The sequence below is a fragment of the Pantoea sp. BR_17 genome (genome assembly GCF_041955125.1).
GTDB lineage: Bacteria > Pseudomonadota > Gammaproteobacteria > Enterobacterales > Enterobacteriaceae > Pantoea > Pantoea stewartii.
Window position 1 is genome coordinate 1 of record NZ_JAVAXT010000014.1, and the last position, 57671, is coordinate 57671.

Sequence of the window (57671 nt, forward strand, 5' to 3'; positions counted from 1 at the left end):
AGCCATGAATTCCCCCTGGCTCTGATAGCGCGGACCGAAAAGCAGCTGCGTGGCTTCGTCGCTCCTGCCGTTTTTCGCGAGGGCCACAACTTCATCAAGGAAAGGCAGGAAGAGGTCTGCCCGGTCCGTGAGACGCTTAAAGATTTCCAGCCCTGTGGGTGAGCTCACCTGTTTCCGGAGCAGTCCGAGCAGGCCGTCAAGCTCATGCCTTTCGCTGCGGTAGTCACTGATGGCTTTCTCTCTCTGAGACTCGTCTTTGAGGAGAATTGCATTGCGGGCGAGGCGGCTCATGTCTGATGTGAGATAGCGCAGAGACTGGGAGGCGGAAGATTTGCTGTAAAGGCTGCCTGAAATGTCATCGTTCGCACTGCCGAGCGAGTTAATTTTAAGGACGCCAATCAGCACCATGATAATCACAAGCAATGCCATAAAGCCGAAAGCCACACTGAGTCTTATACCTATTTTAATGTTGTTCATACAGGTTCCCTGGTGTCGGGTATCAGCACTGATGTATGGAGACGTCAGTGCTGATACAGAAGCTCTCCTGCGCAGCAGAAGGACGATGTAGTACATTTCCGTTTAGTTTTATGACGGAATTATTACTATCGGCAGCGATTAAAGAATGTTCATTCTGACTGTATCAGGCCTAAAAGCCGGGGAGAGCGCATGGCTGTTTCTGAGCCAGCGTTAAACCGGGCTGAGCAGCGAAAGGAAAGGCGGTAAGCACTACTTTTCAGTCTTAAAGGCAGGAAGAAGACTGGAATGCCCGCATTTCAGTTTTTGCAGATTTTTCCTGATGAACATGTCCGCTTTGTGCCAGAAGCGGACGTTGGTAGCTGGTAAAAGCTGTAGTGATACTTCGCCGGAGAGAGTAGACCTGTCCGGTTTAGATATCGAAGAATATTTATCTGATTTCGTTTTTTGCAAAACTGCTGTTTAGGTTTTTCAGCACTTCATTGATACCTCTGCTTACAATCCGGTCTTCCCGCATGACTGTCCCGAGAGTCCGGTGAAGAGGGGGCGTCACAGAGTAAAGATCGAGCCCCGATCTTTCCTCAATGCATGCAACGGACATTCTGGGAACAATGCTGTAGCCAAGACCGGCACGGACCATTCTTTTAATAGCTTCGATACTGCCAAGCTCCATGACCGGGCAGGCAATATGTCCCGTCTCCCGGAACCACTGGTCAATCAGGGCGCGTGTCCCGCTTCCCGGTTCAAAGATAATCAGCGGCAGCGGCAACAAAGCGCCCGGATTCCATATTTTCGCACTCGGCTCTGATGCATCCTTTTCCATGATGACAACAAACTCATCCGTACCCAGCGGGATGATGCTCAGGTTTTTACCTGCAGCTGGCAGAGTCACCAGGCCAATATCTATACGATTTTCCTCCACGCCCCGCACTATATCGGAAGTGTTACCTGTGCGTACGTCCACCTTCAGCAGGGGATGGGCCTGCCGCAGTTGCTGTAGTAAGGGGGGAAGTAAATGAATACAGGCCGTTGCGCCTGTGCCAACAGTAACAGTGCCGGTTATCTCATCAGAATGCTGGCACACCGATTCAACTGCTGTACTTACCACTGCATCAATTTTCATGCTGTGCTCAACGAGAGTCAGCCCGGCTGGCGTGGGCCTTACTCCCCGGCTGGTTCGCTCAATAAGCCGGACCTGAAGCGCCTGCTCCAGTTGTCTTATATGCAGGCTCACTGCCGGCTGCGACAGACCAAGTGCTTCAGCCGCTCCGGAGAAACTGCCCCGGCTGACGACCAGTCTGAAAGTAGCCAGGTGATCGAGGTTCAGGTTTGCCATGCCAAAATTTTCCTTATACCGCTGATAAGTCCTGCTGCCTGTCTGAAATTATTCATTCCGGTTAGTCTCTGCTTATGACCGCAGAAGGAGCCGTACCGATGGAAATAACCGAAGCAGATGAACGACATATTCCTGCCATCCAGCAGATTTATGCTTATCACGTATTGCATGGCACCGCCACTTTTGAAACTGAACCGCCGGATCCGGCTGAAATGACAGCCCGCCTGAAAAAGGTGCGTGCAGCAGGACTGCCCTGGTTTGTGGCTGTTGAGGACGGCAATGTCCGCGGATACTGCTACCTGTCACTCTACCGGGAACGGTGTGCCTACAGATTCACCCTGGAGAATTCTGTATATATTGCCCCCAACTTTCAGGGCCAGGGGATCGGAAAAAAGTTGTTATTGAGTGCGGTCACATGGGCAGAGGACCGTAGCTTTCGCCAGCTCGTGGCCGTAGTTGGAAATAGCGAAAATAGCGCCTCTCTTGCCCTGCATCGCGCGGCAGGCTTCAGCATTACAGGAACGCTCAGATCTGTGGGCTTCAAGCACGGACGCTGGCTTGATACGGTCATCATGCAGCGTACGCTCGGGCAGGGCGACGCCACATTTCCGGAGAGCACGGGTTGACTGACGGGCATCTGACAGGCCGCACCATTTTCTGCATTGGCATGACGCAGCTAATCAACTGGGGTATCACATTCTATATGCCGGGGGTCTTCGGGACCGCCATCATGTCGGAGACAGGCCGGTCACCAGTTGTGACATTCTCCGGGCTGACTATTGCCATGCTTGTTATGGGGCTTGTCTCGCCACTTACCGGCCCCCTTATAGCACGTACCGGCGGGCGTACGGTGATGATGGTGGGAACCTTCGTCATAGTCCTCGGTTGTTTTCTGATGGCTTTTACCCATTCAACAACATCGTGGGTTGCCGTCTGGCTCCTGATGGGAGCTGGCATGCGACTTGCCCTGTATGATGCCGCATTTGCGCTGCTTGTAGAAATTGCAGGCGCAGAGGCCCGTCGGGCAATCACCCTGGTCACACTGCTGGGTGGTCTCGCGTCAGTCGCGTTCTGGCCTGCTGGCGCTGCGCTACTGCACTTTACCGACTGGCGGCATGCCATTATCGTTTACGGCTGTGCAGGCATTGTCAGCCTGCTTTTTTTGACCACCGTTCCGGCAGGTTATCGGCGTCAACCTCCCGTTGCCGGGCAGCCCGCTCTTCAGGCGATCGGACCAGCAGAAGACCGGAAAGCCTTCATCAGCGGCCTGTGGTACGCCACGCTGATAGCGCTGATAAGCTTTGTTTCCACCGGCGTGTCCGCTCATTTTCCTCAGATACTGGCCGCTTATGGTATGCCCGCCGTAGCGGGTATGTTGTGGGGGGTGGGACAGGTGAGCGCCAGACTGCTGGACGTGGCTTCCGGTGCACGTACTTCAGCGATCCGTCTGAGCCTGTTTACCGGCATTATTCTGCCATTATGCTTTCTGGTTGGCCTTGCAGGGAATGTTACCCCGGTGGCTACAGCCATCTTTATTCTGAGTTACGGGGCTGTAAACGGACTGAGTACGGTCATTAAGGCCGTCCTGCCTCTTGTGCTGTTTGATCCGCAGCAGTATGCCCGTAAAACAGGCTTACTGCTGTCACCCGCTTTTTTGCTCGCGGCGCTCGCGCCGTCAGTTTACGCCATACTGCTGGAGCAATACGGCACACCCGGCACGCTGCTTTTATCTGCCATCCTTACCCTGTTCATCACGGCGATTTCCATAGTGATCTGGCGTCGTCATCCTTCCTCTGCTGGACCGAACCGGGATAAGGGCGAGCCATCCATTCCGGGGAAAAATATTTGACGCTGATTATATTTCTATTATTCTGGAAATATAGTTAAAGGAGGGCGTATGGATTTAAAAACAGCAGCAAATGCGCTTCGGGAGCTGGGGCACCCGACCCGTCTTAGCGTATACCGGGAGCTGGTGAGAGCGGGTCATGACGGCCTGCCAGTCGGTGTTCTGCAGAAGCGCCTCGGTATTCCGCCCTCCACGCTCAGTCATCATATTTCGGCGCTGATGTCCGCGGGCCTGATCAGCCAGGAACGGCAGAGCCGTACCTTGTTTTGCAGACCTTGCTATACGCAGCTTGAACAACTGATGGCCTTTCTTACAGAAGAATGCTGCGCAGGCAGTAGCTGCAGCCTGTCACCCGCGACGACTCACGAAGAGACCTCATTGTGAATGACATGAACGATACCCTGAAAAATGTTGATACTTCACTCCTGGACGTGCCGCTGACGGAAGATAAGCTGAGGGCTGCAGAAGTGGCGCACCCGCCCCGCATTCTGATGCTCTACGGCTCGCTGCGGGAACGATCTTATAGCCGGCTGACGACGGAAGAAGCCGCCCGGCTGCTGACGGCAATGGGTGCAGAGGTCAAAATTTTTAATCTGTCCGGTCTGCCGCTGCCTGATGATGCCCCTGAAACGCATCCCAAAGTTGTGGAACTGCGTGAACTGGTTCTCTGGTCGGAAGGCATGATCTGGTGCTCCCCGGAGCGTCACGGCGCTATGACCGGCATCATGAAGGCGCAGATTGACTGGATACCGCTGACGTCAGGTGCGTTTCGCCCGTCGCAGGGAAAAACCCTGGCCGTCATGCAGGTCAGCGGCGGCTCGCAGTCTTTCAACGCAGTTAATCAGATGCGCATTCTGGGGCGCTGGATGCGTATGATTACTATCCCGAATCAGTCATCCGTGGCAAAAGCCTGGGCTGAATTTGATGAAGATGGTTGCATGAAGCCTTCGCCTTACTACGATCGCATCGTGGACGTAATGGAGGAGCTGATGAAGTTCACTCTGTTGACGCGCGGGCGCAGTGAGTACCTGACCGATCGCTACAGCGAAAGGAAAGAAAGTGCCGCGCAGCTCTCTGAGCGGGTTAATCAGCGCAGTATATGAAAAAAGCCGGCATCTGCCGGCTTCTGTTTTTGCGTCTCCCTTCCTGCCGGCAGCACACTGAAAAAATCAGTGGCTGATCCGGTTTCCGTGTTCATCAATGACTTTTTCGCCGTCCTCTTTCGTAAATGCTCCCTGCTGCGGGTCAGGCAGAATGTCCAGAACCGCTTCAGACGGACGACAGAGTCTTGTGCCGAGCGGCGTCACAACCACGGGGCGGTTGATGAGGATAGGGTGAGCCAGCATCGCATTCAGCAGTTCATCATCGTTGAACCGGTCTTCTGCCAGCTCCAGCTGCTCATACGGCTCTGTATTTTTGCGCAGCAGGGCGCGTGCGCTAATACCCATATCAGCTATCAGCTTTTTAAGCTCGTCGCGGGATGGTGGCATCTCCAGATACAAAATCACTGTTGGCTCCACGCCACTGTTACGGATAAGCGCCAGAGTATTACGGGACGTTCCGCAGGCCGGATTGTGATAAATAGTGATATCAGTCATAAACGGTACTCCGTTAAGGAGCTGCACAGACGCAGCCCCGGGGTTAAGGTTGAAAAGACAGGCGCAGGGCCAGCGCCGCCAGCGTCACAAAAAGTACCGGCAGGGTCATCACAATGCCCACGCGGAAGTAGTAGCCCCAGCTGATGGTGATGTTTTTCTGAGCCAGCACATGCAGCCACAGCAGTGTCGCCAGGCTGCCGATGGGTGTGATTTTCGGGCCGAGATCGCAGCCGATGATGTTGGCGTATACCATTGCCTCTTTCACCACGCCCAGAGCCGTGCTGCCGTCAATCGAAAGCGCGCCAATCAGCACGGTAGGCATGTTGTTCATTACGGAAGAGAGTGCCGCAGTCAGGAAGCCGGTGCCAAGTGTAGCGCCCCAGACGCCGTGCTCAGCAAAACGGTTCAAAGCAGCAGAGAGGTAATCTGTCAGGCCGGCGTTACGCAGGCCATATACCACGAGGTACATGCCCAGCGAGAAAATGACTATCTGCCAGGGCGCACCTTTCAGCACCTTGCGGGTGTCGATAACCTGTCCTTTTTGGGCAACCAGCCAGAGAACAAACGCCCCAACCGCTGCTACCAGGCTGACCGGTACTCCAAGGGGCTCAAGGCCGAAAAATCCGACCAGCAGCAGAAGTAAAATAAACCATCCAGCCCGAAAGGTGCGCATGTCGCGTATAGCTTCCGCTGGCGCTTTCAGCTTCGCCAGGTCATAGGTTGCCGGGATCTCTTTGCGGAAAAACAGATGCAGCATCACCAGCGTAGCCACCACGGAAGCAATATTCACCGGCACCATGACGGAAGCATACTCACTGAAGCCCAGCTTAAAGAAGTCCGCCGTGACGATGTTGACCAGGTTCGACACGATCAGCGGCAGGCTGGAAGTGTCCGCGATAAAGCCCGCTGCCATTACAAATGCCAGCGTGGCAGCCGGACTGAAGCCCAGCGCCAGGAGCATGGCAATAACGATTGGCGTCAGGATAAGCGCCGCGCCGTCATTGGCGAACAGCGATGCCACTGCCGCGCCCAGCAAAATAATATAGGTGAACAGCAGCCTTCCTCTGCCGCCTCCCCAGCGGGAAACATGGAGTGCTGCCCACTCAAAAAAGCCGGACTCATCTAACAGCAGGCTGATGATGATGACCGCGATAAACGTGGCCGTCGCATTCCAGACAATCTGCCATACCGCAGGAATATCACCGATATGCACCACGCCGGTCAGTAGCGCCAGAGCGGCCCCGATAACGGCACTCCAGCCAATACTCAGTCCTTTCGGCTGCCAGATAACCAGTACCAGCGTCAGAACAAAAATCGCACCCGCCAGAAACATATACTCTCCTTTAATACTGCACCTGTCAGACCTGGCGCAGAGAACTTAAAGATATACATACGTTAAAACGCATATGAATAATTAAAAAATTTAAATGCAGATTGGCTTGCCGTTGGTGGTTACATTGTCCAGCTCAGCCTGCTGGCTGAGCTGCAGGATGTCATCCCGCTGGCACAGATAAGCCTGTTCAATTACAGCTGCCGCCCAAGCGGGCATATGAGGTGACAGCCGGTAATGAATCCACTTGCCATCACGCCTGTCGATAAGCAGACCGGCGTCCCGAAGTAATGCAAGATGACGAGAAATTTTGGGCTGAGATTCTCTGAGAGTAGATGTGAGTTCGCAGACGCAAAGTTCTCCCTTTTCCCGCAGCAACAGCACCAGACTGAGCCGTGTTTCGTCAGAAAGCGTTTTGAAAAGCTGTAGAGGATTGAGCTGAAGCATTAAAACTCCTGTTTAACAAACAGTGAGCAGTATCGCTAAGTAGGGGGTAGCGAGCAACTATACATTCGTTAAAACATATATATTTTTGGTGGTTTTTTATCTTGCAGGTCAGATATAGAGTACGTCGATAAATAAGTTGTAATCGATCAAGGTCCGCTCCTCGCTCATATGGGACAACCATAATCACATCTCCTAACCCAAAGGAGATTGAGCATGACAACATCCCCCTGGAACAAGGGCCGTATTATTGGCCAGAAACGGCCTCTTCAGATCTCTCATATCTGGGGTATCCGTATCAGACTTGAGCTGGAAGGAAAAGTACGCGATTTAGCTCTGTTTAACATGGCTCTGGACAGTAAACTTCGGGGCTGTGATCTGGTAAAGCTAAAAGTTTCTGATGTAGCCTATGGCCACTCTGTTTCGGGCAGAGCGACAGTGCTGCAGCAAAAAACTGGAAGTCCTGTACAGTTTGAACTTACTAAAGGAACAAGAGAGGCTGTAGCAGCCTGGATCAAAATGGCTCATCTACATAGTAGCGACTATCTATTCCAGTCCCGCGTCGGTTCTTCACGACATATCTCAACCAGGCAATATAACCGTATTTTTCATGGATGGATTGATAAGCTGGGTCTCGACGAGACTCTGTACAGTACGCATTCTATGCGAAGAACCAAGCCATGTCTGATATATAAAAAAACGAAGAATCTTCGAGTGATCCAGCTACTTTTAGGTCACAAAAATCTCGAAAGTACCGTCCGTTATCTCGGTATTGAAGTGGATGATGCCCTGGAGATATCTGAGTCTATTGAAGTTTGATTTAGGAGGGCTGCAACAGCAGCCCGGTGCCAAAAGGAGACATCATTTGAGGAATATACAAATTAAAAAATGAAAGCACGGTTAGATATGCTTTCATGCCATCCAACTGGCAACGATTTTAATCAACCTTACCAGCAATCCGATCAAATAAAACCTCAGGATCTATAGTTTGAGTTCTGGTGCGCATCAGCGACAGTTGTCTGAAATGCGGGCTGCCATGAGCTATTACGGGCAAAAGCGCAGCGCCAATTGCAGGGGCCATAGCTCCAAGACGCGCACTTTCTAACCGCGACGTGTCTCTTGTTTTTCGGGCAGAGACAGAAGGAAGTAATGGATAGGTGCGATCAACCAGCGAGGAAAACAGCGCTGAAGGAAGATAGCCCCCAATCAAAATTTTCTGCGGATCGAACATGTTTTCAATGACTGAAATAAGGATACGTAACCGCTTACTGTTGCATTCCAGCCATGACATCAGCTGACTGTCTCGTTGAACGTACAATTTTTCAAGATAGCCGGGCTTTTCAACCGCATCCAGGTCAACGTTCAACGTGGTTGCCAGCTCCTCTAATGAGAAAGGGGGAATATCGCGGGGGCACTTCGTTAACTCAGGTGGCCAGCAGATCATCCCAATCTCACCCGCATTGTTAAACGCCCCCTGAAACGGCAGACCGTCGACAATGATTCCGGCACCCAGTCCGTGACCGACAAAGATATAGACGTAATGCGTCATTCCACTGGCTGCCCCCGCATGGCGTTCTGCTATCGCAGCGGCAGTCGCATCATTCTCAACAATAACCGGTACCCCACAGCGCGCTTCAAGCCTGTCGGCGACGGGAATCTGGCTCCACGACTGCCAACCCGGTGCACCGACGTACTCCTCGTATCCGGCCTCCTGCAGGGTCGGCATCGCGATGCCGGTTCCCCACACAGGTATCCCCTCACACTTCAGCGTCAGATCGGCAATGACGTGGGCGATGGTGTCGAGGCTCGCTTCAGGATTATTCCACTCAATTGGCGCGTGCAGGCTGGCTAACGCATTTGCGGCAAGGTCACAGGCGACAGCAGTAATCCCTTTCCGATCAAGATGTATTCCTAAAGCACAACCTGCGCGATGATTAAGCCGCAACAACTTTTGCGGGGCACCGCGTCGGTGTTGCAGGCGCCCTTCCTCACTGACCAGCCCACGCTCAAGCAAATCCTTTGTGATGTTAGTAATCGTTTGAGGCTGGAGTCCTGTTGCGTTGACCAGGTCCGATCGCGATAGCACACCAGCCGTACGGATCAGATCAAAAACCAGCCTGCGATTATAGCGGCCTGAAAAGGCATGGTTATTACCCGGGTATGCCACAGTGCTTTCGCCTTTTTTAAATCCATTAAATGGATAATAGAATGGAGAGCCTAATCACGTCCAGCGCTCAATTTTTAAAAAAATCGATTTTTGTCATAAAAAAATCATAAAAGCCCCGTTTAATTGCCCACATTCACAATTTAATTAAACCATTAACTGGATTTAAATGCAGGAGTGTGCCGACAATGAGTAAGGTGTTTTATTCCTTGGTCGCGTTGACCGTCAGCGCGTTATTAATGACGGGCACCGCCAGTTCTTCTGAGTTGGTGATTTACACGGCTCACGGTGAAACGACGACATCACCTGTCCTTGAGATGTTTAAAAAAGTGCATCCGGAAATTAACGTCACACTGGTAAGAGGCGGTACTGGCGAAGTGGTCGAAAGGCTGCGCGCCGAAGCAGGCAACCCTTCAGCCGATCTCCTGTGGGGCGGCCCCACACAGATTTATGATGAAAATGCGGCTCTGTTCCAGCCTTATGAGAGCAAAACAGACAGTGCAATGGTCACCGCAGATCCACGTCATATCTGGCATCCTTTTACCCTTCTTCTGCAACCCATCATCGTGAGTACGAAGCGTGTCCCTTCAACAGAAATGCCGTCCTCGCAGGCTGATATGGTGACAGGAAAATGGCGAAAACAGGGGACATTGATCATCCCCGATCCGGCCCGTTCGGGAACCGGTTATACCCTGATATCGGCGCTTGCCGGACAGTTTGGTTGGCCGTTTATCAGCAATTTGGTCAAAGGTGCACGGATCGCAGCAGGCTCCGATGATGCCTTCAACGCCGTCCGTGATGGCGAAGCCGCGGCAGGCTGGATAAACGAAGATTTGGGCGCTAAATGGAAAGCCAACGGACTGCCGGTCAGCATTGTTTATCCCACTGATGCGGTGACCGGTCAGATTGATGCACAGGCTGTCGTTCAGGGCGCTCCTCATCCCAATCAGGCCAAACTGTTTATCGACTTTCTCGGACAGAAAGACACGCATGAAAAAGTCAGGGATCTCACGATACGTCGTTCAGCCCGCTCAGATGTCGCGCCTCCCGCTGCGCTTCCCGATCTGAGCACGCTCAATATTATCTCGCCACAGGACCCTAAACAGGTTGTCGTCGCACGTTTTCAGGCGGCGTTACCAAAATGAAAGGGCTTCGTGATTCATGGCGCTGGTTCACCGTCCTTATGCTGCTGTTCTGTGGAATAACCATCCTCTGGCCTCAGGCTCGCCTGCTCAGCGCATCATTGCTGAGCGACAGTGGCAAATTTACCCTTGTAAGTCGGGCTGGAGGGCTTGACGCCGTTCCGGAAATGACTCGCGACTATACGCTGAAAACAGATAAGGATGGCGTGACGGTGACAAAACGTGGCGATGAACCACTGCGTTTTGTCGCCTCGGGCACAAATAAAATAGTGATTCACAGTACATCGCCGCTCAGCGTTACCTCTGCAAGCCGCGGAGAAATGCATTTAGGCGTGGGCAGCGACACTTTACTCCTGACTCAGCAAGCGCCGCGAAGCCTTTTCAGTCGAACAGCGGCAAAATCGCTAACGGCTACCTTGCAGCCAGACGGAACAGTCATTCTCGGGCACGCGACGAATGCATTTATCACAGCAGAAAATCCGACGCTGACCTATACGCTCAGCCATTATTTTGCCTTTATTGCCACCAGTGAAACGCTGCACGCTACCCTGAACAGCCTGATGATTTCCTTTTTTGCCACGACGCTCGCCGCGTTAATTGGCGTTTCGCTGGCCTATATGATCGCGCGCTTCAGAATTGCAGGCGCCAACGCGCTTGTTTTCATGGTGACAATGGCATCGGTTTCTCCCCCTTTCCTTGGTGCCTATGCCTGGCGGCTTCTGCTGGGACGCAACGGGATTGTGACGACGTTGCTGGACTTGCAGACGTCAATTGTGGGCATTTATGGGGTCACTTGGGTCATCACCTGGCTGGTTTTTCCGGTTATATTTTTGCTCAGTTACAGCGCCTTTCGGCAACTGGATGCGTCCCATATTGAGGCAGCAGAGTCTCTGGGCGCATCCCCCTTACGTGCCCGTCTGACAGTGGAGATTCCGTTAGCCATGCCGGGAATCGTGACAGGGCTCTATCTGGCGATGATGGCGGCCCTGTCAGACTTCGGCACACCGCGCATCATTGGTCTTGATTTGAATGTCTTACCTGTACTGATCTATAACGCGTTTCTGAGTGAAGCGGGAAGAAACCCTGCACTGGCGGCCACGGGTTCAGTGGTTCTGGTTACGATTTCCAGCCTTTTTCTCATGATGCAGCAGCTCTATCTTTCACGTCGTGGGTATGCTGCCGTTTCATCACGGCGTCCCAAACAACGCGAACTCTCACGTGCAGGTCACTGCCTGACCCTTATTCTGAGCGGCTGTGTTCTGCTGCTGGCCTTTGTCCCGCACATCACTGTCCTGGTTACCAGCTTTGTTAAATGGCGTGTGGGCCTGCCAACGCTGACGCCCACGCTGGCTAACTATATAACCATGTGGCAAAACGGGTTGATGCCCGCATGGGTCACGCTGTCACTGGGTCTTTCGGGCACGCTGTTTGCCTTTGCCGGTGGACTGGGCGTGGCTTACGTTCTGGTGCGTAAACGCTACACATTCCTTGCGCCTTCGCTTAGCGGTCTTGTCATGTTGCCTTATGTTATTCCTGGAACCGTGCTGGGCATCGGGCTGATCCTGATTTTCAATCAGGCACCTCTGCAGCTCACCGGGACGTGGTTTATTCTGGCACTGGCTTACGTCGTCCGAAACCTGCCCTTTACCGTTAAAGCGTCTGAAGCCGCACTTCGCCAGGTTCATCCTGCTCTCGACGAAGCCGCCATCAGCTTAGGTGCCAGACCCGCTCGCGTTTTTCTGACCATCACGGCCCCGCTAATGCTGGCCGGGGCACTCACCGGTGCGACGCTGACTTTTTTACATATCGTCACTGAACTGTCTTCGACAATCGTCCTCTATCGTCCGCCCTGGAAGCCCATGACGGCCGTAATATTTGAAAACACGCTGGTCGATGCCGATTTTGGCATTTCTGCAGCCCAGACGATTTTGCTGATGCTGATTATCTATGTGCCACTTTATGCCGTTGTCCGCTACGGGCAGTCGGAGAGGAACAATTATGTCTGACATTCATCACGACGCAGCATCGCGGCGAGGCTGTGAGGTGACTATTCAGTCTGTATCAAAACGCTACAGCACGCATCTTGTTCTGGATGATGTCTCAATGACGATCCGACCGGGTGAGTTCTTTACGTTGCTGGGCCCGTCAGGCTGCGGTAAAACGACATTACTTCGTTCAGTGGCAGGCTTTCATGCGATTAACAGCGGCCACATCTTATTTGACGGCGTCGACGTGTCAACACGCGCCCCCTGGGACAGAAATATCGGTTTTGTCTTCCAGAACTACGCGCTGTGGCCCAATAAAACCATCTTCGATAACGTGGCTTACGGACTTAAGTTACGGAAAATCAGTAGAGAAGACATTCAAAAGCGGGTTCGCCTTGCACTGGCTCAGGTGCAGCTTCGCCATGTGGAAGACCGCTATCCGGCTGAAATGAGCGGCGGCATGCAGCAGCGCATCGCAATGGCCCGCGCACTTGTTATCGATCCGCCACTGTTGTTACTGGATGAGCCGATGTCCAACCTTGACGCAAAACTCCGCGTCTCGTTAAGGCAGGAACTGCGTGAATTACAGCAGCGCATCGGTGTGACCGCTATTTATGTCACACACGATCAGGAAGAGGCGTTGGCGCTGTCTGACCGCATTGCCGTGATGAAGGGAGGAAAAGTCGATCAGCTCGCCTGCCCGGAAGCGGTCTATTCCCGTCCCGAAACGCGCTTTGTGGCAGACTTTGTCGGTCAGGCCAACTTTATCGACGGCGTACTGGAAGACCAGGGCTTCAGACCGGATGACGGTCCTTTTTTAAACATCATCGATCCGTCACGCAGAGGACGAGCAACCTTTTTCGTGCGTCCCGAAAGCGTTCACTTTTGTGAGCCGGGCACTGGCGCCTGCGACGTGACCGTCACGGATGTACGTTATATTGGCCGCGCATGGGTTCACACCTTGTCATTCAGCCCCCTGCACAGCCTCTCAGCTGAAGCCAGCGCCCCTCTGCCGCGCGGCAAGCGAGTTGGCATTACGTTTGGCAACCCACGTTTTATGAAGGAGGAGGCATGACAAAAAATGACCTCGACAGACCTCGCCTTCTTCTGGCGGCGAAACGCGCAGCCCGGGCAGGCGGTGCTGAGCTGGTTAAGCGCTTTGGCAGTCTGGAAGACACCGACATCAGTAAGAAAGGCACCGCAGATTATGCTTCTGCCGCCGATCTGGCTGCAGAAAGCATCATCTTTTCGCGTCTTAACGAAGACGCGCCGGGTTTTGGTTTCCTGGGAGAAGAAACGGGGTTTACCCGCGGCCACCATGCGCAATACTGGGTCGTCGACCCGCTGGATGGCACCAGCAATTTTATCTGGGGTATCCCTTACTTTGCGGTCAGCATTGCGCTCTGCGATGACGAGGGGGAAATACTGGGCGTTGTATACGATCCGCTTCGGGAAGAGTGCTTTACCGCCATCAGAGGTCACGGTGCCCGCCTGGATGGTATGCCGCTTCCCGGTTTGACGGCGAAAACACCGGCTGAAGCACTATGCTCAGTCTCGCTGCCCGTTCCAGGCCAGTTAAAGGTGATTGACCGGGCGGTGCTGTTTAACGGCCTGGCGCGGCTTATGGCTGAAAGCGCAGGCGTCCGGCGACTGGGTTCGGCGGCGCTCGATCTTGCCTATGTCGCGTCAGGCAGACTGGACGCGTTTTTTGAGGACGGGTTGAGTTATTACGATATCGCCGCAGGAAAATTGATTGCCCAGGAGAACGGCATTCAGGTCAGGCAATTTTCTGGCGAAGAAGCCCGTGAAGGTTCGGTGGTAGCAGCGCGTCCTGAACTTTATGACTGGTTCCATCAACGCTTTTCATAACCCCTCAGTGAGCTATATCTACATGCATATATGAAGTGCGCACAGGCAAGATGTGTCAGCCCATAGCTTTTAAAACTATTGAGCACCACAGACCTCAAGTATGCATGTCAGTAGGGTTCGTTTTAACTTCTGACCCGACTTTGACCGGTGTCGCACATAACGGACTCAGGTATTCTTTAATGTCCGCTTGGTGCCAGAAGCGGAAGTAGCAAACAGCACTTAGTGTTGATAATGGGGAGCAGGTCAAACTGACTTATCGGTTCACAGACAGCAAAGACTAAACAGTGTTGCCAGACAGCTCAACGAGAGGCCAAGAAAAACGCTGGACTGTGAATCACCCGCAGAGCGTTTTGACCGATGTGTTGCGTCCATCGGTTGAACTCACAACTCAATGCGGACTTAAACCAGAGTAACCTTCTGCTCTGACATTACCGGCTCACAGATTTAAAGATAATCTAGAAGTTAATCAGTACCAGTGATTACTGTCTCACCTTGCTGGCTTCACTCTACTTCATCCGGATTAGTGGCAGGCGGACCCACTTGCGGGACTGAGTCGTCTTAATCTAATTACTGCTTAGTTAACGAAAACCATTTCAGCAATAATATTCTTTAACTCGTAAAGAAAAGACGCTTCAGATTACCCAGCATATTACCGAGCAGGACAAATGAACGCTGCTGGCTCATGATGTTGATAAATAAATCAGTATCTGCAGCTTTCAACCACTTTTCAAACCCTGCAATGCTATAAATGCGGGATACCTCTTCAAAGTATTGCCTCATATGTTCAAGATTGTTGAGATATACCGAAAGTGAAGGGTAGCTATGAGTACTCATCTGTTCCGTGATCGTGCAGATATGCTCATGAAGTACCACTAGCTCCCTGTGCTTTTCAGAAAAATCAGGATTAGTGTTCATTTCTCTTTCCTTTTTGAGTGCCGCGCGGATGCAGTCCGGTGAGCCGTCGGTTGTGACCGGCGGCTGTGTGTTTTATCAGAACTTCGTCCAGTTATCGTTGCTGCCGTGGTGTATGTCTGACTGTGGCGTTAATCTCACCGACTTCGCTAAAGGACTGCTGCTGTATGGTTTTACTTCGATCTTCCGGACTGATGCATCCTCACTAAACGTAAATGCAGCCACCAGACCGTTCAGTGCCTCAGCCTGCTCAGTCAGTGAACGAGCAGCGGCAGAGGCCTCTTCGACCAGCGCGGCATTCTGCTGCGTCACATCATCCATCTGATTGACCGCCTGATGTACCTGACCTATTCCCAGAGACTGCTCTTGCGCGGCAACAGAAATTTCGTCAATCAGGTCGGTGACCTGACGTACCGCATCATCCATGCGCGTCATGTTTTCACCAACATCGCTGGCCTGGGACGCTCCAGCCTCGACAAAAGCAATGGAGGACTCAATCAGCTCCCTGATGTCACGCGCTGAGGCGGAAGAGCGTTGCGCCAGGCTTCTGACCTCGCCAGCCACCACCGCAAAACCACGCCCCTGCTCGCCAGCACGCGCTGCTTCGACCGCCGCATTGAGCGCAAGAATGTTGGTCTGAAACGCCACGCCCTCAATCAGGGAAATGATGTCCGTAATTTTAGCCGAGCTGCTGCGGATGTCAGACATGGTTCCAATCATGGTACGAACCTTAACCGAGCTGTCATTCGATATCTCACGGGCATTTTTCGCAAGCTGGCTTGCCAGTCGGGTGTTTTCTGCCGTCTGGCGAACCGTTTCGCTGAGCTGGGACATGCTGGCGGCGGTTTCTTCCAGAGAAGCGGCCTGCTCTTCGGTCCGGGAGGACAAATCGTCATTGCCTGCGGCTATCTCGCCTGAAGAGGAACTGACTGAATGTGCTGCCTGCTCCACCGCATTCAATGAGGTGGCAACGTTACTTACCAGGTGGTTAAACGCCTTTGCAGTAAGCCCTATCTCATCCCGGCGTGAGTCGTCTGCCCTGAGGGTCAAATCCAGATGTTCACTGGCTCTCTCCATTACCGAGCGCATTCCGTTAAGATGTCGGCGAATAGACAGAATGGTTCTGACCGTGAAGAAGCCCAGTATCATAATGGCTGCAGCAGAGCCAGCAATGAGTGCCCACAGGGTCTGGTAATAGGTGCGGTTATTCTGGATGTTATAAGCATTGCCGATGTCAACGTTAAACTGACGTTGTTTCAGATAATCGGCAATCAGGCTGCGGGTCGTGGCGCCTACACCGTCATTACCCTGAATAGCGGGCAGGGCGACGTCATCATTCTGCGCTCTGGAGCCGGCAAGAAAAACCGGTAACCTGGCCCTGATTTCCTGAATTTTGGCCAGTTCCCCCTCCGTCATCTGCCGATCAGCCTCGTTAGAGACGTCCTCTTCTAGATAGTGGCGGGTATTTGTAATCAACTTGTCAATGCGCTCGTTTATTTCTTTTTCAAACTGTGCCTGCTGGGTGAGGCTTTTTGAACTCTGATGACGATAAAGCCAGATAATAAGCATGTTGCTGCTGTTAATCAGATCATCAATGTCAGTTATGGAAGGAATGGTATTTTCCTGCACATACTGAAAACGGGTCTGGAATCCTGTAACCACGGATACGGAGGCCGTAACGATGGTAATCAGTGATATCGCCAGTAGTGAGAAAGTTAAAAAAAGGCGCTGTGAAATAGTCATGATTTGCTCCGGTTTTTTGAATATTAAGTAAGTCAGTGCTTACCTTCGTAGACAGTTTCGGAAGAAATCATGCCGACTTGAGTCTGAAGTGTACCTAGATGTGTAAACTGTGATTGTAGAAACAGTAAATTGTTAACTACAATTTTTCCTCTCGCTCCCTGAGATACGCTTATCTGTTTTTTCACTTCTTTGTCTGCTTTGTGCCAGGAGCGTACGTTGCTAGGATGTCGGTGTATTAATCAAAGGGGAGTAGGGCAGGATTTATTCTCATGTTTTATAAGAAAAAATGCTTAACTTTTGCAAAGAAGGAAGCAATTAATGGCCGATTTAATGTGGCAGTTTGATGACCAACCCAATACAGCAGTTATAGCGAATAGAAAAATATTTTCTTCAGGGGGATGAATATCTTATGTTTGTCACGATAGCGAGGATGGATGTTGGCAATTCCATATTAATCATCCAAAAGCACTAAATGAAGAGGATGCCGTTCTGGTAAGCCTCGAAAGCGTTATTAACCTGGATTTATCTCTAAATACTTTAGCTGATCTTCCTTTGGGATGGTTCGCATGGAGAGCTTCTGTGAAGGAAGTTTGGAAAAGGGCGCAAAAGAGTGATTAAAATCATGCTCTTTATTTTCATAAATTCCCAATAAAATTTAATGGAAACCCCTCTTGTAATACGAAATACCAGGTTTACTTATAATGATAATTCATCTTTAAATTCAACCCATTGCATTACATAAGTTCTGCAAATACTGTATGAGTGGCCTAAAACCTGATCCTGTATAACCCCACTGTTGTGAAGAGACCTTAACGTTCGCTCTTCACTCATAACTGACCGCCAATCTGAGCTGACACCCCTATCACAACTCAGGTGTTGACGTACAATAATTATCTATATACAAACTGCCTCTTGGTGTAGTGATTAAAATATTTTTCGATGAATAGAGCGTCACAATGAAAAAATCTATCCGGTTTTTTACCCTATTATCTGTAGCAATTACACTGTCAGGATGCCTGCTGACGAATGATGCCGTTAACGGAAGATTCAAATATGAACCATCCCACAGCTATGCCTGGAATGTCTTTGTAGCATCCAAGCAGGATCCCTGGAAAGACAAGGATGTTTCGTCAGAAGATCTGAAGCTTTCCGGCAATAAACTCTATTACTGGGGAGCTCCAGATGATAGTTCTCCCTATAACCTGAGTAATCTTGATCTCCGAAGTTTATAACTGTATATCCACATGCAGGTTTCGCATCAGAAGATTGGGAGCGCTCGGGATTGATTGCCTGGCTTCCTCATGAGCTGGCCTCAGACCAGGAGTCGGCTATGCGCATGTACATTGATACAATGAGAAAGGCTACCGAAACGGCGTTCAGGAACGTGGAGATGGGAAGCACTGATAAGATTATGGAAGGAGGTTACAACAGTATTATTGACACATTTTTCAAAGGTAAAAATACAGGTAAAACTGTCTATATTGGGGTGAGTTTTACTGATGAGGGTCTGGGCTGTGTAGATGAATACAGATCAATGGTAAACAGACCAGACTGTGGTTATACCATGAGGCAGAGTGGCATTTCGGGAATATATGAAACGCCATCATTCCTGACACGCAATTCAGACGGAAAACGTTACCTGTTCAGTGGTGTAATGGGGGCTAGCTCGCTGGATGTCAGTGCGCTGTCCCGCGGAGATGTCTTTAATACGCCAGAGCTTGCCCGAAAACGTCTGCGCGTTTTGCAAAAGCTAAGTAAAGAGCTGCCAGAATGGGTATTTATTTACCAGGCAGCAGAGCATGAATACGGGTTACCAGCACTCATTATGAATAAGGGAGTAACATACTTTTTCATCAGATAGTGAGTAATAAGGTTATATGGTTAAAGCCGCCGACAACTGGCCGAGCAAGACAGGAAATCCTTTCCGGGGCCGCCGCTTAAATATCCCCATCCAGAACCAGTAGTCGGGCCGTGTGCACAGCGGCTCAATTACCCTGCGAACAGCCACGACGGTGAAAAGAACATAGACAGCACCGATCCGGCATTCATCGGAGAAGACACAGGCCTACTACTTTTGAGTTGCGCGTGGACGTGGGTATTCATTCAGCGGGCCTATCCATTCTGATGTTTTCGTTTCATTGCAAAAGTCCGTTCCTCGCTCATAGCGGACTACGCCCGGTTGCCCTCATGAGCGCTTCAGTCGGTAAAGTGTCAACTCAACCTGAGTCAGGAATTCAGCGCAGCACGCGGGCCTCCGTCACAAAAAGCCGTTCCCGTCTTCAGGACGCCATAACACCAGTGAACCATTTTTCGCATCAGTGCACCAATGGCCACCATCTTGGGTTTTCCCCGCAGGCACATTTCCTCGTAAATGTTACGCATACGTTTGTTATGAATCTTTCCGCACAGGGCTGACATGTAAAGTTTGGCTCTCAGCTGAGGCGGGCCGATTTTAGACATGCGTGGACGTCCCGGGACCGAGGTACCGGAACGCTTCCCGACTGGCACCACGCCCAGAAAAGCCGCCGCCTGGTCTGCTGATTCAAAGTGATGGCTGCGGAGCACAACCAGCATGTGCATCCCCAGTTGGGGCCCGACAGATTTAATAGACGTAAGCAGCGCATAATCCCGTTTAAGGTCAGGACTGGCCTTAATATGCGCCTTTATCTGCCGTTCGATATTTTTTACCTCTTCGCGTAACAGTTGAGCCATCCTGATGCATGAACTGATGACGTCTGCAGGCGTGTTTTCAAGCCTGTTTTCCTCCCGCACGGCGTCAGCGAGTATTACATCCCGCCGACGCAGAAGTGCGCTGAGATGCCTGATATCCGCTGCGGGCGGCTCCCAGCGGTGCGGTTTTTTCAGCAGCGCGTAACAGGCGAGCATATACGCATCCACTTTGTCCGTTTTGGTCATAATCCCCATGCCACGGGCAAACTCCCGGCTGCGGTGAGGGTTGGCCAGAGACAAATAAAAACCCGCATCGTGCAGGGCAGTGGCCAGCCGCTCGTGATAGACACCGGTGGCCTCCATCACCACATGAACATCTTCCGGTCCACAGTGCTGAAGTCTCAGCCAGCGGCTGATGTTCTCAACCGCACTGCGATCATTCGCAGGAGAGGTGAAATAAATTACAGAGACCAGCCGCCTGCGCAGAGACAACATGAAGAGAAAAGGTTTCTCCATTTACTTCAGACTGGCGAAATCGTGATGTTGGATCGGTTTTCCTTACCGGGGGAGCTTTTCTATATCAATGGCGAAGGCAATCTCATCTGCAAAAGAGCCTGGGTTTATAACTCTAATGGTGCAGAACGCATCATTACGGAATTTTGTAAGTCAGTGCAGCGCAGAGCGAACCAGTATAAGAACGGAAAACCAAGGCCAACAACGTTTATGACAAGATCGTATGTGACATCACCCAATCAGTATGCACAGACGACAAAAAAACCCGAAACGTTTGGTACCATAAACAGCAAAGCGGCTGGTCGTCTTCTGGCTGCGGGAGCGATTTATAATCAGAATCCTGAAATGTATGCCGACACCGCCCGAAAGCTGGGAGGAGATGCTGCTGCAGGTTTCAGTGAAGTGCTGAATCAGCAGACTGCAGGCTCTCTTATAGCACTGAGTTCAATACTGGCCATGGGTCGCGCTGCTGTTCATCCGACGTCGATCGCAGAGCTCGAGAAGCTCAAAAATTATCTGGGCACTTATAAAGGCGAGAAAAATCTGCTGAGTAACATTGATGTGGTAAAAATGGATTACATCAAACGGCCAGCGGCTGAACGAATGGTTTTACGTAACCAGTTCGACAAGGTGCGAAAATCTTTTCTGAAGGAAATTTCTGACAACCCTGACGTGAAAAGCCGGTTAAGCACGGATGACCTTACCCGAATGGCGAAGGGAAATAACCCCGTTAACTGGGATGTGCACCATAAGCTTCCTCTTGATGACAGTGGAACGAATGACTTCAGTAATTTGGTATTAATCAGTAAATCACCAGAACATGCCATGTTTACAACTACTCAGCAGCGCATTTCGCGATCCATCGCGTCAGGTGGTCCTACTGAAGTTTTATGGCCCGTACCAAAAGGTGTGATTTACCCATAGGGAGACAATGTCATGCTCAACACTGAAATGTCATGTGTAATTAATAACACTGTGGATTTGGCTCAAAAACTCGGTTATCCCGTGCATCCACCTTTTAAGGCACCCAAACCTGTTGAGGGGATCACTGGAGACTTGAAAGCTGAGCTGCAGAGTTTCTGGTCACAATACCTGGAATTTGTCGCCGGTGTTGATGGCTTCAGCATTGACGGTCATTCGATCTTTGGGCTGACGAGCCATGGTGATGAAAATAATGGCCTGTCTGAGTACAACGCTGAGTTATCAGGAACAGAGAGTGCTGAAGAAGGAAACAGAGGGTTTATATGGATCGGCACGTCAGGGACTGACTGGTATGTATATAACATTCCAGCTAATTCCTGGGAGATCAGAGACAGGATTGCAATTGACGAGGTTTATGATTCTTTCACAAATTTCCGTGATTTGCTGATGAGCATCTTAAATCGAATTAAAGAAGCGAATGACTTGGCTTGATTCTGTCCATGCAGAATCATCGGACAAGCTCACAGTTCTATTTGCAGAACAGGTTGGAACGCAGATAAGCAGCGGGACAGTAAAAAACACTGCAACCAATTGATATTTAACATAATGAATGTTATACGCACTTAAAACTCAATATTCTTCCAAGAGGACAGACTTATAAAATGTTACCAGAACAGGCTTCACTGATGAATGATCCCAAAGATTTAGACGCGGTGGTTGCAGCACTCCTGGCTTTTCTGGCACCCACAATCAGAGATTTTTGTATAACAAACCGGATGAAGAAAAACCTTGTGAAAATTCTGACCGTCGACGTCAGCACCCGCATTAACAAAATAGACAAATTTCAAGCTAAGGCAGATTGCAAAGCTACAAGGAGGGTTACAGACTTTTGAAACTCCTCCTGGCTAAACAGGGTGTGGGTTAAAAGACTACTGGACCGGGACCAATATCCTTAAACATTCTCCACCTCCGAGAGTTAAACTGATTGTAGTAGACAGTCGATGAATGCGTCAGTAATGTCAAAAGAAAGTCATTTGTCACATTTAGTCTGTTAGTCGTCCAGCTTTAACCGACTTTTTTAATGTTTTGCTGCTACGTTAAGGTTAAGCATCATGGTAAAAATGAATCGCCACGAGTTTATCAGACACCTCAGAGTCATTTAAGATGACTTAAAAGAGAGGTGCACATGAGCGGTAAGCGTTATCCCGAAGAGTTTAAAATTGAAGCAGTCAAACAGGTTGTTGATCGTGGTTATTCTGTTTCCAGCGTTGCAACACGTCTTGATATCACTACCCACAGCCTTTACGCCTAGGTAAAGAAGTACGGTCCGAATTCTTCCCTTCATAAAGAACAGTCAGATGCTCAGGCCGGGATCCGCCGTCTCCATAAAGAGCTGAAGCGGGTTACCGACGAACGGGACATATTAAAAAAAGCCGCGGCGTACTTCGCAAAGCTGTCCGACTGAAGTACGCCTTTATCCGTGATAACATCTGTTGCTGGCCTGTTCGTCTGCTCTGTCGGGTTCTGGATGTGTATCCCAGTGGCTTTTACGCCTGACTTCAGCAGCCGCATTCACAACGCCATCAGGCAGACCTGAGACTGACATGAAGGATTAAACAGTTCTGGCTGGAATCGGGATGTGTCTATGGTTATCGCAAAATCCATCTGGATCTGCTATGAGCGGGCAGCCAAAGCGGGAGCGGTCAGATAAAGAGTAAGGCGTCACACTAAGAACTGCACCTGTATGGACGGGATTAAAATATGCGGAGGTCATAAAAATTGCCCACGCCGTGTACGCATGATTTACAGGCAAGTGCCTCATGAGTTCCACCAAATTCGAGCACGTCAAAAGTGTGAAAATTTATTCGTAGTATGGATTGAAATTATTGAGTGCCAAATTGTGAAAGGTTAAAACTGTTGAATCTTCCAAAATACAGGACATATTTAATTTGGTGAATAACGCTGATGTTTTAAAGGAGCATCTGATTCTGGTACAAAATAGGTTAATAGTAAGGTATACGATTAACGATGCCACAAGTCAGCATTTCCCCTGCTCTTGTAATTCGTTACTTCCCTGTTCCGAATGCATTGCCTCCCCGATTATTGCTTCAGGCTTTCCCGCTTAGTGGATCTGAATGATATTGACGTCAGGATGCATCATTTAGCACCTGGAATCAAAGCTCATGCACGAAATTCTGTCTCTGCAATGTTGAAGCTGCGCATTCTTAATCGCTCTGAATGCTGAGCGTGAAAATAAACTTCCGGCCTCTGGATTTGATGTGGAAGCGATTATGCACTTATTCTCAACCTTCAGCGAAATAAACACCACGCAAACTGAGGTCGGGGGTGTACAGGCACACAGCAAGCCATCCTCCCGTAAAGATTCTGTCACGTCTATATAACGCTTTCCCGGAGCCATATCCTGGTGAAAGCTGTCAAATAAAAAACTGATTGTTTGCCATGCAGTTGGCCCCAGAGCGTCAGGCCCGGGTAATAATTAACTCAGCCGTAATCCTTAACCGCTAAAAAAATTTTATTTTTTACACTTTCATGTGTATTGAAACTTTTCAGAGAGTTGACCGGAAATGTTACAGCGGCTATAACCCTATTAGGTTCGATACTAAAATCACAAGATTTTAAGTTTAACCAAGTTGCTTTGGTATAGAAATATTTCACTCTTGCCCGCGATAAGTCAGGATGTTATCCGCATCTTCGTAGTTAAGATTTTTTCTGCACACAGCCAAGGTATTCTGAATATGTCAAATTCTGACAACGACGCCCTACCGTTGCAAATGTGCGCAAGCGAGGACGCCCAACAACAGCGCGCCATCATTGACGTAGCGCCGGGAAAGCCAGGGATTGAAGCCCGCTGGACATCGAGTGCCAAGAGCGGAATTGGTAACGCCCTTTCACCTGATTCCCGCGTCTGGTTCACCTTAAGCCACGGCATTCTCAACGAAATTTATTATCCGCGCGTTGACAGCGCCTGCACCCGCGATTTTGGGTTCATCATCACCGCCCCTGAAGGTTATTTTTCAGAAGAAAAGCGCGATTGCTCAACAGTAACCCATACGGTCTCGCCAGGCATTCCGGCCTTTTCGATCGTTAACACGGCCCGGGATGGTCGCTACCGGCTCGAAAAAGATATCATCACGGATCCTGCCCGTGACTGTGTCCTCCAACGCATCCGTTTCACCGCGCTAAAGGGGGATGTTGCGGATTACAAGATCACCGCCCTGCTCGCTCCCCATCTGGTGAACGCCGGGCAAATGAACACCGCATGGATCAGTGAATTTGAAGACAGGCCCGTGCTTTTCGCCACGGGTCGCTCTCGTTACTTAGCGCTCGTCTGCGATATACCCTGGACGGCAATGAGCGTGGGCTTTGTCGGCACGTCAGACGGCTGGCAACAGCTGAAAAAATACGGGCGCATCGCGAATTCGTATCAGCGCGCGAACGATGGCAATGTCGCCCTTGCCGGTGAGCTGGCATTCACTAGTGCCTGCCGTGAAGCCACGCTGGCAATCGGGTTCGGCCAGACAGAATCCGAAGCCGCAGCGGCGGCAACCGCCAGTCTGAAAGCAGGCTTTGACAAAGCCCGCAAGCACTACATCAGCAACTGGCAAGCATGGCAGAACACGCTCATTCCACTCGATCAACTCGAGCGGAACGGTGTGAATACATACCGGGTGTCAACCGCAGTTCTGGCCTCGCATAAAGCAGCCGATTGCCCCGGTGCTGTTGTCGCGAGCCTGACGATTCCGTGGGGATTTTCGAGGGGCGATGACGATCTGGGAGGCTATCATCTGGTCTGGCCGCGTGACCTGGTCGAAACGGCTGGGGGATTCCTGGCAGCCGGCGATGCCAACGAAGCACTCGCCATACTGGACTATCTCCGACGCGTTCAGGAGCCCTCCGGGCGCTGGCCACAGAACCTGTGGCTCGATGGAAAACCATACTGGTCAGGTATCCAGATGGATGAGTGTGCCTTCCCTGTTCTGCTAGCCGATATGCTGCTCCGACTTGGTCATCTCGATAAAAAAGCGCTGAAACACTTTATGCCCATGCTGCGCGGTGCGGCCCGCTATATTTTGACCAACGGCCCGGCGACCGGCGAGGATCGCTGGGAAGAAGACGCGGGCTACAGCCCGTTTACTCTGGCGGTCGAAGTCTCCGCTCTCCTTGCCGCCGCGGACCTGCTTTCGCTAGACGGCGATGAGGTGGCTGCATACCATCTGCGCGAAACCGCCGACTGCTGGAATGAGCAGATTGAAAAATGGACCTTTGCCGGAGAGCCCGATTTTTGCGCATCGGTTGGTATTGCCGGTCACTACGTCCGCATCGCTCCCCCCGGCGCAACGGATGAAGCAAGCGCATCCGGCGAAACCGAGATCCGCAACCAGACGCCGGATCGGGCGATTCTGTCAACCACCGATGTGCTGAGTCCGGATGCCCTGGCATTGGTGCGTTTTGGTCTGCGCGCCGCCGACGACCCGCACATCGTGGATACGGTAAAAGCAATCGACCACAGTCTGCGCGTCGAACTCCCTCAGGGGCCACTATGGTATCGGTATACCGGCGATGGCTATGGTGAGCACGAAGACGGCGCGCCGTTCGATGGTATCGGCCAAGGACGTCCCTGGCCCTTGCTGGCGGGCGAACGCGCGCATTACGAGCTGGCAGCGGGCAGGCGCGAGGTCGCGGAGGCGCTCTTATCCACGCTGGAGAAGTCGGCAGGTCCGGGCGGCTTGTTACCGGAACAGACCTGGGACGGGCCCGATATTCCTGAAAGGGAGTTGTTCTTCGGCCAGCCAGCCGGGAGCGCCATGCCACTTGTCTGGGCGCATTCCGAGCATATTAAACTCGTGCGGTCGCTCCGCGATGGCGCGGTCTTCGATATGCCACCGCAGGGCGTCGAGCGCTATATCCGGAATAAAACCGCATCGCACTTGCGCATATGGCGCTTTAACAACCGCCTGTCTTCTGTTCCTGTCGGGAAGCAACTGAGGTTGGAAACGGAAGCAAACGCACTGGTGCACTGGAGCACAGATAACTGGACGACCGTCTCTGACAGCCCGGCGATCCCTTCCGGACTTGGCACATACTATGTGGACCTGCCTTTACAGCATGAGGACGCAGGAACCCGCGTTGTCTTCACCTTCTACTGGGCTGATGTTGAAAACTGGGAACACACCGACTTCACCGTTCAGGTTGTGAATGAACCGGAAAATCAAATGCGCATTGACAGAGAGGAATGATATGCAGATTGGAATGGTAGGACTCGGCCGTATGGGCGCAAACATGGTTCGTCGTCTTCTTAAACAGGGCCATGATTGCGTGGTCTTCGACGTGAACGCCGATAACGTTGACGCACTGGTTAAAGAGGGGGCAACCGGCGCGTCGTCGCCAGCCGATCTTATTGCTAAACTGGCGGCGCCTCGCGCGGTCTGGCTCATGCTGCCTGCCGCGATCACACCGAAGATTGCGCGGGATTTCGCATCAAAGCTGAATAAAGGCGACGCCATCATTGACGGGGGCAACTCCTTTTATCGTGAAGCGATCGATCTCTCTGGAGAGTTTTCCCCCCTTGGGATCGACTATATCGACGTCGGTACATCGGGTGGCGTGTGGGGCCTGGAACGTGGCTATTCCCTTATGATCGGTGGCCCGCAGGCGGCTGTGAAGCGTCTGGATCCGATTTTTGCGTCGCTCGCGCCCGGTGCCGGTCAGCACATTGAGGAAGATGCGGCCGTAGGCACAGCGCCGAGAGGCTATCTTCATTGTGGGCCGGCGGGCGCCGGACACTTCGTCAAGATGGTACATAATGGCATTGAATATGGTGTGATGGCCGCCTATGCCGAAGGCCTGAATATACTGAAAGCCGCGAATGCCGGAAACGGCGAACGGGAGGCAGATGCGGAAACCGCGCCTCTGTCCCATCCTGAATATTACCGTTTTGACATTAATCTTCCCGCCGTTGCGGAGGTATGGCGACATGGCTCGGTTATCGGTTCCTGGCTGCTGGATTTGACCGCCGAGGCGTTGAAGCAGGACCCGCACCTTAAAAACTATGATGGTCGTGTGTCAGATTCCGGTGAAGGCCGCTGGACACTGCAGACAGCGGTGGAAACGGGCGTTCCCGCGCCGGTTCTCGCGTCTGCTCTCTTCGGGCGTTTCTCTTCTCGTGGTGAAGCACTGTTTGCTGAAAAAGTTCTTTCAGCCATGCGGCACGCCTTCGGTGGCCATCTGGAAAAAAACCGCTAAAGCGGAGGGATACAGCGATGGTGCAGCAACGATCAGACGTACTGGTAGTGTTCGGTGTCACGGGCGATCTTGCCTATAAAATGATCTTCCCTTCACTCTATGCAATGGTGAAGCGTAACACGCTCAATACGCCCATTATCGGTGTGGCGTTTGAAGACTGGACGCGCGACCAGTTGATTGTGCGTGCAAAAGAGTCGGTTGAAAAACACGTTGATGAGTTCGATGAGGCAGTCTTTGCTGCGCTGGCGGACAGGCTGTCCTATGTTTCCGGCGATTATCGCATTCAGTCAACATTCGATGGATTGCGCGATGCGCTGGGGGACCATCATCACCCGCTCTATTACCTGGCTATTCCCCCCTCGCTGTTTGAAACGGTCGTCACAGGTCTGCAAGAGGCAGGTATCGCGAAAGACGCCCGCCTGATGGTGGAAAAACCGTTCGGCCGCGATCTCGCGTCGGCAAAACAGCTGAACAACGTGCTTCACAACGTTTTCGATGAGGACGCGATTTTCCGTATCGATCACTTTTTGGGGAAGGAAGCCATCCAGAATCTCCTTTACTTTCGCTTTGCCAACAGCTTCCTCGAACCAATATGGAATCGCGATCATATCGAAAGCGTTCAGATTACTATGGCCGAGGACTTTGGTATTAAAGGACGCGGCAAATTTTATGATGAAGTTGGCTGCCTCCGCGATGTGATCCAAAATCACCTGGTGAATGTGCTTCTGTTGCTGACTATGGAACCTCCCGCCTCCGGCGCATCCGACGATCTGGTTGATGAAAAAGTTCAGGTGCTGAAGGCCATTCCTCCCCTGTCGGACGATGATGTGGTTCGTGGTCAGTTTGCAGGCTATAGCGATGAACCCGGTGTCAACCCTTCCTCTTCGACAGAGACATTCGCTGCGGTTCGTTTCCGGATTGCGACATGGCGCTGGAGTGGTGTTCCCTTTTTTATCCGTGCCGGCAAAAATCTGCCTGCGCATGCGACGGAAGTGATCGTGCGCTTCCGGCGACCACCCGTTACACTTTTCGATGACATTGCCAACGAGGCCGCTAACTATATCCGCTTTCGCCTTGGTCCGGATATTACGATCGGCATTGGGGCTCGACGCAAGGCGGCTGGCGAAAAGATGCGAGGTGAAGCCGTTGAGCTAACGGCGCTTGACGATGGCATCGGCGATATGGCGCCCTATGAGCGGCTGATAGGCGATGCGATGGCTGGCGATCGTCAGCTTTTTACCCGACAAGACGCAGCGGAACTGGCCTGGAAGATCGTTGAGCCAGTACTGGATAAGAAAACCGTCCCCCTTTCCTACAAGCCCGGAACCTGGGGGCCGGCTACGATGGCAGACTTTGCGCCCCCCGGCGGCTGGGTCGATCCCGATTGAGTTATGGAGCACTATCAATGACGCGGCAACCTAAAAAGAAAAAAGATCAAATCGTTCTGGCCATCGACATCGGCGGAAGCCATGTAAAAATCCTCTCCAGCGCTGGCGGGGTGAAAAAGAAGGCAGACAGTGGAAAGACAATGTCTGCGGCTGAAATGGTTGCTGTGGTTAAGAGCCTGGCTAAAGGCATGTCCTACGATGTGATTGCAATGGGATATCCCGGTCCGGTCGCGCACAACAAACCGCTTCGGGAACCCGCCAACCTCGGTGAGGGCTGGGTGGGATTTGACTATGCGGGCGCATTCGGTTGCCCTGTTCGTATCGTCAACGACGCCCTGATGCAGGCGCTGGGTTCCTATCAGGGCGGACGCATGCTCTTTCTCGGTCTTGGCACGGGATTAGGTGCTGCGATGATCGTTGAGAATGTCGCTCAGCCCATGGAGATTGCTCACTTACCTTATCGCAAGGGCAATAGCTATGAACATTATGTGGGTGAAGCCTATCGGATAAAAAAGGGCAATAAAAAATGGCAAGAGCGTGTTTTTGATGTAGTGGAGATGCTGACCGCCGCGTTACAGCCTGAGTACGTCGTCTTAGGCGGCGGAAACGTAGGTGAACTCGATTCACTTCCGCCCAACTGCCGGAAAGGCGACAACACGCTGGCATTCGAAGGCGGATTTCGTCTCTGGAACGACCCAAACTTGATCACGTGATTCCTGCCTTTTAAGAAGGCCAGAATAGCGTTGCTGTGTTTTAGGTTTACTGCCGTGAACGTTTATTCGCGGCAGACTAACGAAAACCGCCAGCGAATGCGACATTCATGGCTGGCCGACCCGACCCGTCATTGCCGGTGACCGGCATCGGTGGGTTAAGAAAACCTGTCAGAAACCCCAAAAAAGCCTGAAAATGGCGTTTTTTAATGCTGCTTCATACTGACTGACATCACCCACTTTATCCCCTAACGCTTTCACCGGGACAGATGCAATGTCGGTTGTCACAACGCGGTACTTGCTGCCGTCAACCAGTACCTCAGGATAAAGTTCACCTGAACCCACGAACTCGCCCGGAAGAGCAAGGGGGGCAACCATTAAACGGCCTGGTGTGTCTATCAGATAGCTTTGTACTTCAACAAGATAAGGATATTTTTTACCATTCTTGTGTGAGTAAACGTCAAATTGCATTCCTACCAGTTCCTGTACATATCAGAAAGTGATCCCTCTTCTCCCACAAAGTCAGAGAAGGCTTTCATGCTTTCACGGTTTTCTTCTTTCCAGCGTTCAGCCCGGATTCTGCGAGCCTCATTAGTGACAAGCTCGTTAACCATTTTAGAAAGGTTTAAACCCGCAGATGAAAATATCTCGTAGGCTTCTTTATCAATGGTGACGTTAGTTCTGTATTTCATGTACACCTCCGAAGTGTGTGTTACAAGTATACACTACTGATACACACCAGCAAGGAACGATTTTAGGTGTACTTTGCTTTCACGATGCGCCTGGTTTGACCCGCCCGAAAAGCGTTGTTCAACTTGTCAGACTGCCTATAACCCAGAATGTACGATCACACTGGCCCAGAGAAAAATGTCTGCTCAGATAACAGGCTCTTTCTGAATGAGTGGCCACTTTGTTACCGTCTTGGACGGGCCAAAGCAGATAGCCGTGAAGAAAAACGAAACGGTGACGATATACTAGCTGACCACTTGTCCGCGTTTCTGATGCGGATAGCTTTCTGTTGAAACCTTTCAGCGACAGGAAGGAAGGTGAATGCAGGAAGCGGATTAATGTAAGTGCAGGTTTAACTCTCGTTGTGCGGCAAGAGCGGAGGGACGGCAAAAAGCTCGTCCTGGTGGTCCGTCTGCCGTGGTTACTCATACACAATAAAAAAGTTTCAAGCTAGCCATTTGACTGGAGCACCGCATGTTAGACACCAGCATATATCACACCTCAGAAACAACCACCGGCGTTTCCTGCTCACCCACTAACCTGGTGACCCTCAGGGACAGAAATAATAAAACATGGATGATCCAGAAAGAGCTTATTGCATGGGTCCGTGAAGAAGAATTTTCAAAAGGTTGCCGCGTCGTTCTGTCGAACGACAAATGGTTTGACGTTCCTCTCAGTATTGATGAACTGGTAAGCGCGCTGGGTCTGCCGGTTCCACCGCATACTGACGACTAAGTGGTCGCCGTGTGACAGGTGCATAAGTGCCTGTCCAAAAAAAATATCACAGAACGGCGATGCCATAGGTTGAGTGCGTGTGCCGCTCAGAACGTGTCGTTAGGTCTGTTGTTATCAGCATGAACATACGTAGGGTAACACCGCGTTCGCCCGGCGCAACAGCTTATCAGTCCAGTACATCTGCTCATAACCCGGCATGCGGCACTAACATACCAACAACTTTTCCAGCAAAGTAATATTTTTGCCCGCCGAGTATTCGATCCGGAATTTATCCACATACCACAAAATCAATTTCAGCCCTCTGCCGCTTTCCTAGGTTATTGTCTGGTCAGAAAAAGCATCACAACGTGCCGCCTGGAGGCGTTCAGCGGGAAACACACTCCCCTCGTCCATAAAGCGAAGCGTAATGCTGATGTCTGACGCAATAAATTCCACTGTAAAGCGGCGGTGACTGCGGTGACTGCGGTGACTGTCTTCGTTTAGCGCATGACGAATGATATTGGTTGCTGTCTCACACGCGGCGAGATCGAGTGAGAACCGCCACTCATCATTCACGGGTAACGCATTGAGAATCAAAACGGGAAAACGGTGGACAGTAATGTCCATGAGGAAAGCATTCAACGTGAAGACTAAGGTAAGTTGCCTGAAAACCCACGGTTTATTGCGAAAACCTCTTATGGAGTTGGGCTGATGCTACCGTGTACGGAGCACAGCCCTGTTTCACTGGCTTAGCCTCTTTGTTGCCTGCGCGATGGCAAGCAGGCGCCTTACCGCGGCGACTCCATTGTCTGTAAGCCGCGCATCTCCTGCATGATGCTTTACGGGTGCGTAAAAAACACCCCGTTGTCGTTCCGGCCCGCTCCGCCCTTCCTGCTTCTCCGGCTGAGGAAAAGATCCCGGTTTACTCCTTCACCACCGCCTCCGTCTTCACCCCTGGCTGTGCGCTTGCCATTTTGCTTCGGCTCAAAAATGCATTCAGCAAAATCGCCCCGAAGGTCGCAGTGCCGATCCCGCCCATGCTGAAGCTGCCGAGCGTCAGGGTAAAGTTGCCTGCGCCTAAAACCAGCGTGACCGCGACCATGATAAGGTTGCCGTTCAGCCCCAGGTCGACGTGGTTTTGTACCCAGATGCGGGCACCTGCCACGGCAATCAGCCCAAATACCACAATGGATGCGCCGCCGAGCACCGGGCCGGGAATGGTGTGGATCAGTGCGCCAAATTTAGGTGAGAAGCCCAGCACAATGGCAATAACCGCCGCCGCGACGAAAATCAGCGTGGAGTAAATTTTGGTGACAGCCATAACACCTATGTTTTCTGCATAGGTTGTCACGCCCGTTCCGCCTGCGGAGGCGGACAGCATCGTCGCCAGGCCATCACCGACAAACGCGCGGCCCATGTAGGGATCAAGGTTTTTACCGGTCATACCAGCCACCGCTTTAATATGGCCGAGATTTTCTGCGACAAGGATTACTGCGACCGGCGCGATCATCAGCATGGCATGCGCGCTGAATACCGGCGTCTTAGCGGTTGGTGCGCCAAACCAGGGTGCCTGAGCGACCGCGCTAAAATCCACTGGCGTGCCCAGTCCAAGGCCGTTGGTGATGACCATATAAATCAGATAAGCGGCCACCAGCCCCAGTAACAGCAACAGGCGCTGCACCAGACCGCGGGTGAATACGGCTACCGAACCGATGCAAAGCACGGTCATTACGGCCATCCAGCTGTCAAACGAGGAGGCGGAGACGCTGTGAATCGCAATCGGCGCGAGGTTTAGCCCAATCGCCATGACCACGGCACCGGTCACAACGGGCGGCATCAGACGTTCAATCCACCGCGTGCCAACCGCCATTACGATAAAACCGATCACCATATAGAGCAGGCCGCAGGCAATAATCCCGCCAAGGGCCACACCGATATTGGGATTCGCACCCTGACCACTGTAGCCGGTTATCGCGATAACCAGTCCGACGAAGGCGGCACTGGACCCGAGGTAACTCGGTACGCGACCGCCTACCACCAGGAAGAACAGTAAGGTACCGATCCCCGACATCAGGATGGCCATATTAGCGTCAAAGCCCATCAGTAAGGGCATGAGGACCGTGGCGCCAAACATCGCTACCGTATGTTGCAATCCCATAACGATCGTCGTGCCTGACGGCAGCCGTTCATCCGGCGCGATGACGACGCCATCCAGATTGCCTTCTCTTTTACGCCATTGCGGAAACCAGGTATTTGCCATGCACGACCCTTACTAAGTTGAGAGGAGTGAGTTAACAGGCTGTCTGACGCATCAGTGGATGATAGCGCCGGTCGAAATACACCAGTCCGTGGCCGTTGTCGTTGCGCTGGATAGCATTGACTTCACAAAACAAAATATCGTGGGTGCCGACGCTGGTGATCTGCGTAATGTTGCAGTCAAACGACACCAGCGCATCGGTGAGGATCGGCGATCCGGTGGCAAGGCTGGCCCAGTCAGCGGCCGCGAAACGCGCATCCATCGGTGTCTTTCCGCCGAACAGATTGGACAGCGACGCATGACCGTCTGAGAGCGTGTTAACGCACAGCACCTGGTTTTGCGTAAACGCCGCATGGACAGAGGCCGCGCGGTTCAGACATACCAGCAACGTCGGTGGCGTATCGGTCACGCTGCATACCGCAGAGGCGGTAAAACCGGCCCGTCCACCTGCCCCGTCTGTGGTGATGATGTTGACGGCGGAACCCAGGTGCGCCATCGCATCGCGGAACTCTTGCTTTTCAACGGCAGCCTGTTTAGCAGCGGTTGCGGGCTGTGTGGCGTTCAGAGTGGATTGCATGCTCGTGTCCTCATAATGAAACAGGGTGCTTACAGCACGCGGCAGGCGCGGTCAAAGTCAAGACGCGGTGCGCGCGGATACAGTTTGCTGCTGTCGCCGTAACCGATGTTGATGAGAAAGTTGGATTTCCAGCCCGTCTGCGCCAGGAAGGTTTCATCCACTTTCGCATTGTCGAAACCAGACATCGGTCCAGTGTCCAGTCCGAGTGAGCGGCAGGCCATAATCAGATAGGCTGCCTGCAGACTGCTGTTGCGAAATGCCGTATCGTGCGCCAGCTGCGGGCTGGAGGTGAACCACGAACGCGCATCGCCGGAGGGAAACAGTTCAGGCAGTAATTCATAAAATGCAGGATCCCAGGCAATGATCGCCGTCACCGGTGCAGTCAGGGTTTTCTTCAGATTGCCGCTGGACAGCGCCGGTGCCAGTTTCTCTTTGGCCGCCTGGCTCTGGATAAACACAATGCGCACCGGGCTGCAGTTTGCAGATGTTGGCCCCATGCGCGCCAGCGCGTAAATCGTTTCCAGCTGTTCATGGGTCACCGGTTTATCCAGCCAGCCGTTATGGGTGCGGGCGTCGGTGAACAGGGTTGCCAGGGCGCTGGCGGTTAAGGCTTCGGCCATGATATCTCCGTTGAAAAGGGCTCGGACATGATGTCAGCTGCATGAAAGGCATGCCGCCGCAGCCAGTCCAGTAAAATCGGGTTAAACGTATCGGGGTCGGTCACACTCATGGCGTGACCGCCATACTGCATTTGCTGGTGCTCCCCCAGAGGAAGACGGGCAGCGAGATCGGCCGAACGCTGCCAGGGCACCAGCAAATCGTCTTTACAGCTCAGCGCCAGCGTCGGTGCGATCACCTCGTCGAGCGAGGCGGCCAGGTCAGACGTCATCAGCGCCTGTAAGCGATGCAGCAGGTTTTCCATTCCCTGAAAATGCGCCACCTGATGCTGGCGCTCTTCCTGTAATAACGCCTCATGCTCAGAAAGCCAGTCGCCCGGATATAGAAACAGGGGCTGCGCCTGAACATACGCATCCACCCCGCTGTTAAGCAGCAGGTTCTGGCGGACCTCAAAGCAGCGACGCGTCTGGCTGTCGAGCGTTGCCCATCCGTTGATGACCACCAGACTTTGCAGTAAGGCCGGATAACGCAGTGCAAGATGCAGGCCAACGATGCCGCCGAGTGCGTGACCGACCAGATGGCAGCGGCGGATATCCAGCCCGTTGAGCATGCCCGCCAGCTCATCGGCCATATCCTCCATGCGGTAACCGGCCGGAACGGTGCCCTGACTCAGGCCGGTGCCGTGCTGGTCATAAATCACCACGCGAAAATACTGTGTCAGTACAGGCAGTTGAGGCTGCCAGAAACTGCCGGAACCGCCCAGCCCTGAAGAGAGCACGACCGTGTCTGCATCGGCATTATCTTTACCTAATACCTTGTAATACATGCTGTTTCCTCAGGGTTATCAGAACAGATGCCGGTAAACAGATTACTTGCCGATGTGGGCAATCGTTGCGATCTCAATCAGGGCATCCGGCTTCACCAGCCCGCACTGAATACAGAACCGCGCGGGTTTTTCACCGGGAAAATACTCGGCGTAGACCTGATTGATTGCCCCGTAATTGGCCCAGTCGGTGATAAAGATGGAATTCATGGTGACGTCCTCCATTGTGCCGCCTGCGGTTTCAATCACGTTTTTGATGATCTCCAGAACGTGACGGGTTTGTGCCGCGGCATCGCCAACGTGCACCACGTTGTTGTCTTTATCAAACGGCAGCGTCCCGGAAACGTACACCACGCCATCGGCGAGCGTGCCCGGAACAAAAGGTGCCAGTGGCACTCCACTGCCAGCGGGAATAATGGCGCTTTTAGGCATCGTTGATTGTCCTTTGTAAAAGCGGTCAGGCCGCGTGTTGTTCAGTTTTGTAGCCAACAGCGTCACAGAACTGACGCACGTTAGAGACCCAGCCAAAAAAGGTTTCAATGTTATAAATCGCGGCTTTCTGTGCGAATTCCGGGCCGGCCTGGTGCGTCGCGTCTTCCAGTACGACGCCAAAATATTCCAGGAAAAAGCCATCGCGCAGGGTGGATTCCACGCAGACATTCGTGGCGATGCCGGTAAACACCAGATGATGAATGCCATAGCTGCGCAGCAGACTGTCGAGCTGGGTATTAAAGAAGCCGCTGTAACGGGGTTTGGGCAGCACAATATCGCCCGGCTGCGGCTGAAGCTCATCGACCAGATCGTAATCCCAGTCACCTTTTGCCAGCAGTTTGCCCATCAGCTCCGGGCGTTTGCGCATGGTTTTTAGCGCATTGGATTTATGGAAGTTCGGCGACCCCGCACCGCCGGCTTCAACATACTGATTATCCCAGCCGTTCTGAAAAAAAATCACTTTGATGCCCGCCGCGCGTGCGGCGGCAATCGCCACTTTAATATTGGCGATCACCGGCGCGGTGGCAGAGACATCAAAGCCCGCCAGATCCAGGTAACCGCCCTGTGACGCATAAGCATTTTGCATATCCACGACAATCAGCGCGGTTTGCTGTGGGGTAAAAGCGATGGCTTCAGGCCGGGCTGCGAGGACCGTTTCCTCGCCGGTATTGTGGGGTTCGCGGCGGACCACTGACGGATTCTCAACAACGTTCATTATGCGACCTCTTTCTGCGCAATGCCGATGTGCTGGCGGGTTTTCATTAATGGCTGAATGTAGCGGCCAAAGTTTTCGATGCCCTCAACGAAGTCGTCAAAGGTCAGCAGGACGCCGCCAGCGCCGGGCACGGTGTTGATTTCATCGAGCATTCTGGCGACGCTGGCCCAGGAGCCGACCAGTGTGCCCATATTGATGTTGACCGCTGAGGTGGGATCCGCCATCTGACGGACATTGGTATCGCTGCCGGATTGGGTGTCCTTGCTGCTCTGATCGGTCAGCCACGCGAGCGCCTCGGCGTCAGCCCCGGCTTTATACAGCTCCCATTTGGCGCGCGCGGCCTCATCGGTTTCATCGGCGATGACCATGAACAGCACATAAGAAGACACGTCGCGGTTTTCAGCCTCTGCCGCTTTTTTCATGCGGGCGGCGGTTGGCGCGAAGGCCGTTGGTGTATTGACGCCCTTGCCGAAGCAGAAATTAAAGTCGGCATGTCTGGCAGAAAACGCCATGCCTGCATCACTTTGCCCGGCGCAGATCACTTTCATCTCGCTTTGCGGTCGCGGACTGACGCGGCAGTCGTCCATTTTGAAGAATTCGCCGTCGAGCGTGCAGTGGCCGGTGCCCCACAGATCGCGCAGCACGCTGACGTATTCGGTCAGGTAATCATAGCGGCGGGTAAAATAGTCATCGCCCGGCCACATGCCCATTTGCTCGTACTCGGGTTTTTGCCAGCCGGTGACAACGTTGACACCGAAACGGCCGTTAGAGATGGAATCAATGGTTGCGGCCATGCGCGCGACGATCGCCGGCGGCATCACCAGCGTAGCGGCCGTGGCGTAAAGTTGGATGCGAGAGGTCACGGCGGCCAGTCCGGCCATCAGCGTGAACGACTCCATATTGTGTTCCCAAAATTCGGTTTTACCACCGAAGCCGCGCAGTTTAATCATGGAAAGCGCAAAATCAAAATGGTAGTGCTCCGCTTTTTGCACGATGGTTTTGTTCAGGTCGAAGGTCGGTTTGTACTGCGGTGCAGTTTCTGAAATTAACCAACCGTTGTTGCCGATAGGAATAAAGACACCGATTTTCATCGCTCACCTCGATTAAAAGTAATAAGTACCAATACAAGGGCTTACGAAAATCTCTGCGCGGCTTGAGTGCGTCCTGCGGGTTCCGAATTGCACCGTGCTGAAATCTCCAGACGCAAGAGTCTTTGCAAAGCGGGTGCCAGTTTTAAAATAAATAACCTTTTCATAGGGTTGAAAGTTTGAATAGAAGATAACTGGAGCAAACGGTCCGTTTCGGACCCATTGTTCAAAAATAACTGCACAGATAACAGGCAAGATTGAGCAAAAAGGGTGCAAATCGCTCAACTGTTGATTTCAGAGCGCGTGAATAATGAGCGTTGCGATGGTCGCCCCTGCCCCCATTTGTTATGATTCACGCCTTGCTGTTTGTCTCAGGAGATGTTGTGAAGCCATTGGTCGAACACCCGCACGCTGCCGCCGGAGAGCAAAAATCCGTTAGCCCAGGTTCCAAAACCACAACGCGACGCTCGCGGGCGGTTGCTGCCAAACGTGGCGCTATCATGACCGCCGCACTGGAATTTTTTTCACTCTATGGCTTTCACGGCACCCGGCTGGAGCAGGTTGCAGAACGGGCTGACGTCTCGAAAACTAACCTCTTTTATTACTTCCCGACAAAAGAAGCGCTCTATATTGATGTGCTGAAAGGACTGCTGGATATCTGGCTGGCGCCGTTAAAGGCCTTACAGCCCGATCAGCATCCACTGGAAGCCATTAGAGAATATATTCGCCTGAAACTCTGTGTGTCCCGCGATCATCCGCAGGCTTCGCGACTTTTTTGCCTGGAGATGGTTCAGGGCGCGCCGTTGCTGAAACAGGAGCTGGGGGGCAGCCTGAAAACCCTGGTAGAAGAAAAATGCGATGTCATTCGGGGCTGGATTAAAGATGAGCGCATTGCCCCCGTCGATCCAATGCAGTTGATTTTTATGCTCTGGGCAACGACGCAGCATTACGCCGATTTTAGCGTGCAGGTTGAGGCAATCACCGGTAAAACGCTCAGCGATCCGGCGTTTTTCGACCAGACGGTAAAAAACCTTCAGCACATCATTACTGAAGGCATTCAGATGCGGGCTTAATCCGCCTGGCGGGGGCGTTTGTACCGACGCCTCAGGCGAAAGGTTGCCAGAAATTTTGCTGGACGCAGCGTCGGGTGACAGGCAGGGCCGCTCATCTCTGCTGAATGGCTAGCGAAGCCCGATCAAACGTTTCGTTTGAATTAGGTATTCATCAAACTCTGCACGCCTGTGTTACCCAGTACGCGGCGCAGGAAATCCTGCGTGCGCGCTTCCTGAGGCCGCAGCAGCACCTCATCCGCATGACCCTGCTCTATAATCTGTCCGCTGTGCAGGAAACACACGCGATCGGCGACCTCTCTTGCAAACTGCATCTCATGCGTTACCACGATCATGGTCATTCCCTGCTGGGCCAGGTTGCGCATAACCTGCAGCACTTCGCCGACCAGTTCTGGGTCCAGCGCGGATGTCGGCTCATCAAAAAGAATGGCTTTCGGCTGCAGGGCCAGCGTGCGGGCAATCGCTACGCGCTGCTGCTGACCACCGGAAAGCTGCGACGGCCAGGCGGAAACTTTGTCGCCCAGCCCTACTCTTTCCAGCAGCTCTTTGGCCATCTTTTCGGCTTTACTGCGTGTCTCGCCATTGACGTAAATCGGCCCCTCCATCACGTTTTCCAGCACGCTACGGTGAGGAAACAGATTAAAGCGTTGAAAAACCATACCGATCTGGCGACGCAGCGCGTTGATACGTTTGCTTTTACTGTCAACATGCTGATCAAGCACGCGGATGGTGCCGCTTTCATAGGTTTCCAGCCCGTTGATACAGCGCAGCACCGTCGATTTCCCGGAGCCTGAAGGCCCGACCAGGCACACCACTTCGCCCTCTTCGACGCGAAAACTCACCCCTTTCAGCACTTCAACTGCACCAAAGCGCTTATGGACATCAAGAATTTCAATCATCTCATGCTCCTTTTTTCTGGCGATTTTCAAGGTGCCTGGTAAAAGCCAGCAACGGCATGCATAACGTCAGGTAGAGCAACGCCACCAGCGTATACACAGTGGTGTTATCAAAGGTTGAAGCCGCCAGAAGCTGGCCCTGGCGGGTCATTTCGGTAACCGCGATCGTTGACGCCAGCGCTGAGTCTTTCAGCATCATGACCAGAGTATTGCTGTATGGCGGCAGCGCGACATGAAAAGCCTGAGGCAGAATGACGCGTCGCATCGCTTTAAAGAAGCTCATGCCCATAGAGCGCGCCGCCTCAAGCTGACCACGATCCACCGATTCAATACCGGAACGAAAAATCTCGGCCAGGAAGGTTGAAAAGCAAAACGCGATACCGATGACGCTGGCCTGAAAGGATGTCAGGGTAATACCGATATCGGGAAAAACGAAATAGATGTAGAACAGCACCACAATCATCGGCAGTGCACGAGTGATATTAATGATGACGCTGACGGGCCAGGAAATGATTTTAAAAGGACACATTTTTGCGGCAGCGAAGATCAACCCCAGCGGCGTACTGATGAACAAGGACAGTAGCGTGATATAAATCGTCATTTCAGCCCCTTGCAAAAGAAAGGGAAGGTAAACATGAATGCTGCTCCAGTCCATTATGCGCTCCCGCCGGTGTTGAGTGTCATGCTTCAAATTCATTTAAATGAATATATTTATCAGTAAATACTGTCAAACTTTTCATCTTATGACGTCATAGCATTAACTTATTAGTGTAATAAAGTGCATTGAAAGCCCACTGAATGGGGAAATCAAAGGGTTTTGTGTTAATTTGTGAGGCGCAACATTTTTAGAAAAGAAAAGATTGACAGGCAGGAATTTAATTTCATTATAGTGAAATTAATTGTTCACATGTCAATCAGGAGTAAGTGATGTCTCTTCGGTCGCACGTTACCATGGCTTTATTCTCTGTTGCCCTTGGCCTCACTTGCAGTGCACAGGCAGCGCCACTGACGGCAGGCTCTCCGCCTTCCAGCGCGCCTACCACGTTTCTGGATACCAAAACCGGTAAAATTGAAGGCTTCATGCCGGACGTGGCCGCGGAAGTGGCCAAACGTCAGAAGCTTGACATCAACTTTACCGCGGTGCCTTTCTCGACGCTGATTCAGTCTGTAATTGCGGGCAAAATCGACATGATTGTGGCCGGGATGACACCCACGCCAGAGCGCGAAAAACGTATTGCGTTCTCGCAGCCAGTCACTGCGTTTGGACCGGGGCTGGTCGTGCGTGATGACAATAAAAAAGTCTATCGCTCGCAGCAGGATCTGAAAGGCGACATCGTCGGCACCATGGCGGGCACCGATTATACGCAGGCGCTGATTAAGAGCGGTATCGCGAAAGAGGTGAAAGTGTATGACAGTCCGGCAGATATGATGCGCGATCTGTCCCTGGGCCGTATCGCTGCGGGGATGAACGATTACCCGATAATGAAATATCAGGAAAAATCTGGCGCGTACAAAGGTATGCATGTGGTGGACGGTTACAAGCCTGAGCATATCGCACCTATGGCCTTTGGCGTGAAAAAAGGGAACGATAAGCTACTTGCCGATATTAATACTGCCCTGACGGCAATGAAGGCCGACGGCACATTGCAAAAAATCAAAGCGAAGTGGGGAATGCCTTAATCGCGTGTTGATGCACGGAGGCACGCAACCTTAAGGAACATGGTGATGAAAACAGCGTTAATGCACTCAGAGGATCTGAGTGCCGTCGAGATGACGATTGGCTTACGACTAAAGCAGATACGCAAGTCGCGCAATATGACCATCAAGGCACTGGCGGAACAGGCCAATGTGTCGGCGGGAGCCATCAGCCAGATTGAGCGCAATCTGGCTAACCCCACGGTACGGGTGCTTGAGCAACTTCGCGTGGTCCTGAATGTCCCACTGACCGCTTTTCTTGAACAAAATGAAGAGATGCGACCCGGTGCTGAACATTATGTCCGGCGCTGGCGTGAGCGGCCGCATTTTGAAGTTGGCAGGCAGGGCATAACCAAGGCGATGTTATCGCCTTCTGGCGAACATGATATTCAGTTTATGTATATCAGCATCCCTCCCCGCACGCGTTCGGAAGAAATGCTGACAGGCATTGGTGAAAAAGCAGGTGTAGTCATGGAAGGCCGTCTCACGCTGGAGGTGAACGGTGAGGCGACCTTCATCGAAGCGGGCGACAGTTTTCAGTTTAAAAGTCATCTTCAGCATAACATTTTTAACGACAGCGACACTGAAGCCCGCGTGTTGTGGATTATGCATATTCCGCCCCGACATCATATTTGAAACAAGGTTAACCCATGCGAATTAAGGTCGATAGCGTCAGTGACAGTTCCGTCTTCCCCACCTCTGTTGATGTTGTTGTGATAGGCGGTGGGATTGTGGGGACGTCAACGGCATATGAACTGGCGAAACAGGGGGTTTCTGTTGCGCTGTTTGAGAAAGGTGTGATTGCCGGTGAACAGTCAGGCCGAAACTGGGGCTGGGTTCGTCAACAGAACCGTGATTTGCATGAGTTACCAATGGCGATGCGAAGCCTGCAGCGCTGGGATGAGCTGAGTGGTGAAATCGGGATGGATTTGGGCTTCAAGCGCAGCGGTATCCTCTATGGCACGCTAAATGAAGCTGACCTGGCGCGCTGGGAAAAATGGGGACAGCAGGCAAAACAGATTGGCTTTACCAGCCAGTTGCTCTCCGCGCGTGAAGCACAGGAGCGCATTGGGGACAAAACTCCATGGCGAGGCGGTGTATGGTCACCGACAGATGGTCGTGCAGAACCGTCGCAGGCGGTACCGGCCATTGCGAAAGGCGCGCAAAAGCTGGGAGCCAGCATTTTTCAGCGTTGCGCGGTGCGCGCGCTGGATATCAGCGCGGGCCGTGTTTCTGGCGTCTGGACAGAACGCGGACTGGTTAAAGCCAGCCGGGTAATTTGCTGCGGCGGTGCGTGGAGTTCGCGTTTCTGCAGACAATATGGCGTAGAACTCCCTGCCGCCAATATTCTGGGTACGGTATTTAAAACAACCGCCGCTCCTGAGGTCGTCAAAGGCTGTCTGAGCACGCCTAATCTTTGCCTTCGCCGCCGTCTGGACGGCAGTTACACCGTTGCCGTTCCGGGCCTTGGCCAGATTGATTTAGCACCGCAGAACATCCGTTATGCTGCGAAGTTTTATCCCATGTTCCGCAGCAAGGTCGCTAAAAAACTGAAAATCCGCCTGAACGGTTCATTCTTTTCTGGTCCTGAAGCGTCTGGAAGCTGGTCGCCCGACAGGCCCTCGCCGTTTGAAAAGATCCGGGTGCTTGATCCCACGCCGGACAAGCGCATCATTCACGATGGCCTAGCCGAGTTGATTCGCGTCTTCCCCGAACTGGAGGGCATCAAAGTCGATTATGCCTGGGCCGGCTGGATTGATACCACCCCGGATTTGGTGCCGGTGATTGATCAGGTGAGCCAGCTCCCCGGCATGTTTATTGCCTCAGGCTTTAGTGGCCACGGTTTTGCCATCGGACCCGGTGCGGGACTGATGTGTGCACAGATGTTAACGAATAAGCCCGTTTATACGGACCTGACGCCCTACCGGCTCTCACGCTTCGAGAAAGGTAATGCGATTCGCCAACCGCAAATGATGTAACTGCGCTGATAACAGACAGGCCATGCGAACAGCGCATGGCCGTTATCGAATGCAGCCCGCTCAGGCATGTTTTTAGCGCTGTAGCGCCGCCTGATTTATCCGACGTGAAAACCCCTGCCCGGCCCTACTCAACCCGCACCTGAATATGGCCGCGGGATTTCGCACAACCCTCCAGACTCAGCGCGGCCTTTTATGCGTGTCCGTTACTGTGAATCCCGCTTGTGATGCATAGAAAAGTAGCGATTATCAATGCTTTCGCGGAAAAAGCTATCGGGATCCACCGCGGCACAAAATCCCTGGTAAACCCGGGCAGGAACGGCCAGCCAGCGCCGGCAACTTCCGTTGCGATATTCAAGCTCGAGCACACCCGAAGTGGGATCGAATCCTGCGCTGCGAAATAAAGAAGAGTTAATATCGTGTCGTTTCATGAAAGATAGTCCGTATCGGTTAAGCCCAGGCCTGCATCATTGCCGCGCTGGCAGAGCGGCAATGTATCACAGACTTCCCCATTGTTGAGCAACCTTCAATGCGCTGACAAATAACAGTTATTGATGACACCGCGCGCTGACATGGCTTTTACCGGATCAAGCCCGTCTTCAGTAAAGGCTGGTCCTGCTAATATACACGAGCAATGTGGCAGTGATTTTTCACCAACCAGAACCACGGCTGACAGGCGTTGACAACGTCTGACAAGATCGTTGTGCTACCTTATCTGAAACCGTCCCCTCAATTTATCCTCACCAGGGGGATGTAAATAAATATTTCAAACGTAAGCGTTAACGATTTTTAAAATTCTTTTTTGTTGAGTGCGCAGTGCCGTAAAAATAAAAACTTTAGGGCTAAAAGAAAGATAAAAGGCAAATGCATCGATTAGGATTTAATGATTTTTTAATAAGAAATAATTTGAGTTAGCACCCTATTTCCTTCTGGTCACGCCAGGGGGGGGTTTATTCACAGCAGGTTTCAGCTGCACGACCGTACTTGTCTCGTCAAAGTGCACAGGTTTAGCGACACCGCCAACACGACTGCAATTTAATTTCATGATTAGCAAAGGGTTAATTTGTCCATTTACGAATACACTCAATAAAAAGACCTGAAAAAAATGACAATCTGTTTTGCTGTTAACATTTTTTTACCAGCTTAACGAAAAATTGATGGTCATGAAATGACCATAAACCGATTTGCAACAACGCGCAAAATCAGAAAAATGCCTGATTAATGCGTTGTATCTTCATGTCTGGTGTCACTTCATCAGGACAAGAAAATGGCAAGCATAAGCTCACTTGGCGCTGGTACTAACCTCGACCTCAACACGTTATATGATAATTTACAGTCAGCTGAAGAAGCGCAGTTGACTCCAATTACCACACAGCAGGCGTCATACAATGCGCAACTGACAGCCTGGGGCGTGGTACAAAGTTCAATGTCAAAATTGCAGACAGCCGCTGCGGCTTTGCAAAACGCATCAAGCATAGCGACCACGAAGGTCACCAGTACGAATACGGCGTTTACCGCCACGCTTGCCAGCAATGCCGCTGCCGGAAACTATTCCGTTGAAGTGGATCAGTTGGCCGCATCACAGTCACTGCTCTCCAAATCAGCCAGTAGTGAAACAGCGCAGCTTGGCGACAGCAGCATGGCTTCCCGCACGATCACGATCAGCCAGCCTGGACAGAAATCCCCGCTGACCGTGACGTTAAACCAGAACCAGACAAGCCTGACTGCTATTCGTGACGCGATTAACCAGCAACAGGGCAGCGTAAACGCCAGCGTTATTATGGCGAACGACAATACCTATTATTTGTCCCTGACCGCACGTGACAGCGGGACGGCGAATGAAATGACCGTCAGTACCAACGACTCAACGTTGGCACAGTATGTCAATTACAGCAGTGGTGGCAGTAATAATGGTATGACAGAACAGGTTGCCGCTCAGGATGCGCAGATAAAAGTGAATGGTTTATCAATTACCCGCAGCAGCAACATTGTGACGGATGCACCGGAAGGTGTAACCCTGAATTTAAATAAAGTGAATACCGGCTCGCCGGAAACGTTATCCATCGCGTCAGATACATCGCCGATGTCGACAGCAATCCAGACATATGTGGATGCGTATAATTCGCTGCAAAAAACCATTGCCGATCAAACAAACTATACGCCTGTACAAGCCGGACAGGCGCAGAGTGCTGACAATGGCGATCTGCTCGGTGATAACACGTTAATGAATATTCAGACCAGCCTGCGCAGTCAGTTTTCTGATCCTCAGTCGGGTAATATTCAGGAGCTGTCTCAACTGGGCATTACACAGGATGATAAAGGTGACCTGACCGTGGACAGTACGAAACTGAATAATGCGCTGACGAATCAGCCCGCCGATGTTTTAGCGTTTCTGACCGGCGATGGAAAGACAACCGGCTTTGCGACAGAGGTGACGAATAATCTCAACCAAATGCTGGCGAGTAATGGTACCGTTTCGAACGCCACAACAGGGATTAATACGTCGTTGAAGCAGCTCTCAGATCAATACAATACTGTTAACGACCAAATCACCACGATTATGGCGCAGTATAAAACGGAATTTACCAATCTGAGTACGCTGGTTTCTTCTATGACGCAGACCGGTAACTATCTGGCTGCACAATTCGCAAAAATGTAATAGCCGCCTTATCTTATTACTCTGCAGACAGATATCTTGTAAAAGATATCTGTCTGGTCATTATCTTCCCTTCATCGTTCTGCTTTACTGTTTCTGAATAGCGGTAACGCTTTACCACTCTCTTTCAGATCTAATTCATACGTAATACAGGTTTAGATTAATTTCTCCCGTTTCTGTGAAACCAGCGGCAGTGATTGGGCCGTGCTACCCTGCCCACTTGCTTTGCAATGCAATACCACTCATCCTCTCTGACCACGTTGCGCCAGGACGTAAAACGATTTTCGCATAACTTTCATTATTTCAAAGTGTTACACGGAAGTAATGATATATCTTGGCGGGCTTTTTTAGACAGGTTTAATACAGGTTTTCTTATCAATGCATAAACAGGAAGAAAATAAGGCAACCGCCTGGCATCAGGGACTTTTTCTGATATTTAATTATCCGTGCTATTTAACAGTAAATGCTGTAACAAAAAGTTTTTAAGGTTAAGGAATTAAGTAATTTGGTTGTATTTGATGTGTGGCAATAATTCTTTTTTACAAGGATACCGCAGGCGTTTCCTTTCGCTTAAAACGGCACTTCTGCTATTCACGAATTAATCTTATCTGGCGATTTTTAATTAAAGTTCTGTGGTTTCGTTTCGATAATAATAATGCGTAAATCATACGTTCTCCTTAGAAGGAATTTATCATGTCAGTGATTAACACTAACGTTCTGTCGCTCATCACTCAGAATAACCTGGATAAGTCTCAGTCTTCTCTGGGTACCGCTATTGAACGTCTGTCATCGGGCCTGCGTATTAACAGCGCAAAAGATGATGCCGCGGGTGAAGCGATTGCTAACCGTTTTACGTCAAACATCAACGGTCTGACCGTTGCTGCGCGTAACGCGAACGACGGTATTTCATTGTCTCAGACAGCGGAAGGTGCGCTGGATGAGATAAACAACAACCTGCAGCGCGTCCGCGATCTGACCGTTCAGGCGCAGAACAGCTCCAACTCTGCTTCGGATATCGATTCGATTCAGGCTGAAGTTAACCAGCGCATGCAGGAAATCGACCGCGATACCAAGCAGACCGATTTTAACGGACTCAAAGTACTGAACACCGGTTCAGGCAGCACCACCTACAACTTCCAGGTTGGTGCGCAGGATGGCCAAACGATCGGAATTACCATCAGTTCAAGTGACAGTTTTGACCTGGCCGCAGCAGGTAACGCCTCTTCTGGTAACGTGCAAAACACCAGTTCAACAACCGGTCAGACAGTGAATGGTACAGCCCGCAGCACCGCGGCTATCGGCTTTGACGTACTGAAAGGTGCCGTTACCGGTGGATCGGGCGGTACAGCATCTGGCAGCACACCGCTGGCAGATATTGATAAAGCGATTAAAGCCGTTGACAGTCAGCGTAGCCTGTTGGGTGCGTCTCAGAACCGTTTTGAGTCCACCATCAGCAACCTGAACAACACCGTCACCAACCTGACTGCTGCCCGCAGCCGTATTCAGGATGCGGACTACGCGACGGAAGTGTCGAATATGTCACGTGCTCAGATCCTCCAGCAGGCAGGTTCCTCGGTACTGGCGCAGGCCAACCAGGTGCCACAGACGATGCTGTCATTACTGCGTTAAGAGCCAATTCAGGAACCACGCCTGTTACAGGCGTGGTTCTTATCACTCAGCGGCGGTTTGTCAGCTCACCTTTCGAATGAAGTCGCTAAATGCCGCTAACTGCTTAGCCAGATGCTCTCTTGTACCCTGTTCAATCACCTCTCCGGCCTGCTCATCCACTTTATTCTGGATAACGCCCCCCATGAATTCCGGTTTGTTTAACACCATCGCATCCAGAAAAACCAAAATCTGCCGCAGATGATACTGACAGCGTGCGCCACCGATAGCACCCATTGAACTCGTTTGAATCGCCACGGGCTTACCGGCTAAAGGCTGATTGGGCACGCGAGACAACCAGTCGATGGCATTTTTCAGTCCGCCAGGAACGGAGTAGTTGTATTCAGGGGTCACGATAATGACGCCATCAGCCTGGCGGATCTGTTCAGCCAGCGCCGTGACGGTATCTGGAATGCCTGCTTCCTGCTGGATATCCGCATCATAAAGTGGAATATCCCGGATTGACGGCAGCGCTTCTACCACCACGCCCTGCGGTGCCAGTTGCGGTAGCGCATGCGCAATCATCGCGTTGTACGATCCTTTTCTCAGGCTGCCCAGTAAGGTAACCATTTTTAACGGCTTGTCTGACATTGTCGTTCCTCTTTTCGATGGCTAAGTGCGTTTTCACGCCACGTCTGGAATATACTATGGCGTTTCTGACGGATTAAAAGTGAGTGGTTATGCGGCAATTTTTGTTGGTTTTAACATCAATTTTGGTCGTGGGCTGTGCGCCGGATCATCGCACCCGGACATCAGGCCTCGCCAATCCGGCCTCACAGCATTGTCTGGCCGTTGGCGGAAAAAGCGATATTGTAAAAACGCCAACGGGTGAAGTGGGCTACTGTATCCTGCCTTCGGGTGAACATATCGAGGAATGGACCTTGTACCGCCGTGACGAATCGAAGGGGTAAGCTGTGGTGAATTCTGACCGCTCGGTTATCAGACTGGCGACCCTGCACGATCTGGCCGGAATTACAGCCCTGCTTCAGGCAAACTCGGCCGGACGCGGCGGCACACTGAATGGGGATTTTCCTGCCGATAAAGTTGAAGGGATGCTGCGTCGCGCCGGTGTCAGGACAGTGGTTGCCCAGCGCGATGAGGCGATTACCGGCGTATTATTTAGCGCCATTCCCACTCAGCACGAACCCGAGATGATTAACGCGATGCTTCATGCGTGGCCACCGGGGTGGCACTGTTGGCTCTACGGCCCGGTTTGTATCAGTGAGACTGAACGGGGAAAGGGATTGCTAAAACGCCTTTATCACCACATGTGCCAGTATCATCAGGGCGCACCTGTGTTATTTATTCAGGCGCAAAACAGCCGTTCAATTCAGGCCCATCAACGCCTTGGCATGTACCCGGTGGCACAGTTTGCTATGCAAGATGAAGATTTTTTTGTCTATAGCCATCAGGGTTAGCAACCTCAAAACCGCCGCGCATAGCACAAAAGGAAACCTGCTTCCGATGCAGATTCTACAATGAATCTAAGACATTAACGGGGGAGAACAGGATGACAAAGATCTGTGTCACATGCGGAACCGCCTACTCGCAGATGGAAACAACCCACTGCATAATTTGCGAAGATGAACGTCAGTACGTGCCGGCTTCAGGGCAACAATGGACATCCAGTGAAGCGCTCCATGCCGCGCACAGCAATAAATGGCAGCAACCTGAAACGGGATTGTTTAGCCTGCAGTCTGTGCCTGATTTTGCCATCGGCCAGCGCGCGTTTTTGATTAAAGGACAACAGGGCAACGTGCTGTGGGACTGCATACCTAACCTTGATGCCGCCACCGTCGATATCATTCGTGCGCTGGGCGGTATCGACGCAATTGCGATTTCACATCCCCACTATTACAGCAACATGCAAGACTGGGCAGCAATATTTGATGCGCCATTGTATATCCACGCCAGCGACAGCGAATGGATTGTGCGTGACAGCCCACATCTGCAGTTATGGGATGGCGATGTCCTGACTATGCTCCCTGACATAAGTTTGTTGCGGCTGGGTGGCCACTTCGCGGGCGGCACGGTACTGCACTGGGCAAAAAATGAAGGCATCCTGTTGTCTGGCGATATTATTCAGGTTGCGCCGGGGGCAAATGCTGTGTCCTTCATGTGGAGTTATCCCAACATGCTGCCTTTACCGGCAGACAACATCAGGACAATAACCGAGCGTCTGACCCCCTTTGCCTTTGATCGACTTTATAGTGCGTTTGAAGGGCGCGATATTGCGTCTGACGCGAAACAGGTGGTGAACCGCTCAGCTCAAAAATATATAGACTGCCTGCAGTAAGACAGAGCAGTGACGGACGGTTAAGCGGCCAACGCCATCACCCGCTTAACCCACGTTTTTCATTCGTCGATATACCTCAGACAGGCTTTATGACTCACCCTTACGGCGATGAGACAGCCTCATCACCTACGCTACGATCTCTGTCAGTGGCGCTATCAACGGATTCATCTGTTGGCCGCATTCAGCAAAAACGACACCGTCATCAACGCCTGCGCGCGGGCCGCATAAGTATCGTCGTTCCGGTCTGAAGCGGCACAGGAACGTCAGGGCGAGTTCAGTTGACTCACCCTTTCGCGCGGGATCAGGGTGCCAGCGATGCACCACTGGTGGCGATAACTTCTTTATACCACCAGAAGCTTTTCTTGCGGCTGCGCGCCAGCGTGCCGTTCCCATTGTCATCGCGGTCAACATAAATAAAACCATAGCGCTTGGACAGCTCGGCTCTGGAGGCGCTGACCAGATCGATGGGCCCCCAGCTGGTATAGCCCATCACCTCTACACCGTCGTCAATCGCCTCGCGCACCTGTACTAAATGGTCATTAAGGTAGCTGATGCGGTAGTCATCCTGCACTACGCCGTCCGCGTCAGGTTTATCCTTCGCACCCAGGCCGTTTTCCACGATAAACAGGGGTTTCTGATAGCGATCCCAGAGCACGTTGAGCAGCGTACGCAGACCGACAGGATCTATCTGCCAGCCCCATTCGGAGCTTGCCAGATGCGGGTTTGGCACCATGCTCAGGATGTTGCTCCGTGCCTGCTGATTTAACGCCTCATCGGTGGTGACACAGCCGGTCATATAGTAGCTGAACGAGATAAAGTCGACCGTTGATGTCAGCGCCTCGCGGTCGGCATCGGTGATGTCAATCTGAATACCGTTGTCACGGAAGAAGCGCAGCATATAGCCCGGGTAGGCACCGCGGCACTGCACGTCACCGAAGAACTGCCAGCTGCGGTTCTCCTGTAGCGCTTCCAGCACGTCTTCTGGCTTGCAGGTCAGCGGGTATACCAGGCCGCCCAACAGCATATTGCCGATTCTGGCATCAGGAATAATGTCATGACAGGCTTTTACCGCCAGCGCGCTGGCGACCAGTTGATGATGGATTGCCTGGTACACTTCGCCTTTATTGCTGGTTTCCGGCAGACCAACGCCAGTCAGCGGCGCGTGCAAGGACATGTTGATCTCGTTGAAAGTCAGCCACAGCTTCACCTTCTCTTTGTAGCGCGCAAACACAATGCGGGCGTAGCGTTCAAAAAAACCGATAGTCTGACGACTTCCCCAGCCGCCGTACTGCTTTACCAGCGCCCATGGCATTTCATAATGCGACAGTGTGACAAGCGGCTTGATACCGTGCGCGGCCAGTTCGTCAAACAGCCTGTCGTAAAAAGCCAGCCCTGCCTCGTTTGGCTGCTGATCATCACCGTTCGGGAAAATACGCGTCCAGGCAATCGAAACACGCAGGCATTTAAAACCCATTTCAGCAAAAAGTTTGATGTCTTCCGGATAGCGGTGATAGAAGTCGATAGCCACATCCTTGATACTGCTGTCTCCCGCGACGCGCTCTACCACCGGACCAAAAACCCCCTGTGGCTGAACGTCAGAAGTTGACAGCCCTTTTCCATCGTCCAGATAAGCACCCTCTGTTTGGTTGGCGGCTAACGCTCCACCCCATAAAAAATCATCCGGGAAAGTCTTCATTATGTTCTCCTGTTATTGATGGCTTACGCAGATTAGCGGTACACCGGCATTGGCGAATGTTGCCGTCACGGTCGCTACCTCGCGATATTCGTCGCTGTTGCTGATAATAATCGGGGTCGTCAGGTCGTAACCGGCATCGACAATTGCCTGACGATCAAACTCCAGCAGCAGATCGCCCGGCTGCACGCTGTCACCTACCTTCACGTGAGCGGTAAAGGGGATGCCATTGAGCTTCACGGTGTCGATGCCCACGTGAATCAATACTTCAATGCCGCTGTCGCTGAGCAGGCCAATGGCATGTTTGGTCTGAAAAAGCGAGGCAACAACGCCGGTGAAAGGGGCAACGACGTTGTTATCAGACGGAATGATAGCGGCACCGCTGCCCAGCAGGCCGCTGGCGAAGGTGGTATCCGGTACCTGGTCAAGTGCCAGAACGGTGCCGGTCATCGGCGATAACACCGTGTTTTTGCCTGCTGATGCGTGCCCGTTAGGCGTTGCGCGCGCTGGCATCCCGGCGACCAACGTCAGGCCGCAACTCAGGACCAGTGCCACCATTGTGCCGAAAAGGCCGCCCCACAGCGTGGCATCCACGCCGCCCGGCGGTATCATCTGGGCGAGGGTAAAAATATTGGCAAAGCCAAACGAATAAACGTGGGTATCGCTGAAGCCAACAATAGCTCCACCGACAGCTCCCGCCACGCAGCCAAAGATAAAGGGGCGGCGCAGCGGCAGATTGACACCATAGACCGCGGGTTCGGTAATGCCGAAGATCCCTGCCGTCACGGACGATCCGGCCAGCATTTTTTGACGCGCATCGCGGGTGCGCAGGAAGACCCCTAACGCCGCACCCACCTGACCGAAGACCGCAGGCAGCAGCATCGGCAACATAGAGTCGTGGCCCAGCACCGCCACGTTGTTTATCATCAACGGTACCAGCCCCCAGTGCAGACCAAAGATGACGCAGACCTGCCAGAGCGCGCCCATTGCCGCGCCCGCCAGCCACGGTGCCAGTGCATAGATCCATTGATAACCGTTTGCCAGCATCTGGCTGAGCCAGGTTGCCAGTGGGCCAATCACCAGGAAAGTCAGGGGGACCGTCACGCCCAGGCAAATGAGCGGCGCGAAGAAATTTTTCATCGAGGATGGCAGCAGCTTCGTACTCTGTCTTTCCAGCCAGCAGCTTACCCACGCGGCAAGAATAATCGGGATTACGGACGAGCTGTAGTTAAACCAGGTCACCGGAATGCCGAGAAACGCCTCGGTCACCGCATCCGGCTGCTGGCTGGCGTTGAACGCAGCGATCATGATCGGATGGGTCAGCGCGCCGCCAATGACCATGGTGATAAAAGGATTACCGCCGAACTTTTTCCCAGCGGTGTAGCCCAGCACTAATGGAAAAAAGAAGAACAGCGCGTCGCTGGCGGCGAACCATATTTTATAGGTGCCGCTTTCCGTGGTGAGCCAACCGCAGACCACTGCCAGCGCCAGTAACCCTTTGAGGATACCAGAGGCCGCCAGGACGCCGATAAATGGCGTAAAAATTCCGGAGACAATGTCGATCAGGCGGCCAGATAAGGTGCCCTTGTCGCCCTTTTCCTCCACGACAGGCGCGTCATCAGTCAGCCCGGCCTCGTTGCGCACCGCCTGCCAGACGTCATGGACGTGGTTCCCAATGACGACCTGAAATTGGCCGCCGCTTTCTACCACCATAATCACATCCGGGTTGTTCTTCAGCCCCTCGGCATCTGCTTTCTGCTTGTCTTTCAGTTTAAAACGAAGCCGGGTTGCGCAATGCACAAGGCTGATGATGTTCTCTTTTCCGCCAGCGTGGCTGAGAATATCCTTCGCTAAAGCCTGGTATTCCATCTCGTTTTCCTTACATCCGGTGCCTGTAGCCACCTGTTGAATTAAAAAAAAACCTGAGGGCGTCCTTCGTCAGAAGGCCGCACTCAGGTTTTGCCTGCGTAATGCAGTAACAATCCCGTGTTGAGGCTTAACGCCCCTCTTTTCTCACCCGCTCAATATGGAGGGTGAGAAACATGATTTCTTCGGTTGTCAGCTCGCGCTGATAGTTTTTATTCAGGTGCTGAGCGATTTTTCCGGCGCATTTCCAGGCCATGCCATAGTTGTCTTTGACCGCTGCATGCAAAGACACATCGTCATCCTGCACCACCGTGCGGGTCAGCATTCGCTGGGCAAAAAACTTCAGATGAGTAACGAAACGCTGATAGCTGAGCGACTCTTCGTCGTACTCCAGGTGCAGTTGATACTTCACCAGTTGCAGGATCTCCTGCATGATCCTGGTGACATGCATCACTTCAGGCATTTCACTGTCCAACTGGGCCGTAACCAGATGGAGAGCAATAAATCCCGCCTCATCCTCGGCCAAATCGACATGCAGACGTCGGGCAATAATGGCCCTCGCCTCCTGACCCAGCCCAAATTCTCTGGGATAGAGACGTTTAATTTCCCACAGCAACACATTTTTGATTGCCAGCCCTTTCTTTTGCCGCTCAATCGCAAAGTAGCAGTGGTCGGTTAAGGTGATATACAAACTATCCTGCAGCTTTCCCAGCCGCTGTCCTGCCAGCCTGATGATCTGGTCACAGGTCGTCATCACCTCAAGTGGGATCTGACTCAGCAGTTCCCCTAGCCGACGCACCAGCACGTCATTCTGCAGCGCAAACACCTTTTCAATCAGTGCGGTTTCCAGCGTGTCGCCTGCGCGCTTCTGAAAGGCCAGCCCACGCCCCATGACAACCTGTTCGGACCCACGCTCATCCAGAGCAACCACCACATTGTTATTAAGAATTTTGGCGATTTTCATCGGAACCCCAGAAACAAAAAAACCTGACATCCGGCAGAAGCCAGAAAATCAGGTTTTGCCTGCTTTTAGCAGTCACAATCCAGTGAGGGAACTCTATCAGTTTCAATTACAACCTATCCGTATCATGCGTAAAAAACGTGACACATATCGTACTTTTGCTGTGGGGTCAGAAAGTTACCGCGGTTTTCAGCGTGGTGACCCAGGCATCCTGCGTGCGCGATACGCCGCCCGGTTGGTGCCAGTACTGTATGCCCGGCTGTAGCTCCAGCCACGACAGAGGACGGAAGCGATAGTAAAACTCCCCGTTCAGGGAATGGCCCGGTACCGGATGATACATCGGATTGTTATGATCACTCAGCCCGCTAAGTGTATTCATATAGCGCTGATTTCGGGCATAGCCAGTGCTCATATCAATCCAGCTGAGACCAAGACCCATCCAGTCTTCCGGTCGTGCGTCAAACAGTCCCCGATAGCGCACTGAGGCGGCATAAACCTGATGAATATAATTGGTACGCTGGTCGGCAAGGCTCATGCTGGCGGAGGCACTTAACCCACGATTCGAATCGTCCTTATGCTGCGTGAGTTGCTGATTCATTCCGGCGTACACAAACCAGGTACGATTGCGTTGTGTATAACCTTCTGGGTCTGTTGCCCCTGCCCCACCCGATCTTCCGTGATAAAGATCCGTTTGTGGCGCATTGGTGAATACCACGCCCAGGTTATACGCTCCGGGAAGATGATTGATCATCGGGCGCGCTTCAATTTCAAACGGAAGTAATATGCCTTTGCTGCCCTTCGTCGACCCGCTCCAGGCATGATGACGGCTGGAGGCATCCGGGTTCTGCTCCATCACTCCCCCCTTTAATGTGAGGGCCGGCGTCACGTTATACGACAGCGTTGTGCCCCAGGTGTGGACGTTCCAGTTATGCCAGGTGAGCGCGTTAGCCGACTTGCCGCCGCACTGGGAAAGTAGCTGGAAGTCACAGGGAATGATCTGATCGAAGGTCTGGACTTTATTCATCATCCCGATTCGCCAGGTGATGCGGCGATCGTCAAAACTGCGCGCAAAGGTCAGCCAGCCCAAACGGGTAATGGACTGGCCGCCCCAGCTTTCCTGCGTCAGGTCGTTGATATTCACTCGCGGATCCTGCACGCGTCTGGTGGTGAGGTCATCATTGTGGTTACGATTGACGATATTCCCCTCAATTCGTGCATCGGGAATACCTGTCCAGCGCGCCAAATCCTGAGTGAAGGTCAACGCAAACTGATCGATATAAGCCACATGCGAGTCTTGATGGTAGCCACCGCCAGCATTCCAGCCGATTTCGTTCAGATAACCCAGATTGTAGGTAAAACCGTTATCATTAAGGATGTTACGAATACCCAACATATCGCCCAGCATGGGAGCGGGAGAAGCGTCAAAACCTAATACTGTGCCATTCCATTCCTGGCCGACTGATAGCGGTGAAACCAGCAAAAGCGCGAGTACATACTGTTTGTAGCGAGCATTTATCATCTTTCTTTACATCCTGATAAACATACATATGTGAAAATGGGGAATGTTCAGTTTGTTAGGGTGTTGCCTGTTCTTCAGGCCAAAAAAAACCCGAACGCTTAATGGGTTATCCCATATCGCGTTCAGGTTTTGCCTGTCGACCAGTAACAATCCTGAATTCAGTCGCCAAAAACCTTATCATCTGTAAGGTTTTCAGGAAGCATGTATTGGCTACGTATGTGATTCAGGTAGCAGTTTTGTCGAAAGAAACAGCCGTGCGCCGAGCAGAACGACTGCATTACCTGCGCGTATCAAAAGGGGATTTCCGACAGAACAGCCAGGAAGTGAAAACAGCATCGCCCGCCTGACAGGACGGGCGTGATGTTGCAATGCAGATATAATGAGAAGTCGTTCGTTATTTAACGCGTGTACGCTGGCGGCACGTTACCGCTTTAGTTTAATTTGCTCAAGTCCCTGTAAAACGTTATTAATATCATCCCCGCTCAGATGTTGCACATCCAGTTGGTGATGAAGAGAGGTTAAATCGCTTTTCGAAAAACTGCCCTGCGACAGTTGCTGATGAATCGCTTGCAGAATTTGTTCATCTAACTGATTGATTTGCTTTCGCAACTCAGCCAGATCTTTAGCCGGTGGGACCGACTGAGGTTTGGCCAGCCAGTCCGCCATGTAGCGATACTGAATCGCTTTGCTGGCATCCATCAATGCCTGAAAGAAGACGGTAACAGATTGGGGATCCAGCCCGGCCTGAGCCGATTTTTCCTGCGCTTCTGCCAGCACATCCTTTTCCCTGGTCAGGTCTTCAACCGGCTTGTTATGCACTTTTTTGAACGCTGCGACGTCTTTCATCAGCAGCATTCTTTCATGCAGTGCGCGTGAGAGCAGAGAGACAGGTTGAGATGCTGCAGGCGCAGCAGCAGCGGAGCCGCTAAAAATAAGGGCGGCCAGCAGAAAGGTCATATATTGCATGTTTGGTTAGCCTGTTTCCAAATAGTTGAAAAAGATTAATCATATTAAACGCACCTCTCAATAATGAAGTGTCTGTGAAACATTAGTTAATCTCTGTAATTAACTAATACAAATTATAAACACACCCAGGGTTGAAGGTCATAAATCATTAGAATACGTACACTATCATTATGGCCACCCTAACCGCGCCGCTTCAATGTTAATATTTAGTCAACAAGTTGAGCGGATAACCAGTGAAAAATCAATCAGATTACTGATTAAGCTATTGAATATTTTTATAAAATTATAAATTTATGGAAGTTTGAAACAGTAAAATTTTTGTTCTCATAACGCCAGAAAACGTAAAAAACGTCAGACAGAACTCGCCTCTTATTATTCGGAAGCTAATTATCATGCCTTTTATTAATGACGTTTAAAGTTTTAATTTTTCTTTTAAAACAGTGCAAATGCATCACCTCCATATTTGTGAAGATTTATTTCAAAACGTCTTTAAAGTTTTCAACGTAACAGTCGATAAGTTTTATTAAGCAGTAGAAGCCTGTTTCTCGCTGCAAATTATTTCCCTTACCGGCTATCAGGGTGGAATTATGTTTATTACGCGTACGTTTTCCGATATGAAAATGGGGAAAAAGCTGGGGCTCAGTTTTGTTGTGCTGATAGTTGCAACCCTGACCATCGCACTGTTAGCGTTTAAAGGCTTTGAAACCATTAAGGAGAATGCGCAAAAACAGGACATTACTGTCGATTTTGTCAACACACTCGGTGAAGCACGAACCAGCCGGCTGCTTTATCAGTACACGAAAGACGAACACTATGCGCAGGTTAACGCAAAAGCGCTGAACGATTTAACAGCACAGGTAAACAGACTTAAGACCTTTAGCTGGGACAGTCAGGGCGAAAACACACTTACTACTGCCGCAAACGAACTGGAAAACTACAAGACGCACCGCGAGGTTTTTTATAATGCCTCGCAAAAAACGTTTGCTGCCGCCTCCCTCATTCAAAACAATGATCTGCTGGCTGTCGGTCAGCGGCTTGATGGTATCACGATTCCCGCTCAGCCTGAGGCCATGCTTCAGGTGTTGCGCTT

56 protein-coding genes and 3 pseudogenes (1 of these 59 running past the window's edge) are annotated in these 57671 nt (G+C 51.8%); 31 read left to right on the forward strand and 28 right to left on the reverse strand.

Annotated features, from left to right (window positions below; genetic code table 11):
• On the reverse strand, positions 1-477 hold a 477-nt coding region (locus RAC60_RS18800), incomplete at its 3' end, for an MCP four helix bundle domain-containing protein (protein WP_375094141.1).
• Between the two features lie 427 nt (positions 478-904).
• Positions 905-1810 (reverse strand): LysR family transcriptional regulator, encoded by a 906-nt coding sequence (locus tag RAC60_RS18805; RefSeq protein WP_375094142.1) that lies wholly within the window; start codon positions 1808-1810, stop codon positions 905-907.
• A gap of 98 nt (positions 1811-1908) precedes the next feature.
• Here RAC60_RS18805 and RAC60_RS18810 point away from each other — a divergent pair, with 98 nt between their 5' ends.
• From RAC60_RS18810 to arsH, 4 genes are read left to right on the forward strand one after another with little or no spacing between them, the layout of a single operon-like run.
• The gene (locus tag RAC60_RS18810; RefSeq protein ID WP_058702411.1) at positions 1909-2436 is read left to right on the forward strand and encodes a GNAT family N-acetyltransferase; all 528 of its coding nucleotides are present in this window, start codon (positions 1909-1911) and stop codon (positions 2434-2436) included.
• Between the two features lie 41 nt (positions 2437-2477).
• Positions 2478-3659 carry an MFS transporter gene (locus RAC60_RS18815; RefSeq protein ID WP_253274990.1) on the forward strand — a complete coding sequence of 394 codons (1182 nt, stop codon included), beginning with the start codon at positions 2478-2480 and terminating at the stop codon, positions 3657-3659.
• Positions 3660-3707: 48 nt separating this feature from the next.
• Positions 3708-4040 carry a helix-turn-helix transcriptional regulator gene (locus RAC60_RS18820; RefSeq protein WP_033769959.1) on the forward strand — a complete coding sequence of 111 codons (333 nt, stop codon included), beginning with the start codon at positions 3708-3710 and terminating at the stop codon, positions 4038-4040.
• A gap of 5 nt (positions 4041-4045) precedes the next feature.
• A complete protein-coding gene (gene arsH / locus RAC60_RS18825) occupies positions 4046-4759 on the forward strand; it encodes an arsenical resistance protein ArsH (protein WP_375094144.1) in 714 nt (237 codons plus the stop codon).
• A gap of 66 nt (positions 4760-4825) precedes the next feature.
• Here the strand turns inward: arsH and arsC are convergent, their stop codons facing one another.
• The 3 genes from arsC to RAC60_RS18840 form a co-directional block, all read right to left on the reverse strand.
• A complete protein-coding gene (gene arsC, locus RAC60_RS18830; protein ID WP_054634131.1) occupies positions 4826-5254 on the reverse strand; it encodes a glutaredoxin-dependent arsenate reductase in 429 nt (142 codons plus the stop codon).
• Between the two features lie 43 nt (positions 5255-5297).
• Positions 5298-6587: an arsenic transporter gene (locus tag RAC60_RS18835; protein WP_054634132.1), complete on the reverse strand. Its 1290-nt coding sequence runs from the start codon at positions 6585-6587 to the stop codon at positions 5298-5300.
• A gap of 90 nt (positions 6588-6677) precedes the next feature.
• Positions 6678-7031: a metalloregulator ArsR/SmtB family transcription factor gene (locus tag RAC60_RS18840; RefSeq protein WP_054634133.1), complete on the reverse strand. Its 354-nt coding sequence runs from the start codon at positions 7029-7031 to the stop codon at positions 6678-6680.
• Positions 7032-7244: 213 nt separating this feature from the next.
• Here RAC60_RS18840 and RAC60_RS18845 point away from each other — a divergent pair, with 213 nt between their 5' ends.
• Entirely contained in the window at positions 7245-7847 is a 603-nt protein-coding gene (locus RAC60_RS18845; protein ID WP_054634134.1) for a site-specific integrase, read from the forward strand.
• A gap of 118 nt (positions 7848-7965) precedes the next feature.
• Here the strand turns inward: RAC60_RS18845 and RAC60_RS18850 are convergent, their stop codons facing one another.
• On the reverse strand, positions 7966-9195 hold the full coding sequence (locus RAC60_RS18850) for an ROK family protein (protein ID WP_375094145.1): 1230 nt from the start codon (positions 9193-9195) through the stop codon (positions 7966-7968).
• Between the two features lie 185 nt (positions 9196-9380).
• Between RAC60_RS18850 and RAC60_RS18855 the strand changes: the two genes are divergently transcribed.
• The 5 genes and pseudogenes from RAC60_RS18855 to RAC60_RS18875 all read left to right on the forward strand — a co-directional run.
• Complete coding sequence (locus tag RAC60_RS18855; protein WP_054634135.1) at positions 9381-10337, forward strand: extracellular solute-binding protein; 957 nt, start codon at positions 9381-9383, stop codon at positions 10335-10337.
• Positions 10334-12340, forward strand: coding sequence for an iron ABC transporter permease (locus tag RAC60_RS18860; RefSeq protein ID WP_054634136.1), 2007 nt, complete (start codon positions 10334-10336; stop codon positions 12338-12340). Before RAC60_RS18855 ends, RAC60_RS18860 begins: the two co-directional genes overlap by 4 nt.
• Positions 12333-13394 carry an ABC transporter ATP-binding protein gene (locus RAC60_RS18865; RefSeq protein ID WP_014606777.1) on the forward strand — a complete coding sequence of 354 codons (1062 nt, stop codon included), beginning with the start codon at positions 12333-12335 and terminating at the stop codon, positions 13392-13394. Before RAC60_RS18860 ends, RAC60_RS18865 begins: the two co-directional genes overlap by 8 nt.
• Positions 13391-14188: an inositol monophosphatase family protein gene (locus RAC60_RS18870; protein ID WP_022623065.1), complete on the forward strand. Its 798-nt coding sequence runs from the start codon at positions 13391-13393 to the stop codon at positions 14186-14188. The genes RAC60_RS18865 and RAC60_RS18870 overlap by 4 nt, the downstream gene beginning before the upstream one ends.
• 247 nt (positions 14189-14435) lie before the next feature.
• A pseudogene (locus RAC60_RS18875) lies at positions 14436-14567 on the forward strand (IS30 family transposase); the annotation flags it as partial.
• Between the two features lie 230 nt (positions 14568-14797).
• On the opposite strand, the gene RAC60_RS18880 reads toward RAC60_RS18875, so the two are convergent.
• Both RAC60_RS18880 and RAC60_RS18885 read right to left on the reverse strand, forming a co-directional pair.
• Entirely contained in the window at positions 14798-15103 is a 306-nt protein-coding gene (locus RAC60_RS18880) for a hypothetical protein (protein ID WP_324030707.1), read from the reverse strand.
• 75 nt (positions 15104-15178) lie between these two features.
• Complete coding sequence (locus RAC60_RS18885) at positions 15179-16843, reverse strand: methyl-accepting chemotaxis protein (protein WP_324030708.1); 1665 nt, start codon at positions 16841-16843, stop codon at positions 15179-15181.
• 956 nt (positions 16844-17799) lie between these two features.
• Here RAC60_RS18885 and RAC60_RS18890 point away from each other — a divergent pair.
• Both RAC60_RS18890 and RAC60_RS18895 read left to right on the forward strand, forming a co-directional pair.
• Positions 17800-18075: a hypothetical protein gene (locus tag RAC60_RS18890; protein WP_324030709.1), complete on the forward strand. Its 276-nt coding sequence runs from the start codon at positions 17800-17802 to the stop codon at positions 18073-18075.
• 98 nt (positions 18076-18173) lie between these two features.
• A complete protein-coding gene (locus RAC60_RS18895; RefSeq protein ID WP_324030710.1) occupies positions 18174-18704 on the forward strand; it encodes a hypothetical protein in 531 nt (176 codons plus the stop codon).
• Between the two features lie 365 nt (positions 18705-19069).
• On the opposite strand, the gene RAC60_RS18900 is transcribed toward RAC60_RS18895, so the two are convergent.
• Positions 19070-20008, reverse strand: a complete 939-nt coding sequence (locus RAC60_RS18900) for an IS110 family transposase (RefSeq protein ID WP_375094189.1) — start codon at positions 20006-20008, stop codon at positions 19070-19072.
• Between the two features lie 45 nt (positions 20009-20053).
• Here RAC60_RS18900 and RAC60_RS18905 point away from each other — a divergent pair, with 45 nt between their 5' ends.
• The 8 genes and pseudogenes from RAC60_RS18905 to RAC60_RS18940 all read left to right on the forward strand — a co-directional run bounded on the left by RAC60_RS18905 (position 20054) and on the right by RAC60_RS18940 (position 29312).
• A complete protein-coding gene (locus tag RAC60_RS18905) occupies positions 20054-20950 on the forward strand; it encodes an HNH endonuclease (protein ID WP_324030711.1) in 897 nt (298 codons plus the stop codon).
• A gap of 12 nt (positions 20951-20962) precedes the next feature.
• Complete coding sequence (locus tag RAC60_RS18910; protein WP_324030712.1) at positions 20963-21439, forward strand: YrhA family protein; 477 nt, start codon at positions 20963-20965, stop codon at positions 21437-21439.
• Between the two features lie 170 nt (positions 21440-21609).
• Positions 21610-21840 carry a hypothetical protein gene (locus tag RAC60_RS18915; protein ID WP_375094146.1) on the forward strand — a complete coding sequence of 77 codons (231 nt, stop codon included), beginning with the start codon at positions 21610-21612 and terminating at the stop codon, positions 21838-21840.
• A gap of 293 nt (positions 21841-22133) precedes the next feature.
• Positions 22134-22621: pseudogene (locus tag RAC60_RS18920) on the forward strand (transposase); the annotation flags it as partial.
• 1118 nt (positions 22622-23739) lie between these two features.
• Positions 23740-26205: a glucan 1,4-alpha-glucosidase gene (locus tag RAC60_RS18925; protein WP_375094190.1), complete on the forward strand. Its 2466-nt coding sequence runs from the start codon at positions 23740-23742 to the stop codon at positions 26203-26205.
• A 1-nt stretch (position 26206) separates the two neighbouring features.
• Complete coding sequence (gene gnd, locus RAC60_RS18930) at positions 26207-27211, forward strand: phosphogluconate dehydrogenase (NAD(+)-dependent, decarboxylating) (protein WP_058702568.1); 1005 nt, start codon at positions 26207-26209, stop codon at positions 27209-27211.
• A gap of 17 nt (positions 27212-27228) precedes the next feature.
• The gene (gene zwf, locus RAC60_RS18935; protein ID WP_375094147.1) at positions 27229-28599 is read left to right on the forward strand and encodes a glucose-6-phosphate dehydrogenase; all 1371 of its coding nucleotides are present in this window, start codon (positions 27229-27231) and stop codon (positions 28597-28599) included.
• A gap of 17 nt (positions 28600-28616) precedes the next feature.
• On the forward strand, positions 28617-29312 hold the full coding sequence (locus RAC60_RS18940; RefSeq protein WP_375094148.1) for an ROK family protein: 696 nt from the start codon (positions 28617-28619) through the stop codon (positions 29310-29312).
• Positions 29313-29480: 168 nt separating this feature from the next.
• On the opposite strand, the gene RAC60_RS18945 is transcribed toward RAC60_RS18940, so the two are convergent.
• Together RAC60_RS18945 and RAC60_RS18950 are read right to left on the reverse strand one after the other, a co-directional pair.
• Positions 29481-29780, reverse strand: coding sequence for a CcdB family protein (locus RAC60_RS18945; RefSeq protein ID WP_058708913.1), 300 nt, complete (start codon positions 29778-29780; stop codon positions 29481-29483).
• A 2-nt stretch (positions 29781-29782) separates the two neighbouring features.
• Positions 29783-30001, reverse strand: a complete 219-nt coding sequence (locus tag RAC60_RS18950) for a type II toxin-antitoxin system CcdA family antitoxin (protein ID WP_058702564.1) — start codon at positions 29999-30001, stop codon at positions 29783-29785.
• A gap of 511 nt (positions 30002-30512) precedes the next feature.
• Here RAC60_RS18950 and RAC60_RS18955 point away from each other — a divergent pair.
• The gene (locus RAC60_RS18955) at positions 30513-30773 is read left to right on the forward strand and encodes a hypothetical protein (RefSeq protein WP_006121900.1); all 261 of its coding nucleotides are present in this window, start codon (positions 30513-30515) and stop codon (positions 30771-30773) included.
• Positions 30774-30977: 204 nt separating this feature from the next.
• Here the strand turns inward: RAC60_RS18955 and RAC60_RS18960 are convergent.
• The 8 genes and pseudogenes from RAC60_RS18960 to rutA form a co-directional block, all read right to left on the reverse strand.
• Positions 30978-31379: pseudogene (locus RAC60_RS18960) on the reverse strand (ATP-binding protein).
• A gap of 295 nt (positions 31380-31674) precedes the next feature.
• Positions 31675-33012: a pyrimidine utilization transport protein G gene (rutG, locus tag RAC60_RS18965; RefSeq protein ID WP_058708911.1), complete on the reverse strand. Its 1338-nt coding sequence runs from the start codon at positions 33010-33012 to the stop codon at positions 31675-31677.
• A 31-nt stretch (positions 33013-33043) separates the two neighbouring features.
• Positions 33044-33586: an NADH-dependent FMN reductase RutF gene (rutF, locus tag RAC60_RS18970; RefSeq protein WP_058702562.1), complete on the reverse strand. Its 543-nt coding sequence runs from the start codon at positions 33584-33586 to the stop codon at positions 33044-33046.
• Positions 33587-33615: 29 nt separating this feature from the next.
• Complete coding sequence (locus RAC60_RS18975; protein ID WP_006121913.1) at positions 33616-34206, reverse strand: malonic semialdehyde reductase; 591 nt, start codon at positions 34204-34206, stop codon at positions 33616-33618.
• Entirely contained in the window at positions 34191-35030 is an 840-nt protein-coding gene (gene rutD, locus RAC60_RS18980; RefSeq protein ID WP_375094149.1) for a pyrimidine utilization protein D, read from the reverse strand. The genes RAC60_RS18975 and rutD overlap by 16 nt, the downstream gene beginning before the upstream one ends.
• Before the next feature lie 42 nt (positions 35031-35072).
• A complete protein-coding gene (gene rutC, locus RAC60_RS18985) occupies positions 35073-35459 on the reverse strand; it encodes a pyrimidine utilization protein C (protein WP_006121916.1) in 387 nt (128 codons plus the stop codon).
• Between the two features lie 25 nt (positions 35460-35484).
• Complete coding sequence (gene rutB, locus RAC60_RS18990; protein ID WP_058702559.1) at positions 35485-36234, reverse strand: pyrimidine utilization protein B; 750 nt, start codon at positions 36232-36234, stop codon at positions 35485-35487.
• Positions 36234-37325, reverse strand: a complete 1092-nt coding sequence (gene rutA / locus RAC60_RS18995; RefSeq protein ID WP_058702558.1) for a pyrimidine utilization protein A — start codon at positions 37323-37325, stop codon at positions 36234-36236. Before rutA ends, rutB begins: the two co-directional genes overlap by 1 nt.
• 380 nt (positions 37326-37705) lie before the next feature.
• On the opposite strand from rutA, the gene rutR reads away from it, so the two are divergent.
• Complete coding sequence (gene rutR, locus RAC60_RS19000; protein ID WP_058702557.1) at positions 37706-38395, forward strand: HTH-type transcriptional regulator RutR; 690 nt, start codon at positions 37706-37708, stop codon at positions 38393-38395.
• A 140-nt stretch (positions 38396-38535) separates the two neighbouring features.
• Here the strand turns inward: rutR and RAC60_RS19005 are convergent, their stop codons facing one another.
• Positions 38536-39291, reverse strand: a complete 756-nt coding sequence (locus tag RAC60_RS19005; protein ID WP_375094151.1) for an amino acid ABC transporter ATP-binding protein — start codon at positions 39289-39291, stop codon at positions 38536-38538.
• A 1-nt stretch (position 39292) separates the two neighbouring features.
• Positions 39293-39985: an amino acid ABC transporter permease gene (locus RAC60_RS19010; RefSeq protein WP_375094152.1), complete on the reverse strand. Its 693-nt coding sequence runs from the start codon at positions 39983-39985 to the stop codon at positions 39293-39295.
• Positions 39986-40215: 230 nt separating this feature from the next.
• On the opposite strand from RAC60_RS19010, the gene RAC60_RS19015 reads away from it, so the two are divergent.
• From RAC60_RS19015 to RAC60_RS19025, 3 genes are read left to right on the forward strand one after another with little or no spacing between them, the layout of a single operon-like run.
• Positions 40216-40968, forward strand: coding sequence for an ABC transporter substrate-binding protein (locus tag RAC60_RS19015; protein ID WP_006121922.1), 753 nt, complete (start codon positions 40216-40218; stop codon positions 40966-40968).
• Positions 40969-41013: 45 nt separating this feature from the next.
• A complete protein-coding gene (locus tag RAC60_RS19020; RefSeq protein ID WP_375094153.1) occupies positions 41014-41619 on the forward strand; it encodes a cupin domain-containing protein in 606 nt (201 codons plus the stop codon).
• A gap of 14 nt (positions 41620-41633) precedes the next feature.
• Positions 41634-42962 carry an NAD(P)/FAD-dependent oxidoreductase gene (locus tag RAC60_RS19025; protein ID WP_375094154.1) on the forward strand — a complete coding sequence of 443 codons (1329 nt, stop codon included), beginning with the start codon at positions 41634-41636 and terminating at the stop codon, positions 42960-42962.
• Positions 42963-43165: 203 nt separating this feature from the next.
• Here the strand turns inward: RAC60_RS19025 and RAC60_RS19030 are convergent, their stop codons facing one another.
• Positions 43166-43390, reverse strand: a complete 225-nt coding sequence (locus RAC60_RS19030) for a KTSC domain-containing protein (RefSeq protein ID WP_006121926.1) — start codon at positions 43388-43390, stop codon at positions 43166-43168.
• 836 nt (positions 43391-44226) lie between these two features.
• Between RAC60_RS19030 and fliD the strand changes: the two genes are divergently transcribed.
• Positions 44227-45618: a flagellar filament capping protein FliD gene (gene fliD, locus RAC60_RS19035; RefSeq protein ID WP_033742492.1), complete on the forward strand. Its 1392-nt coding sequence runs from the start codon at positions 44227-44229 to the stop codon at positions 45616-45618.
• A 690-nt stretch (positions 45619-46308) separates the two neighbouring features.
• A complete protein-coding gene (locus RAC60_RS19040; protein ID WP_006121927.1) occupies positions 46309-47244 on the forward strand; it encodes a flagellin in 936 nt (311 codons plus the stop codon).
• A 60-nt stretch (positions 47245-47304) separates the two neighbouring features.
• On the opposite strand, the gene RAC60_RS19045 is transcribed toward RAC60_RS19040, so the two are convergent.
• The gene (locus tag RAC60_RS19045) at positions 47305-47871 is read right to left on the reverse strand and encodes an NADPH-dependent FMN reductase (protein ID WP_033742489.1); all 567 of its coding nucleotides are present in this window, start codon (positions 47869-47871) and stop codon (positions 47305-47307) included.
• Positions 47872-47972: 101 nt separating this feature from the next.
• Between RAC60_RS19045 and RAC60_RS19050 the strand changes: the two genes are divergently transcribed.
• The 3 genes from RAC60_RS19050 to RAC60_RS19060 all read left to right on the forward strand — a co-directional run bounded on the left by RAC60_RS19050 (position 47973) and on the right by RAC60_RS19060 (position 49576).
• Positions 47973-48191, forward strand: a complete 219-nt coding sequence (locus tag RAC60_RS19050; protein ID WP_226374665.1) for a DUF333 domain-containing protein — start codon at positions 47973-47975, stop codon at positions 48189-48191.
• A gap of 3 nt (positions 48192-48194) precedes the next feature.
• Complete coding sequence (locus RAC60_RS19055) at positions 48195-48698, forward strand: GNAT family N-acetyltransferase (protein WP_375094155.1); 504 nt, start codon at positions 48195-48197, stop codon at positions 48696-48698.
• A 92-nt stretch (positions 48699-48790) separates the two neighbouring features.
• A complete protein-coding gene (locus RAC60_RS19060) occupies positions 48791-49576 on the forward strand; it encodes an MBL fold metallo-hydrolase (RefSeq protein WP_006121931.1) in 786 nt (261 codons plus the stop codon).
• A 301-nt stretch (positions 49577-49877) separates the two neighbouring features.
• Here the strand turns inward: RAC60_RS19060 and RAC60_RS19065 are convergent, their stop codons facing one another.
• The 5 genes from RAC60_RS19065 to RAC60_RS19085 form a co-directional block, all read right to left on the reverse strand.
• Positions 49878-51272 (reverse strand): glycoside hydrolase family 1 protein, encoded by a 1395-nt coding sequence (locus tag RAC60_RS19065; protein WP_375094156.1) that lies wholly within the window; start codon positions 51270-51272, stop codon positions 49878-49880.
• Between the two features lie 12 nt (positions 51273-51284).
• The gene (gene bglF, locus RAC60_RS19070; protein ID WP_375094157.1) at positions 51285-53138 is read right to left on the reverse strand and encodes a PTS beta-glucoside transporter subunit IIABC; all 1854 of its coding nucleotides are present in this window, start codon (positions 53136-53138) and stop codon (positions 51285-51287) included.
• A 127-nt stretch (positions 53139-53265) separates the two neighbouring features.
• Positions 53266-54099, reverse strand: coding sequence for a BglG family transcription antiterminator LicT (gene licT, locus RAC60_RS19075; protein WP_033742480.1), 834 nt, complete (start codon positions 54097-54099; stop codon positions 53266-53268).
• Between the two features lie 166 nt (positions 54100-54265).
• Complete coding sequence (locus RAC60_RS19080; protein WP_375094191.1) at positions 54266-55501, reverse strand: carbohydrate porin; 1236 nt, start codon at positions 55499-55501, stop codon at positions 54266-54268.
• A 537-nt stretch (positions 55502-56038) separates the two neighbouring features.
• Positions 56039-56581 carry a chorismate mutase gene (locus tag RAC60_RS19085; RefSeq protein ID WP_039339441.1) on the reverse strand — a complete coding sequence of 181 codons (543 nt, stop codon included), beginning with the start codon at positions 56579-56581 and terminating at the stop codon, positions 56039-56041.
• 587 nt (positions 56582-57168) lie between these two features.
• On the opposite strand from RAC60_RS19085, the gene RAC60_RS19090 reads away from it, so the two are divergent.
• Positions 57169-57671, forward strand: the 5' end (the start) of a protein-coding gene (locus RAC60_RS19090) for a methyl-accepting chemotaxis protein (RefSeq protein WP_282499049.1). The gene runs 1426 nt beyond the window's last position; only the first 503 of its 1929 coding nucleotides appear in the window; its start codon is at positions 57169-57171; its stop codon lies beyond the right edge, outside the window.

Coding starts and splice junctions, on each gene's coding strand:
- RAC60_RS18805 (WP_375094142.1), bottom strand. CDS start 1,810: ATGGCAAACCTGAACCTCGATCACCTGGCTACTTTCAGACTGGTCGTC.
- RAC60_RS18810 (WP_058702411.1), top strand. CDS start 1,909: ATGGAAATAACCGAAGCAGATGAACGACATATTCCTGCCATCCAGCAG.
- RAC60_RS18815 (WP_253274990.1), top strand. CDS start 2,478: ATGACGCAGCTAATCAACTGGGGTATCACATTCTATATGCCGGGGGTC.
- RAC60_RS18820 (WP_033769959.1), top strand. CDS start 3,708: ATGGATTTAAAAACAGCAGCAAATGCGCTTCGGGAGCTGGGGCACCCG.
- arsH (WP_375094144.1), top strand. CDS start 4,046: ATGAACGATACCCTGAAAAATGTTGATACTTCACTCCTGGACGTGCCG.
- arsC (WP_054634131.1), bottom strand. CDS start 5,254: ATGACTGATATCACTATTTATCACAATCCGGCCTGCGGAACGTCCCGT.
- RAC60_RS18835 (WP_054634132.1), bottom strand. CDS start 6,587: ATGTTTCTGGCGGGTGCGATTTTTGTTCTGACGCTGGTACTGGTTATC.
- RAC60_RS18840 (WP_054634133.1), bottom strand. CDS start 7,031: ATGCTTCAGCTCAATCCTCTACAGCTTTTCAAAACGCTTTCTGACGAA.
- RAC60_RS18845 (WP_054634134.1), top strand. CDS start 7,245: ATGACAACATCCCCCTGGAACAAGGGCCGTATTATTGGCCAGAAACGG.
- RAC60_RS18855 (WP_054634135.1), top strand. CDS start 9,381: ATGAGTAAGGTGTTTTATTCCTTGGTCGCGTTGACCGTCAGCGCGTTA.
- RAC60_RS18860 (WP_054634136.1), top strand. CDS start 10,334: ATGAAAGGGCTTCGTGATTCATGGCGCTGGTTCACCGTCCTTATGCTG.
- RAC60_RS18865 (WP_014606777.1), top strand. CDS start 12,333: ATGTCTGACATTCATCACGACGCAGCATCGCGGCGAGGCTGTGAGGTG.
- RAC60_RS18870 (WP_022623065.1), top strand. CDS start 13,391: ATGACAAAAAATGACCTCGACAGACCTCGCCTTCTTCTGGCGGCGAAA.
- RAC60_RS18880 (WP_324030707.1), bottom strand. CDS start 15,103: ATGAACACTAATCCTGATTTTTCTGAAAAGCACAGGGAGCTAGTGGTA.
- RAC60_RS18885 (WP_324030708.1), bottom strand. CDS start 16,843: ATGACTATTTCACAGCGCCTTTTTTTAACTTTCTCACTACTGGCGATA.
- RAC60_RS18890 (WP_324030709.1), top strand. CDS start 17,800: ATGAAAAAATCTATCCGGTTTTTTACCCTATTATCTGTAGCAATTACA.
- RAC60_RS18895 (WP_324030710.1), top strand. CDS start 18,174: ATGCGCATGTACATTGATACAATGAGAAAGGCTACCGAAACGGCGTTC.
- RAC60_RS18900 (WP_375094189.1), bottom strand. CDS start 20,008: ATGTTGTCTCTGCGCAGGCGGCTGGTCTCTGTAATTTATTTCACCTCT.
- RAC60_RS18905 (WP_324030711.1), top strand. CDS start 20,054: ATGTTGGATCGGTTTTCCTTACCGGGGGAGCTTTTCTATATCAATGGC.
- RAC60_RS18910 (WP_324030712.1), top strand. CDS start 20,963: ATGCTCAACACTGAAATGTCATGTGTAATTAATAACACTGTGGATTTG.
- RAC60_RS18915 (WP_375094146.1), top strand. CDS start 21,610: ATGTTACCAGAACAGGCTTCACTGATGAATGATCCCAAAGATTTAGAC.
- RAC60_RS18925 (WP_375094190.1), top strand. CDS start 23,740: ATGTGCGCAAGCGAGGACGCCCAACAACAGCGCGCCATCATTGACGTA.
- gnd (WP_058702568.1), top strand. CDS start 26,207: ATGCAGATTGGAATGGTAGGACTCGGCCGTATGGGCGCAAACATGGTT.
- zwf (WP_375094147.1), top strand. CDS start 27,229: ATGGTGCAGCAACGATCAGACGTACTGGTAGTGTTCGGTGTCACGGGC.
- RAC60_RS18940 (WP_375094148.1), top strand. CDS start 28,617: ATGACGCGGCAACCTAAAAAGAAAAAAGATCAAATCGTTCTGGCCATC.
- RAC60_RS18945 (WP_058708913.1), bottom strand. CDS start 29,780: ATGCAATTTGACGTTTACTCACACAAGAATGGTAAAAAATATCCTTAT.
- RAC60_RS18950 (WP_058702564.1), bottom strand. CDS start 30,001: ATGAAATACAGAACTAACGTCACCATTGATAAAGAAGCCTACGAGATA.
- RAC60_RS18955 (WP_006121900.1), top strand. CDS start 30,513: ATGTTAGACACCAGCATATATCACACCTCAGAAACAACCACCGGCGTT.
- rutG (WP_058708911.1), bottom strand. CDS start 33,012: ATGGCAAATACCTGGTTTCCGCAATGGCGTAAAAGAGAAGGCAATCTG.
- rutF (WP_058702562.1), bottom strand. CDS start 33,586: ATGCAATCCACTCTGAACGCCACACAGCCCGCAACCGCTGCTAAACAG.
- RAC60_RS18975 (WP_006121913.1), bottom strand. CDS start 34,206: ATGGCCGAAGCCTTAACCGCCAGCGCCCTGGCAACCCTGTTCACCGAC.
- rutD (WP_375094149.1), bottom strand. CDS start 35,030: ATGTATTACAAGGTATTAGGTAAAGATAATGCCGATGCAGACACGGTC.
- rutC (WP_006121916.1), bottom strand. CDS start 35,459: ATGCCTAAAAGCGCCATTATTCCCGCTGGCAGTGGAGTGCCACTGGCA.
- rutB (WP_058702559.1), bottom strand. CDS start 36,234: ATGAACGTTGTTGAGAATCCGTCAGTGGTCCGCCGCGAACCCCACAAT.
- rutA (WP_058702558.1), bottom strand. CDS start 37,325: ATGAAAATCGGTGTCTTTATTCCTATCGGCAACAACGGTTGGTTAATT.
- RAC60_RS19005 (WP_375094151.1), bottom strand. CDS start 39,291: ATGATTGAAATTCTTGATGTCCATAAGCGCTTTGGTGCAGTTGAAGTG.
- RAC60_RS19010 (WP_375094152.1), bottom strand. CDS start 39,985: ATGAATTTGAAGCATGACACTCAACACCGGCGGGAGCGCATAATGGAC.
- RAC60_RS19015 (WP_006121922.1), top strand. CDS start 40,216: ATGTCTCTTCGGTCGCACGTTACCATGGCTTTATTCTCTGTTGCCCTT.
- RAC60_RS19020 (WP_375094153.1), top strand. CDS start 41,014: ATGAAAACAGCGTTAATGCACTCAGAGGATCTGAGTGCCGTCGAGATG.
- RAC60_RS19025 (WP_375094154.1), top strand. CDS start 41,634: ATGCGAATTAAGGTCGATAGCGTCAGTGACAGTTCCGTCTTCCCCACC.
- RAC60_RS19030 (WP_006121926.1), bottom strand. CDS start 43,390: ATGAAACGACACGATATTAACTCTTCTTTATTTCGCAGCGCAGGATTC.
- fliD (WP_033742492.1), top strand. CDS start 44,227: ATGGCAAGCATAAGCTCACTTGGCGCTGGTACTAACCTCGACCTCAAC.
- RAC60_RS19040 (WP_006121927.1), top strand. CDS start 46,309: ATGTCAGTGATTAACACTAACGTTCTGTCGCTCATCACTCAGAATAAC.
- RAC60_RS19045 (WP_033742489.1), bottom strand. CDS start 47,871: ATGTCAGACAAGCCGTTAAAAATGGTTACCTTACTGGGCAGCCTGAGA.
- RAC60_RS19060 (WP_006121931.1), top strand. CDS start 48,791: ATGACAAAGATCTGTGTCACATGCGGAACCGCCTACTCGCAGATGGAA.
- RAC60_RS19065 (WP_375094156.1), bottom strand. CDS start 51,272: ATGAAGACTTTCCCGGATGATTTTTTATGGGGTGGAGCGTTAGCCGCC.
- bglF (WP_375094157.1), bottom strand. CDS start 53,138: ATGGAATACCAGGCTTTAGCGAAGGATATTCTCAGCCACGCTGGCGGA.
- licT (WP_033742480.1), bottom strand. CDS start 54,099: ATGAAAATCGCCAAAATTCTTAATAACAATGTGGTGGTTGCTCTGGAT.
- RAC60_RS19080 (WP_375094191.1), bottom strand. CDS start 55,501: ATGCTGGGCGATATGTTGGGTATTCGTAACATCCTTAATGATAACGGT.
- RAC60_RS19085 (WP_039339441.1), bottom strand. CDS start 56,581: ATGCAATATATGACCTTTCTGCTGGCCGCCCTTATTTTTAGCGGCTCC.